Here is a 57,671-nt window from a genome sequence, read left to right as displayed (position 1 = left end):
GAACGAGGTCGCCCGACCCAGGGCATCCTTCCCGATATATTGACCAGCCTGGCGACCCAGATGGCAATGCCGGCGCAATTCCATGTCCTGTCCCGCGCCCGCCTCGACGGCGCCATGAAACACGGCGAGATCGACGTGCGCTGCTATGTCAGCCCCGATTGGGTGAAGGACAGCGGCGACTACCTCTGGAGCAGCCCGCTGTTTTTCCAGCGCGACTTGCTCGTCGCCACGGCAAGCGCCCCTGCGGCGATCACGCTCAGCACGTTGCCGGAGCAGCCCATCGGCACGGTGCTCGGCTATACCTACCCCACCTTGCAACCCTTGTTCAACCGTGGACAACTGCACCGCGACGATGCCCGCAGCCAGGAACAAGTGCTGGCGAAACTGCTGGCCGGGCGTCATCGCTACGGGATCAGCAACCAATGGGCGCTGGACTGGTTCAATCAACGTCATACCGCTGATCGGCAACTGCAAGAGGTGGCAGTGCTTCAGGAACAGCAGTTGAGTTGTTACGTGCGCAACGATCCGAACATTCCAGCACAACGCATTCTGGAAACCTTGTCGAACATGAAAACGTCCGGGGAGATCGACGCGATCATCCAGCTTTACACGGGCCGCAGTGAAGCATCGCGGGCCAGGAGCGAGGCGTCCTCCCCCTGATCGCCTGGCCGCTGCTGCCATTGCGACGGCGGGATGAACCCCTGCACCCAGCCGGGTATCTGCTCGGGCGGCATGGGCCGGGCGATGAAATAACCTTGTGCCACCTCGCAGCCCAGGCTCAACAGCAGTTGGCCATGCTCAAGGCTGTCCAACCCTTCGGCGACCACCTCACGGCCAAACGCCCGGGCCAGGCCAATCACCGCTTCGGTCAGTGCCAGGTCGTCACGGTCATGGAGAATGTCGCGGACAAAGGTCTTGTCGATCTTGATGGTTTGCGTGCGCAGGTGCTTGAGGTCGTTGAGCGAGCAATAGCCCGTGCCGAAACCACCCAGGGAAAACCCCACGCCCAAGGCATGGCAGGCCTGGAGGCAGGCGCTGACGTGGGCAAGGTTTTCCACCGCGACGGATTCGACAATCTGCAGATCCAACAGACGTGGCGGTACCGCCGGATGCCGTTCCAACACCTGTCGCAGCCGCTCGACAAAATCCGCCCGCTGGAAATGCCGCGCCGAGATATTGATGCTCACCGGCCAGCCCTGCCCCGCTTGCTGCCATTGCTGCAACTGGGTCAATACCTGCTCCATGACCCACTCGCCGATCTCGACGATCAGGTCGGTCTCTTCCACCAGCGGCAGGAACTCCCGTGGCGGCACCAGGCCGCGTTGCGGATGCTTCCAGCGCAGCAGCGCCTCCAGGCCGACCACGGTGCCATGACGCATATTGACCTTGGGCTGAAAATGCAGCCGCAGTTCATTATCGGCCAGTGCCTGGCGGACCCGTTCGACGGTCTGGTAAGTGGCTCGCACTTCCTTGTCCCGGGACACATCGAACAAGTGGAAACGATTGCGACCGCTCTGCTTGGCCACGTACATCGCCTGGTCGGCGTGGCGCAACAACGTCTCGGCGTCTTCGTTATCCCAGGGGAACAGTGTGACGCCAATGCTGGCGAAGACCTTGATGTCCTTGCCGTCAATACCATACGACTTGGAAACGGCGATCAACACCCGGTTCAACGCGGCGTGCAACTCATCCATCCCACGCACATGACGCAGCACCAGCACAAACTCGTCGCCCCCCAACCGCGCCACCACATCCTCGCCACGCACGATACTGCGCAGGCGCCTGGCGACCTCCACCAGCAACCAATCACCACTGGCGTGACCATAGCCATCATTGACCGCCTTGAAGCCATCGAGGTCGAGCATGCACACTGCCAGGGGCAAGTTTTCCGCACGGGAAAACGCCAGGGCGTGGTCCAGCAGATCGGACAGATAAGTACGGTTGGGGAGCCCGGTCAGCACATCGTGACCGACCCGCCATTGCAGCGAATGCAGCAGGCGACGCTTTTCGCTGACGTCGAAGCGAATCGCCAGATAGCGCTCGACTTGCCCTGTCTCGTCATCGATCACCGGCACCAGGGTGGTGTCGACCCAGTGCAGCGTACCGTCCTTGGCCCGGTTGCAGATTTCCCCTTTCCAGACCTGGCCCAGGGCGATGGTGCGCCACATGGTGCGGAAGAATTCGTCAGGGTGCTCGCCGGAATTGAGCAGGCGATGGTTCACGCCCAGCAGCTCATCGCGCCGGTAGCCAAAAAGGCTGCAAAATTGATCGTTGACGTAGGTGATGCGCCCGCTCAGATCGGTTTCGGAAAAAATCGCGGCGGCGTCAACGGCTCTGCGGTACTTCTTATCCATCGAAGCAGTCATCCATGAGTCAGGCTCATTTGTCGCGCGCGGTTGCACCGCCTTCAAGACAGGCGAAAATCAACTAGGCTCAAACACTCTGAGGAAAGCTGGAGCGCGGGCCTTGGCGGGGTTAAGGGAGGGCTTCAGCCCTTGCCTTGTATCGCGGCAAGAAACGCAAGGCCCGGTCTCTGCACACACCCCGGTTTCTGAAGCAGGTCACCAAATACCCGTGCCAAAGGCCGATTCTACGAAAGACATCACATTTTGCAAAGCAAGGTGATGGATCACGCGGTTGCCTAATGCGAAAATCTATCGTTAAGTTCTTGATTCTAAATGGGAATTAAGCGATGCAAATTTCAAGTTTGGGTCCAGCCATCAGACGCTACCGCAAAGTAGCGGGGCTTACTCAGGCTGAACTTGGCGAAAAAACCGGTTTTGACCCCAAAACCATCAGCCGCTTCGAAACCGGCACCTACACCCCCAGCGTCGAAGCCTTGTTCCTGCTTGCCAATGTGCTGGATGTACAACTGAAAGCCTTTTTTGCCGACATGGGCGATGAGGACGAACAGCGGGCGTATCTGTTCGGTGTCATACACAAAGCCCCCTCCAAGGACCTGGGAAAACTGATCGCAGCGGTCGACCAGGCCTTGTCCAAGCCTTGATGCAGATGTGAAAGAGAAGCCGGGACTGTCGATGGGAGGCAGGCCGGGTTTCTCTTTGACTTCGGCCTGTCCTGCCTGGCCAAAACCTGAACAGCAGAACGCACTGATCGATTCGATCAGCAACACAAAAAGAAATTTTGAATTTGGCAGACCCTGCGAACGAAGGCCTGAGCGTTATGGAGGCAACCCCACCAGCCACACCCCGGCACACAATGTTCCCGCTGTGGCTGCTTCCTTCCGGATCTGACCAGGTTCACGGGTAATCGTTGCGGGGGGACCGATGGGGTCACCATAACGACGCCCGCCTGACGGCGAGCCGCGCCATTGTACCTATCTGGCAAGAAGTTACAACCGTTCGTGCCGGATTAAAAAACTTAAGATGTTCAAGCACTTGCTGTGGCAGCAAAGCTTGCTCGCGATGACATCGACACATCAGGCAAGGATGCAGGCGGCTTTCACAGGAACCTACAACAGCACCTCATCCGCCCGGCCACCCTCCTCCTGGATCACCAGGTGGATGAAATGCAGCTTGGTAATAACGGCCGCCGGCACGACGAACGGGTAGAAATCCGGTTGGCCCATGCTGCGGGACAGTTCGTTGAGCATGCCGGCCAGTTCGATCCAGGCGTTGACGAACGAGAGGAAAGCCGCACCGCCAGCGTGCTCGCAATCGTATAGGGTTTCGGGCGGGAACGGCTGGTAGTCGAAATCCATTTCCCGGGCGCTCATGCCCAAACCCAGGGCGGTGTCCACCGCGTCCATCATGTGCAGGTAATGCGCCCAGGTTTCCGCCCAGTCCTCCCACGGGTGCATGGTGGCATAGGCGCTGACGTAACGGGTTTGCCAGTCCAGCGGCGCGCCTTGCTGGTAGTGCCGGTCCAGGGCTTCGGCATAACTGGCGCGCTCATCGCCGAACAGCTCGCGGAAAGCCTCGAGCCAGTGGCTGTTGGCGATCAGCCGGTCCCAATAATAGTGCCCCACCTCATGTCGGAAATGCCCGAGCAAGGTGCGATACGGCTCGCGCATCTGCTGGCGCACGTATTCACGATGGGCATCGTCAGCTTCCTTGATGTCGAGGGTGACCAATCCACTGGCGTGACCAGTGGTGGGTGGTGTGCCGTCGGGATCGACACCGATGAAATCAAACGCCAAGCCGGTGTTTTCGTCGACGGTTTTCGGGATGACCGACAAGCCGAGGCTAATCAGTTGCGCGACCAGACGACGCTTGGCTGTCTCGACCTTGCACCAGCGTTCGGGGTTTTCCGGGATCGACAGGTCGGGAATGGTGCGGTTCAAGCTACAGGCGATGCACAGGGTATCGTACCCGTTGGCCGGCAACAGCCAATTGCAGGCCGCCGGGGTGTCGAGGTTGGCGCAACGGCGGAACAGCCCGGCTTGGGGATCGGCGTCCAGCGTCCAGGTCCCGGCTTGCTCGCCGGGTTGCAAGGACGTCAGGCGACTGCGCTCAGGTTGATAACCCAGCGCCGCCAGGCAGGCCAGGCATTGGCTGTTGCGAAAGAACAACGACTGGCCGCAACGGCACGACCAGACCTTGCTGTTACGTGACCGATCGCCCAGGAACGGCGCAGCGATGCGTGAGCTCAGTTGTTCGAAGAAGCGGTACATGGCGATCTCTCCCTGGAGCCTGCAAGACTAGATCACCTTACGTTCATGATCGTTCCGAGCGATGTACCACTGGCAGCGGATAAACCGTGGCGAGGGCACTTGTCCCCTCGCCACACAGGGCGCTAAACCGTGATGCCATGCTGACTCAGAAAGACGACAAACGCCTCTTCATCCAGCACCTTGAGCCCCAGTTCATTGGCCTTGGTCAATTTCGAACCGGCGCCCGGCCCGGCCACCACGCAGTGGGTTTTCGCCGACACGGAACCTGCGACCTTGGCCCCCAGGCTCTCCAGCTTGTCCTTGGCGACGTCGCGACTCATCAACTCCAGCGAACCGGTCAGCACCCAGGTGTGACCCGCCTCAGGCAAACCTTCGACGACCTTCTTCTCGCTCTGCCAATGCATGCCGAAGTCCTGCAACTGTTGCTCCGCGGCTTCGGCCTGCTGACGGTTGGCGGCAATGGCGAAGAACTCGCGCACGGCGTTGGCCTGTTTTTCCGGCAACGCCTGGCGCATGTCCAGCCAGTCGGCACTCATCACCGCCTCGAGTGAACCGAACTTGTCTGCCAGTTTCTGCGCTCCGCCCGGTCCGACCGAAGGAATGTTCAACTTGTCGAGAAAACCACCCAGGGTCGTGCTGGCGGAGAACTCGGCGCCCAACTCGCCCTGATCCTGGATCTCAAGGCCGTGGCGCAACAGGTCCTTGATCACCTGGCGATTGTGCGAGTCCTCGAAGAAGCTGTAGATCTCGTGGGCCACTTCCAGGCCGACGTCAGGCAAGTACGTGAGCACCTGGGGCAGAGCCGCCTGCACGCGCTCCAACGAACCGAGGGAGCGAGCCAGGACCTTGGCGGTTTCCTCGCCCACGTCCGGAATGCCGAGGGCGTAGATGAAACGCGCCAGGCTCGGTTTCTTGCTGTCGACAATGGCCGCCAGCAGGTTCTTGCTCGACAGTTCGGCGAAGCCTTCCAGGTCGACCACCTGCTCGAAGGTCAGGGCATACAGATCGGCGGGCGAACCCACCAGGCCCTCGTCCACCAGTTGCTCGACGCTCTTCTCGCCCAGGCCCTCGATGTCCATGGCCCGACGCGACACGAAGTGGATGATCGCCTGCTTGAGCTGCGCACCACAGGCCAGGCGACCGACGCAGCGGTACACCGCGCCTTCGCTGATGGTTTCACGGCCCTTGCTGCGCTTGATCAGTTGTGTGCGCTCGACATGGGAACCACACACCGGGCACTGCCGGGGGATCTCCACGGGGCGGGCATCGGCCGGACGGCGCTCGGTGATCACTTGCACCACTTGCGGGATCACGTCGCCGGCACGGCGGATGATCACGGTGTCGCCGATCATCAGGCCCAGGCGTGCCACTTCGTCCATGTTGTGCAAGGTGGCGTTGGCCACGGTCACGCCAGCGACCTTGACCGGCTTGAGGCGTGCCACGGGCGTGACAGCGCCGGTGCGACCGACCTGGAACTCGACGTCCAGCAACTCGGTGAGTTCTTCAGAGGCCGGGAATTTATGAGCGATGGCCCAACGCGGCTCCCGGGCGCGAAAACCGAGCTCGCGCTGGGAGGCGATGCTGTTGACCTTGAACACCACCCCGTCGATTTCATAAGGCAACGCGCTACGACGCTCGCCGATGTCGCGGTAGTAATCCAGGCATTCGTCAATACCGTGGGCCAGCTTCAACTCACGACTGATGGGCAAGCCCCAGGCCTTGAGCTGCTTGAGGTTGCCAATGTGGGTATCGGCAATGTCCGCGGTCACTTGGCCGATGCCATAGCAGCAAAATTCCAGGGGACGGTTGGCCGTGATCCTGGAGTCCAACTGACGCAGACTGCCGGCCGCCGCGTTGCGCGGGTTGGCGAAGGTCTTGCCACCCGCTTCCAGTTGCGTGGCGTTGAGGCGTTCGAAGCCGGCCTTGGACATGTACACCTCGCCGCGCACTTCCAGCAGTGGCGGCCAGCCGCTGCCCTGCAACTTGAGGGGGATGTTGCGCACCGTACGCACGTTGACGCTGATGTCCTCGCCCGTGGTGCCATCACCACGCGTGGCACCGCGCACCAGCATGCCGTCCTGATACAACAGGCTGACCGCCAGGCCATCGAGCTTCGGCTCGCAGCTGTACTCCACCGCCGCACCCCCGCCCAGCAGGTCGCCCATGGGCAGGTCGAGGCCTTCAGTTACCCGGCGGTCGAATTCGCGCATGGTGGTTTCGTCGAAGGCGTTGCCCAGGCTGAGCATCGGGATCTCGTGGCGCACCTGGCTGAATGCCGAGAGCGCCCCGCTACCGACCCGCTGGGTCGGGGAATCACTGGTCACAAGTTCCGGGTGCTGCTCTTCCAGGGCCTTGAGCTCGTGGAACAAGCGGTCGTACTCGGCGTCCGGGATGCTCGGCTCATCGAGCACGTGGTAGCGGTAGTTGTGCTGATCCAGCTCGGCGCGCAGCTGTTGAATTCGGGTTTCGACGGCGTTCATGGGTGTTCTCTCATAAAGCAAAAGAGCAGCCTAGGCTGCTCATTCTCAATACTTCGATCGCGTGCAGGAGCTGTAGGAGCTGACGAGTGCAACGAGGCTGCGATCTTTCCACTGACGATTGGGTCGTGAGCGAAAGATCAAAAGATCGCAGCCTCGTTGCACTCGACAGCTCCTACAGGCCAGCGATCTTTGGCCTCAGCGCTTCTGGGTCAGTGCCCGGCGCTCGAATTCGACGATGCGCTGGCGGTAGTGCTCGATAGTCTGGGCGGTCAGCACGCTGCGCTGGTCATCCTTGAGTTCGCCATTGAGCTCCTGGGACAACTTGCGAGCCGCGGCCACCATCACATCGAAGGCCTGCTTGGGATGACGCGGGCCCGGCAGGCCAAGGAAGAAACTCACCGCCGGCGTGCTGAAATGATCGATGTCGTCGAGGTCGAACACGCCAGGCTTGACGGCGTTGGCCATGGAGAACAGCACCTCGCCGTTGCCGGCCATGCTCTCATGACGATGGAAAATATCCATCTCGCCGAAACGCAGGCCGCTTTCCAGGATGTTCTGCAGCAACGCCGGGCCCTTGAAGCCGGCCGGGTCGCGGCAGATCACGCTGATCACCAGCACTTCTTCAGCCTGGGCCTGGTCTTTGTCGGCGCTCGAGGTTTTGTTCTCGTCCGGGAAATCGCTGTCGCGACTGCTGAAGCTCGGGCCACCATCCAGGTCGAGATTCAGGTTCAAATCACCCTGGGACGGTTCGCTGTTGCGCTTGCCGCGCTTGGAACCCGATTCCCGTGGCTCTCGGGCAGGCGCGCTCATCGACGGCAAGTCATGTTCATCCAGCTGCGGCTCCTTATGGGTGTCCAGCACCCGGGGCGGGCCCAGCAGCTCGGCGCTGTCATCCTCATCGGGCAGGTTCGACAAGCTGCGGTCCAGGCGAAACTTCAGTTTCCCCTTGCCGCCGCGCATGCGGCGCCAGCCGTCGAAAAGAATACCGGCAATGACAATGATGCCGATGACGATCAGCCACTCGCGCAGACCGATTTCCATGTAATCCCGTGCCTCTATAAAAATGCTGAAAAATAAGGGGCTTAGCTATTTGCAAACCGCTTTAAAACGTGGCGCCAACTCTATGTTCTGAATGGCGTTTTGCCCACGCATACGAAAAATTGACATTAAACTAGCACGACCAAAGATAACTTTACACCGTCTGTCGCACAGGCTTGTGCCCAATCTGTTAATTGAACATCACCCCCCAGGGTAAAAATACCTACAGCGTTCCAAGCAAATGCCCTACAGCTTGTTGATCAGGCATCCACCATGGCCATGGCCTCCTCCACATCCACCGCCACCAGTCTCGAACAGCCCGGCTCATGCATGGTCACCCCCATCAACTGATCGGCCATTTCCATGGCGATCTTGTTGTGGGTGATATAGATGAACTGCACCGTTTCAGACATCTCCTTCACCAGCCGTGCGTAACGGCCTACGTTGGCGTCGTCCAGTGGTGCGTCGACCTCATCGAGCATGCAGAACGGCGCCGGGTTCAGTTTGAAGATGGCAAAGACCAGGGCCAATGCGGTCAGCGCCTTTTCGCCACCGGAGAGCAAATGGATGGTGCTGTTCTTCTTGCCAGGAGGACGCGCCATGATTGTCACCCCTGTATCGAGTAAATCTTCGCCCGTCAGTTCCAAGTAGGCGCTGCCGCCACCGAAAACTTTGGGGAAAAGTGCCTGCAAACCGCCATTGATCTGATCAAAGGTATCCTTGAAGCGATTGCGGGTTTCCTTGTCGATCTTGCGAATGACGTTTTCCAGGGTCTCCAGCGCTTCCACCAGATCGTCGTTCTGGGCGTCCAGGTAGCGCTTGCGCTCGGACTGCTGTTGATACTCGTCGATGGCCGCCAGGTTGATTGCCCCCAGGCGCTGGATGCGCTGGGCAATGCGCTCCAGTTCTTCCTCGGCGTCCTTCTCGTTCGCCCCGGCCACCAGGGTGGCGAGCACGCCGTCGAGGTCGTAGCCGTCTTCCAGCAACTGGTCCTGCAAGGCTTTGCGCCGCACCGTCAGGGCTTGCCACTCCATGCGCTGCTGTTCCATCTGGCCGCGGATCAGTTGCGATTGCTGCTCGGCCTGGCTGCGGCGCTTCTCGGCGTCGCGCAGTTCGCGGTCGGCGTCCTCCAGAGCGATCTGCGCCGTCTTGAGCTCTTCGTCGACGCTCATGCGCTTGTCGAGCAACTCTTCGAGCTTGAGGCGCAGCTCTTCCAGCGGCGCTTCGCCCTCCTCCAGATTGAGGCTCAATTGTTCGCGTTTTTCGGTCAGGCGTTCGGACTGCATTTCCAGCCGTTCCAATGCCTGGCGCGTGGAATCGTGCTGGGCCTTGAGCGAGCCCAGGCGCACCGCCAACTGATGGGCATGGTCCTTGTGCTGGCGCGCTTCCTGGCGCACCCGATCCAGGCGCTCGCGCAGGCTGTCACGCTGGGCCAGCAGCAGTTCGCGCTGCTCGGTGTCCAGTGCCATGGCATCGAGGGCCTCTTGCAGTTGCAAGCGCGCCTCGCCGATCTGTTCGTGCTCCAGCGCCCGCTGCTCGCCCAGTTCGGCGATTTCTTCTTCGAGGCGGGTGCGGCGCAGCGCCAACTGTTCGACCTTGGCCTTGCCGGCCGACAGCTGCGCCTTGAGCTCGCCTTGCTGGCGCGCTTCATCCTGCAACAGCCGGCGCAGGTGTTCGCGGCCGTTCTCCTGCTGACGCTGTTGCGCCCGCAGGTTCTGTAATTCGGTTTCCAGGGCTTCGACGCTGGCCTCGCGCTCTTCGCGCTCGGCGCCCAGGCGCTGGATCTCCTGGCCACGGGCGAGCATGCCGCTCTCGGCTTCGCTGGCCCGACGCACCCGCAGGAAATGCCGGCCGACCCAATACCCGTCACGACTGATCAGGCTTTCGCCGGCCGCCAATTGCCCACGCAGGGCCAAGGCCTGCTCAAGGCTGTCCACCGGTTTGACCTGCCCCAGCCAGGGCGACAGGTCGACCTGGGCCTCGACCTTGTCCAGCAAGCTGCCGGGGATTCGTACGCCGTCGCCCGCCGGACTGAGCAGGCGCAGATCGCCCTGAGTGAAACCCGACAGGTCGAAGCCACCGAAGTCATCCACGAGCACGGCTTGCAGATCGGCACCCAGCACGGTTTCCACCGCCAGCTCCCAACCGGCATCGACCTTCAGGCCCTCGGCCAGTCGCGGACGCTCGGCCAGATGCTGGTCGCGCAGCCATTCGGCGGTGCCGGTGCCTGGGTCCAGTGCGGCTTGCTGCAAGGCTTCCAGCGAGGCCAGGCGCCCATTGAGCCGCTGCAATTCGCCCTGGGCCTGTTGCTGGTTCTGCAAGGCCAGTTGCAAGGCCTGGCGCAGTTGTTCGAGCCGTTCGACCTGGGCGTCTTCGCTGGCCTGCAAGTCTTCGAGGGTGGCTTCGCTGGTCGCCAGTTGCTCGTTCAGATCCAGGATCGCTGCGTCTTCCGGGTCCGCCGCGAGCAAGGCGCGCTCTTCGGACAGGCGACGCTGACGTTCGGCCAGGCGCTCCATGCTGGTTTCCAACTGCTGGATGCGCGACTGCTGGACTTCAGCCTGACGCCGCGGCTCGGCCGAGGTCAGGTTGAAACTGTCCCACTGCTCTTGCCAGCCATGCATGGTCAGCTCGGCTTCTTCCAGGGCCGCGGCAGCCTCTTCGGCGGCGGCGCTGGTGATTTCCTGCTCCGGCGTGAGTCGGTCCAGCTCCTCGCCGAGGGTCAACAGCAAGGTGCGGTCGTGCCCCAGGTGTGATTCGGTTTCCAGGCGCGCCCGCTCGGCTTCCTTCAAATCATCCTGCAACTGCCGCAGTCGTTGTTGACCATGCTGGATGCTCTGCTCGACCCGGGCGATGTCGCCCCCCACGGAATAGAAGCGCCCCTGCACCAGATTGAAGCGCTCGGACAGGTCGTGGTGCCCGTCACGCAGGCGCTCGATGGCGGCGTCGGCGTTGCGTTGCTCGGCCACCAGGGCTTCGAAGCTGACTTCCTGGTTACCGATGATCGCCTCACGCTGGCCGACCTGCTCGTTCAACGCCTGCCAACGCAGGGCCGACAGCTGGGCCTTGAGCTGGCGCTCCTCGCCCTTGTATTCCTGGTACTTCTTCGCGGCCTCGGCCTGACGGTGCAGACGCTCGAGCTGGCGTTCGAGTTCTTCGCGCAGGTCGGTCAGGCGCGCCAGGTTCTCGTGGGTGCGACGAATGCGGTTTTCAGTCTCGCGCCGCCGCTCCTTGTACTTGGAAATACCGGCGGCTTCTTCGATGAAGTTGCGCAAGTCTTCGGGCTTGGCCTCGATCAGCTTGGAGATCATGCCCTGTTCGATGATCGAGTAGCTGCGCGGGCCCAGGCCGGTGCCGAGGAAAATATCGGTGATGTCGCGACGCCGGCACTTGGCACCGTTGAGGAAATAGCTGTTCTGGCTGTCGCGGGTCACTTTGCGACGAATGGAGATTTCCGCATAGGCGGCGTACTCGCCCACCAGGGTGCCGTCGGAGTTATCGAACACCAGCTCGATGCTGGCCTGGCTCACCGGCTTGCGGCTGGTGGAGCCGTTGAAGATGACGTCGGTCATCGACTCGCCACGCAGGTTCTTGGCCGAGCTCTCGCCCATCACCCAGCGCACGGCGTCGATGATGTTCGACTTGCCGCAACCATTGGGCCCGACCACCGCCGCCATGTTACTGGGGAAGTTCACCGTGGTCGGGTCGACGAAGGATTTGAACCCCGCCAACTTGATGCACTTGAGCCGCACGTCAGGCCGCCGTCAGGGCAGAAACCACCAGATCGCAACTGCGCTGGGCGTAGGCCGTGAGCACGATGCGGATCTGCGGCAAATCACGGGCCAGCACGGCGGCGAGCAGGCGCTGGAACAGGTCTAGGAACTCGCTCATTTCCGCCTTGCGTTGTTCCAGGGCCAGGAAATAGGCACGGCTCATGGCCGGTTGCAGGTTCTCGACGGTTTCCTGCAAATACGGGTTGTTGGCAAAGGGATAGGCGGCGCGCATCACGCTGAAGCTTTCATCGACGAAGGTGCGGATGTCCTGGCGCACGTAGGCGTCGTTGAGACGCTGCTGGATCGCCACGAACGGCGCCATGTCGGCCTGTTCTTTCCAGCCATGGGCCACGGCGTTGCCCAGCAGGATGTACAGCTCGCTCATCAGCGTGCAGAGGCTGCGCACCTTGTGTTCGGTAAGCTCGGTGACGTGGGCGCCGCGGCGCGGCAGGATCGCGATCAAGTGGCGTCGCTCCAGGATCAGCAAGGCCTCGCGGACCGAGCCGCGGCTGACGTTGAGCGCCAGCGTGACCTTCTGCTCCTGGATGCGCTCTCCCGGTTTCATTTCGCCGCGAATGATGCGTTCGGCGAGGTGATGGGCGATTTGCTCGGCGAGGCTGTCCGGGGCCTTGAACGTCATGGTTGTCCTTCAAACTCTTCGATTTGCACAAGCGGCGCAGTGTAGCGCACTCGATACGTCATGGCGCAGGGCCTGTACCGGGTTTTTGGCACGATACAAGCAAAAAAATCCTATGGGAGCCGCGCTTGCTCGCGATAGCGGTAAGTCAGCTTGCATCCATACTGAATGTGGCGCCGGCATCGCGAGCAAGCGCGGCTCCCACAGGGTTCTACAGTGTCCATAGATCGTTGTTCATCGACCAAGTGGATTTTCTTGACCTTTAAGTCAGAAAATCGTTGACCGAAAAGTCAGAACTGATAAATTCAGCCCACGTCGATACAACAATAATGAGTCTGCGAGGCCTTCCGTGATCCAGTTTTTACTTAACCAGGAACTCCGTAGCGAGCACGCCCTGGACCCGAACCTGACCGTGCTCAACTATTTGCGCGAACACGTTGGCAAGCCAGGCACCAAAGAAGGCTGCGCCAGCGGCGACTGTGGCGCGTGCACCGTGGTGGTGGGCGAATTGCACACGGACGAAAAAGGCCAGGCGCGCATGCGCTATCGCAGCCTCAACGCGTGCCTGACCTTCGTTTCGTCCCTGCACGGCAAGCAACTGATCAGCGTCGAAGACCTCAAGCACCAGGGCCAACTGCACAGCGTCCAGCAGGCGATGGTCGATTGCCACGGTTCGCAATGCGGCTTCTGCACACCGGGCTTCGTCATGTCATTGTTCGCCCTGCAAAAGAACAGCGAACAACCCGACGCCCACCAGGCCCACGAAGCCCTGGCCGGCAACCTCTGTCGTTGCACTGGCTACCGGCCGATCCTGGCCGCCGCCGAGCAGGCCTGCTGCGCCAAGCAGCCAGATCAGTTCGATGCCCGCGAAGCCGAAACCATCGCCCGCCTCAAGGCCATCGCCCCGACCGAAACCGGTGAGCTCAACAGTGGCGACAAACGCTGCCTGGTGCCGCTGACCGTGGCCGACCTGGCCGATCTTTACGATGCTTATCCTCAAGCACGCCTGCTGGCCGGCGGCACGGACCTGGCCCTGGAAGTCACGCAATTTCACCGCACCCTGCCGGTGATGATCTACGTGGGCAACGTCGCCGAACTCAAGCGCATCGAACGTTTCGACGATCGCCTGGAGATCGGCGCCGCCGCCGCCCTCTCCGATTGCTACGAAGCCCTGAAAGCCGAATACCCGGACTTTGGCGAACTGCTGCAGCGCTTCGCCTCGCTGCAGATCCGCAACCAGGGCACCCTGGGCGGCAACATCGGCAATGCCTCACCGATTGGCGACTCGCCACCCCTGCTGATCGCCCTTGGCGCGCAGATCGTGCTGTGCAAGGGCCAGACCCGCCGCACCCTGGCCCTGGAAGACTATTTCATCGACTACCGGGTCACCGCCCGCCAGGAAAGCGAATTCATCGAAAAGATCATCGTGCCGCGGGCCAGTGCCGAACAGGCGTTCCGCGCCTACAAGGTTTCCAAGCGCCTGGACGATGACATTTCCGCCGTGTGCGCGGCCTTCAACCTGCGCATCGACAACGGCGTGGTCCGCGACGCCCGCGTGGCCTTCGGCGGCATGGCCGCCACACCCAAGCGCGCCAAGCATTGTGAAGCGGTATTGATCGGTGCGCCGTGGACCGACAGCACCCTCGAACGCGCCTGCATCGCCTTGGCTGAGGACTTCACGCCGCTGTCGGACTTCCGCGCCAGCAAGGAATACCGCCTGCTCAGCGCGCGCAACCTGTTGCGCAAATACTTCATCGAACTGCAAACGCCGCACATCGAGACTCGGGTGACCGCTTATGTCTAACCATCACACCGTAGAGAAGACCCAAACCGAACTGGCCGAGCTGTTCGCCCGCGACCTGAGCACTGGCGTGGGCCGCAGCGTCAAGCATGACAGCGCCGCCAAACATGTGTCCGGCGAGGCCCAGTACATCGATGATCGCCTGGAATTTCCGAACCAGTTGCACGTCTATGCCCGGCTGTCGGACCGCGCCCACGCCCGGATCATTCGCATCGATACCACGCCCTGCTACGCCTTCGAAGGCGTGCGCATCGCCATTACCCACCAAGACATCCCTGGCCTGAAGGACATTGGCCCGCTGTTGCCGGGTGATCCGTTGCTGGCCATCGATGACGTGCAGTTCGTCGGCCAACCAGTGCTGGCCGTCGCCGCCAAGGACCTGGACACCGCGCGCAAGGCGGCGATGGCGGCCATCGTCGAATACGAAGACCTGGAACCGGTGCTGGACGTGGTCGAGGCCCTGCGCAAGCGGCACTTCGTGCTCGACAGCCACACCCACCAGCGCGGCGATTCGGCCACGGCACTGGCGAGCGCCGAGCATCGCATCCAGGGTTCGCTGCACATCGGCGGCCAGGAACACTTTTACCTGGAAACCCAGGTTTCCTCGGTCATGCCCACCGAAGACGGCGGCATGCTCGTCTACTGCTCGACCCAGAACCCCACCGAAGTTCAGAAACTGGTGGCTGAAGTGCTGGGCGTGTCGATGAACAAAGTCGTGGTGGACATGCGCCGCATGGGCGGAGGGTTTGGCGGCAAGGAAACCCAGGCCGCCAGCCCGGCGTGCCTGTGCGCCGTCATCGCCCACCTCACCGGCCAGCCCACCAAGATGCGCCTGCCCCGGGTCGAAGACATGCTGATGACCGGCAAGCGCCACCCCTTCTACATCGAATACGACGTCGGCTTCGACAGCACCGGGCGCCTGCACGGCATCGCCCTGGAACTGGCCGGCAACTGCGGGTGCTCGCCGGACCTGTCGGCCTCGATCGTCGACCGGGCGATGTTCCATGCCGACAATGCCTACTACCTGGGCGATGCGACCATCAACGGCCACCGCTGCAAGACCAACACCGCGTCGAACACCGCCTACCGAGGTTTCGGCGGGCCACAAGGGATGGTCGCCATTGAAGAGGTGATGGACGCCATCGCCCGGCACCTGGGGCTCGATCCGCTGGCGGTGCGCAAGGCCAACTATTACGGCAAGACAGAACGCAACGTCACCCACTACTACCAGACCGTCGAGCACAACATGCTCGAGGAGATGACCGCCGAGCTTGAAGAAAGCAGCCAGTACGCTGAACGCCGCGAAGCGATCCGCCGCTACAACGCCAATAGTCCGATCCTGAAAAAGGGCCTGGCGCTGACCCCGGTGAAATTCGGCATTTCCTTTACCGCCAGTTTCCTCAACCAGGCCGGTGCCTTGATCCACGTCTACACCGACGGCAGCATCCACCTCAACCATGGCGGCACCGAAATGGGCCAGGGCTTGAACACCAAGGTCGCCCAAGTAGTAGCCGAAGTGTTCCAGGTAGAAATGGACCGCGTGCAAATCACTGCGACCAACACCGACAAGGTGCCGAACACTTCTCCCACCGCCGCCTCCAGCGGTGCCGACCTGAACGGCAAGGCCGCGCAGAACGCCGCCGAAACCATCAAGCGGCGCCTGGTGGAATTCGCCGCGCGGCAGTACAAGGTCAGCGAAGAAGACGTCGAATTCCACAACGGCCATGTGCGGGTGCGCGATCACATCCTGACCTTCGAGGCGCTGGTGCAGCAGGCGTATTTCGCCCAGGTCTCGCTGTCGAGCACCGGCTTCTACAAGACCCCGAAAATCTACTACGACCGCAGCCAGGCCCGTGGCCGGCCGTTCTACTACTACGCCTATGGCGCGGCCTGTGCCGAAGTGATCGTCGACACCCTCACCGGCGAGTACAAGATGCTGCGCACCGACATCCTCCACGACGTCGGCGCCTCGCTGAACCCGGCCATCGACATCGGCCAGGTCGAGGGCGGTTTCATCCAGGGCATGGGCTGGCTGACCATGGAAGAGTTGGTGTGGAACGACAAGGGCAAACTGATGACCAATGGCCCGGCCAGCTACAAGATCCCCGCCGTGGCCGACATGCCGCTGGACCTGCGGGTCAAGCTGGTGGAAAACCGCAAGAACCCCGAAGACACCGTGTTCCATTCCAAGGCCGTGGGCGAGCCGCCATTCATGCTCGGCATCGCCGCGTGGTGCGCCATCAAGGACGCCGTGGCGAGCCTGGGGGATTACCAGCACCAACCGAAAATCGATGCACCGGCGACGCCGGAGCGGGTGTTGTGGGGGTGTGAGCAGATGCGGGGGTTGAAGACCGTGAAGCCTGCGCAAGCCGAGGCCGAGCTGGCTTCGCTTTAGACCGCGGCGCGGCTATCGCGAGCGAGCTCGCTCCCACAGGGGATTTGTGTACGCCGATCCAATGTGGGAGCGAGCTTGCTCGCGATGAGACCGGAACAGACAAGAGAGATGTCGAGGTGAATATGTACAACTGGATCAGCGCCCTCGCCGACCTGCAAGATCGCGGTGAACCCTGCGTGCTGGTGACGATCATCGAAGAGCTCGGCTCCACCCCGCGTAACGCCGGTTCGAAGATGGTCATCAGCGCCAGCCAGACCTTCGACACCATCGGTGGCGGGCACCTGGAATACAAAGCCATGGAACTCGCCCGGCAGATGCTCGCCAGCGGCCAGCAAAGCACCCATCTGGAGCGCTTCAGCCTCGGTGCGAGCCTGGGCCAGTGCTGCGGCGGCGTGACCGTGTTGCTGTTCGAACCCATGGGCCAAGTCCAGGCACAGATCGCTGTGTTCGGCGCCGGCCATGTCGGCCGCGCCCTGGTGCCGCTGCTGGCGAACCTGCCCTGCAAGGTGCGCTGGATCGATTCGCGGGAGGCGGAATTCCCCGAACACCTGCCCCATGGCGTGCGCAAGGTCGTCACCGAAGAGCCACTGGATGAAGTCGACGAATTGCCCGTCGGCAGCTACTGCATCGTCATGACCCACAACCATCAACTCGACCTGGAACTGAGCGCCGCGATCCTCAAGCGCAACGACTTTGCCTACTTCGGCCTGATCGGCTCGAAGACCAAACGGGTCAAGTTCGAACATCGCCTGCGTGATCGTGGTTTTGACAGCAGCACCTTGCAACGCATGCGTTGCCCGATGGGTATTGGCGAAGTCAAAGGCAAGTTGCCTGTGGAAATCGCCATCTCCATCGCCGGCGAAATCATCGCCACCTATAACGCCGATTTCGGCCAGCACACCGCCCGCGCCGAACCGATTGCCAAGCTGCTGCCGGCCTCGCGCCGCAGCCAGGCGAACCGTTGAACACTCGTTGAGAATTCCCATGTCCCTGACACGCAAAGCCTACCGCGCCGCCCTGCTCCACAGCCTCGCCGACCCGGCCGAAGTCGGTATCGAGGCGTCCTATGAATATTTCGAAGACGGTTTGCTGGTGGTGGAAAACGGCCAGATCAGCGCCATCGGCCACGCCCATGACCTGTTGCCGACCCTGGCGGCGGATATCGAAATCCACCATTACCCGGACGCGCTGATCACTCCAGGTTTGATCGACACTCACATCCACCTGCCACAGACCGGTATGGTCGGCGCCTACGGCGAGCAATTGCTGGACTGGCTCAACACCTACACCTTCCCCTGCGAAAGCCAGTTCGCCGACAAGACCCACGCCGATGCCGTGGCCGATATTTTCGTCAAGGAACTGCTGCGCAACGGCACCACCACCGCGCTGGTGTTCGGCAGCGTGCACCCGCAATCGGTGAATTCGTTTTTTGAAGTAGCCGAGAAACTTGACCTGCGCATGATCGCCGGCAAAGTGATGATGGACCGCAACGCCCCGGACTACCTGGTCGACACCGCCGAATCGAGCTACACCCAAAGCAAGGCGCTGATCGAGCGCTGGCACGGCAAGGGCCGCCTGCACTACGCCGTGACCCCACGCTTCGCCCCCACCAGCACGCCCGAGCAACTGGCCCTGGCCGGTCAGTTGCTCGGGGAATATCCAGACCTGTACATGCAGACCCACATCAGTGAAAACCTGCAGGAGGTGCAATGGGTCAAGGAACTGTTTCCAGAGCGCAAAGGTTATCTGGACGTCTACGACCACTACCATCTGCTCGGCGAGCGCTCGGTGTTCGCCCATGGCGTGCACCTGTGTGACGACGAATGCGCGCGCCTGGCCGAGACCGGTTCGGCCATCGCGTTCTGCCCGACCTCGAACTTTTTCCTCGGCAGCGGCCTGTTCAACCTGCCGATGGCTGAGAAGCATAAAGTGAACGTGGGATTGGGCACTGATGTGGGGGGCGGCACCAGTTTCTCTCTGCTGCAAACCCTGAACGAAGCCTACAAGGTGATGCAGTTGCAGGGCGCGCGACTGAGCCCGTTCAAGTCGCTGTACCTGGCCACCCTCGGCGGCGCCCGGGCCCTGCGCCTGGAGGACAAGATCGGGACGTTGCAGCCAGGGACCGATGCGGACTTCCTGGTGCTGGACTACAACGCCACGCCGCTTTTGAGCTATCGCCTCAAGCAGGCCAAGGACATTGCCGAACGGCTGTTCGTGTTGATGACGCTGGGAGATGACCGGACGGTGGCGCAGACTTATGCGGCCGGTCAGTTGGTGCATCAGCGGTAGGTTTCATTGCCTGTTGAATCGCCATCGCGAGCAAGCTCGCGATTGGCGGTATGACTGATTCAACCCATCAAAGCTTGGCCGTCGAGCGCCCCGGCTTCTTGCTCTGCAGCAGGTGCGAGAACACCGCATGCAAATCATCCGACGCACTTTCCTCGTCGAGGTTGAGCTTGCTGTCGATGTGGTCCATGTGATGCATCATCAGGTCCACCGCCAGCGTGGCATCGCGCGCCTCGATGGCGTCGATCAACTGGGTGTGTTCGTCATAGGAACAGTGGGAACGGTTGCCGCTTTCGTACTGGGCGATGATCAGCGACGTCTGGGACACCAGGCTGCGCTGGAAGCTGATCAGCGGGGCGTTCCTCGCCGCTTCGGCCAGCTTGAGGTGGAACTCGCCCGACAAACGAATGCCGGCGCCACGGTCGCCACGGGAGAAACTGTCGCGCTCGTCGCTGACCATCTGCCGCAGCTCAGCCAATTGCTCGGCCGTGGCATGCTGCACCGCCAGTTCGGTGATCGCCCTTTCCACCAGGCGCCGAGCCATGAATACCTGGCGAGCCTCTTCGACACTCGGGCTCGCCACCACCGCACCGCGGTTGGGCCGCAGCAACACCACGCCTTCGTGGGCCAGGCGTGACAGCGCCCGGCGAATGATCGTGCGGCTGACCCCGAAAATCTCCCCCAGTGCCTCTTCGCTCAACTTTGTACCGGGCGCCAGGCGTTGTTCGAGGATGGCCTCGAAGATATGTGCATAGACAATATCGTCCTGGGTTCCGCTGCGGCCGGCTTTACCGGCTCGCGGTTGTTTCTTGAGGGGTTGCAACTGTTCGTTCATGGGCACTCGAGTCGGGAGAACTGCGGCGAATTGACCGTGACTGTAATACGGCACAGCGGGTCGCTGGCAAGTATCGCGTAAAAAACAGCCCGATTGTACACAACCTCTGATGGCAACACGACTGTACGGCTGTTTGCGGGCATGGCTGTATTGCAATCGGCTACTGCGTTGAGTTTAGGCTTTAAACCCAAAACCTGCGGCGCGATCAAGCCCAGCCAATCTACAACAAGGACCACCGCCCACCATGACCGAAGTCACGACCACGCCACTTCGTCCATTGGCCGACACCTCACCTTCGGCCATTGTCGCCGGGTTCATCGCGATGATGACCGGCTACACCAGCTCCCTGGTGCTGATGTTCCAGGCCGGGCAAGCGGCTGGGCTGACCAGCGGGCAGATTTCCTCGTGGATCTGGGCGATTTCCATCGGCATGGCGGTGTGTTCCATCGGTCTGTCGCTGCGCTATCGCACGCCGATCACCATCGCCTGGTCGACACCCGGCGCGGCGCTGCTGATCACCAGCCTGGGCGGCGTGAGTTACGGCGAGGCCATCGGCGCCTATATCACCTGTGCCGTATTGGTGACGATCTGCGGCCTGACCGGCAGTTTCGAACGCCTGGTCAAGCGTATTCCAGCCTCGCTGGCGGCGGCGTTGCTGGCGGGGATCCTGTTCAAGATCGGCAGCGAGATCTTCGTCGCCACCCAGCATCGCACCGGGCTGGTGCTGGGGATGTTTTTCACCTACCTGATCGTCAAGCGCCTGTCGCCCCGCTACGCGGTACTGGCGGCACTGTTGATCGGTACGGCGCTGTCAGGCCTGCTGGGGCTGTTGGACTTCAGCGGCTTTGCCCTGGAAGTCGCGACGCCGGTCTGGACCACGCCGCACTTTTCCCTGGCAGCCACCATCAGCATCGGCATTCCGCTGTTCGTGGTGGCGATGACCTCGCAGAACATGCCCGGCATCGCCGTGCTGCGGGCTGACGGCTACAACGTGCCGGCCTCCCCGCTGATCACCAGCACCGGCATCGCTTCGCTGTTGCTGGCACCGTTCGGTTCCCATGGCATCAACCTGGCGGCCATCAGCGCGGCCATCTGCACCGGGCCCCACGCCCACGAAGATCGCAACAAGCGCTACACGGCGGCGGTCTGGTGCGGGATCTTCTACGGGATTGCCGGGGTGTTTGGCGCTACGCTGGCGGCGTTGTTCGCGGCGCTGCCCAAGGAGCTGGTGCTGTCCATCGCGGCCTTGGCGCTGTTCGGGTCGATCATCAATGGCTTGAGCATCGCCATGAGCGAAGTGAAGGAGCGGGAAGCGGCGCTGGTCACCTTCATGGTCACGGCGTCGGGGCTGACGCTGTTCTCCATCGGTTCGGCGTTCTGGGGGATTGTGGCGGGGGTGTTGACCTTAGTGATACTGAACTGGCGTAGCGCCTAAAAAAAAAATCGCAGCCTTTGGCAACTCCTGCATTGGAATGCGTACATCCTGTAGGAGCTGCCGAAGGCTGCGATCTTTTTGACCGGCAACCCGAAGGACGGGCTGCCGGTTCAGACCATCAAGCGACCGGATTGATCGGCTTTTCCGGGTACCAGACGTCCATCAGCGGGCTGACCTCAACACTGGTCAGCTCAGGACGTGCCTTGAGCCAGGCTTCAACGGCAGCGCGCTGCTCTTCGGAAACCGAGCCACGCTTCTGCAGGCAAACCAGACCGTAGTCATCGCCGCCGACATAGCCCAGGCCGTTGGCTTCCATGGCTTCTTTGAGGAAAGCATCGAGGAAAGCGTCAATAGCCTCATCGGCCAGATCTTCTTTGAAATCCAGGTTCAGTTCGAAACCCAGCTCTTGAAATTCATCCACGCACAGTTTTTTGCGCAGACGCTGGGAACGGTTAGTCGCCATTGGAACAATCCTCATAAGTAATAACGGCCGGCACTCTACCAGTTTGGTGCACCGTTTGCCCGCCTGATCAGGTGTGTGGGCCTACCGTCGGTAAAAAATAGCGCCCGAAGGGCTCAGGCACGGCACACGCCGTTGCACCTTGGGGCATAATGCCGACACTTTCATGACGTTGAGGGCGTTCATTTTCATGTCCTCGTTTTTTCCCCCTCGCCTGTAGGGTTTTATTTCAAATGATCAAATCTTTGCGTCCACTGCTTTTGGCCGGCCTTCTTCTTCCCCTGGCCCTGCCTGCGTCCACCAGCGCCGCCACCATCAACACGGCCCTGACGCCCAATGTGCAAAAGGCCCTCAAGAACAGCAAGCTGCAGAATGACGCGCTGTCCCTGGTGATGATCCCGCTCAACGGCCCTGGCACCCCGACCCTCTACAACGCCGACGTCTCGGTCAATCCGGCGTCCACCATGAAACTGGTGACCACCTACGCCGCCCTGGAAATGCTCGGCCCCAATCACCAGTGGAAAACCGAGTTCTACACCGACGGCACCCTCAGCGGCGGGATTCTCAACGGCAACCTGTACCTCAAAGGTGGCGGCGACCCCAAGCTGAACATGGAAAAACTCTGGCTGCTGATGCGCGACCTGCGGGCCAACGGCGTGCAACAGGTGACCGGTGACCTGGTGCTGGACCGTGGTTTCTTCATCAAACCGCAGTTGCCTGAATTCAACGACGACGGCAACGACAAAAACAAACCGTTCCTGGTCAAGCCCGATTCCCTGCTGGTCAACCTCAAGGCCCTGCGTTTTGTCGCCCGCAATGACGGCGGCCGGGTGCTGGTGTCGGTGGAGCCGCCGATTGCGAGCATTCGCATCGAAAACCAGGTCAAGGCCGTCAACTCCAAGCAATGCACCGGCGGCGTGCGCTACAACCCAGTGACACAGACGGACGGCAGCGTGACGGTGACCGTCGGCGGCCAGCTCGGGGACGGTTGCAGCTCCCAGACCTACCTGTCGTTGCTGGACCATGCCACCTACACCGCCGGCGCCGTGCGGGCGATCTGGAAGGAACTGGGCGGCAGCATCCAGGGCAAGGACCGCCTGGCCGCGACCCCGAGCAACGCCAAGGTGCTGGCCCGGGCATTCTCCCCGGACCTGGCGGAGATCATCCGCGACATCAACAAATACAGTAACAACACCATGGCCCAGCAGTTGTTCCTGAGCCTGGGCGCGCAATTTCGTAACGAAGCCGACGGTGACGACGCCAAGGCTGCGCAACGGGTGGTGCGCCAGTGGTTGGCCAAGAAAGGCATCACCGCGCCGCACCTGGTGATGGAGAATGGCTCCGGCCTGTCCCGCGCCGAACGGGTCAGCGCCCGGGAAATGGCGGCCATGCTGCAAGCCGCCTGGCGCAGCCCGTACTCGGCGGAGTTCATCAGTTCGATGCCGATTGCCGGCACCGACGGCACCATGCGCAAACGCCTGAAGACCACCGCCATGGCCGGCGAAGCCCACGTCAAGACCGGGACCCTGAACACCGTGCGCGCCATCGCCGGCTACAGCCGTGACATCAATGGCAACACATGGGCGGTGGTGGCGATTCTCAACGATCCGAAGCCTTGGGGCGCTTCATCGGTGCTGGACCAGGTGCTGCTGGACTTGTACCGCCAGCCGAAACTGCCGCAGACGGCTTCGGCGCTCTAATCCCGCCAGAAACCAAATGTGGGAGCGGGCTTGCTCGCGAATGCGGTGTATCAATCAACGCAATTGTTGAATGTAACGCCGCATTCGCGAGCAAGCCCGCTCCCACAGTTGACCGTGTATATCCAGCTAGCTCAACTGCACCTCGACCCGATCCCGCCCGGCCTGCTTGGCCGCATACACGCCAGAGTCGGCCCTTAGCAACAACGCGTCGGCGCCCTCCCCGGCGCGCCAGGTGGCGATACCGAAGCTGGCGGTGACAAAACCCACGTTCTCGATGGGCGCCGCCCGCAAGCCCTCCCACAGCTCCAATGCCAAGGAATAGGCGCTGTCGCTGTCGGTGTCCGGGCACAGCACCACGAACTCTTCCCCACCCAGCCGGCAGAACACATCGGTGCGCCGCAATCGTTGCGCGACGCGCTGACAGACCGCCTGCAACACCCGGTCGCCCACTGCGTGGCCATGCTGGTCGTTGATGCGCTTGAAGTGGTCGATGTCGAGCATGATGACCGCCAGCCCCCCGGAACCGCGCTCGACCCGGGCCATCTCCGAAGTCAGGCGCTCCTGGAAATAGCGACGGTTGCGAATACCGGTCAGGGCATCGGTCACTGACAGGGCCCGCAGCTCTTCTTCCACACGCTTGAGGTCGGAAATATCCGAGATATAGCCGTGCCACAACACCCCGCCGCCGGGCAGTTCCTCGGGCGTGGCTTCGCCGCGTACCCAGCGCAGGCCGCGCAGGGGCAACTGCACCCGGTACTCTTCCCGCCATGGGCTCAAGGTGTGGGCCGAAGCACGAATCGAAGCGCGGACGCGCGTGCTGTCCAACGGGTGAATGCGCGAGAAAATCGCCTCGGCGTTCTGCACCAGCACATCGGGCTCCAATTCATAGATGTCGCGAATGCCGTCGCTGGCATAGATCACGCTGAAGCGACCATTGAAATCCATTCTGAACTGGTAGATTCCCCCCGGCACGTGGGCACTGAGCTTTTTCAGCAACAGGTCACGGGCGGCCAATGCCTCGTGGACGCGCTTGCGTTCGGTAATGTCGATGCAGATCGCCAGGTGCCCGACCCACAACCCCTGGTCATCGAGCATCGGTGTGGCGAGCATGTTCACGGTCAGGTGGCTACCATCGCGGCGCACCAGGGTCCACTCCCGCGCCTGTTGCCCGCCCTGCTCGCCGCCCTCGAGCAGCATCGCGTGGCACGTCGGAATCGGCTTGCCAAAGCGTGCGCCGAGCTGGGCGGCGCGAGCCTGGAGCTCGCGCGGCACATGCAGGCTTTCCAGGGTCATGCTCTGCAGGACCTCACAGCTCGGGTAGCCGAGCATCTGTTCGGCGCCGACGTTGAAGGTGGTGATGACACCACGCAGGTCCGTGGCGATGATCGCGACCTGGGTCGCCGCATCCAGCACACCGCGCAACTGGCCGTGGGTACCACGCAACTCCTGTTCCCGGGCGCGCAATTCACGGGTGCGTTGCTCTACCAGTTTCAAGGCCCGCTGCCGCTGGCTGACCAACACATAGAGCAAGACGCTGAGCAGCAGGCTGAGCAAACCGCCGAGCACCATCAGGCTCATCACCGAAGAATGGTTGGTCGCCAGGAACACCCGGCTGGGCCGCAACTCTATCCGGTAATCGCGATCAGCCAGGCGCAGCAGGCGAGTGGCCGACAATTCGCTGTGGCCCTGCCGGTTGTGGGATTCGAACAGCGCCTCCTCCGCGTTTTCGGTAGACAGGTCCATGACACGCATCGAGAGGTTATCGTGAGCGGACGCTGGCAGCCCATCACCCGCCAGTTGTCGCATGCTGATGGCCGCCACCACGTACCCGAACGGTTCGCTGACCGATTCCCGGATGACCGGCGCAACCAGCAGTACCCCGCGGGCAAACACCGGGTCGGTGCCCATCAGTTCCAATGGCTGCGAAGCCACCACCCGGCCACGCTGGCGCGCCCGCTCAAGCGCGGCACGAGGCAACGGTTCGGAAAGCAGATCCAGGCCCAGCGGCGCCCCAAAGGAAGCCTGGCTCTGAATGTAGAGCATCGGCGCGTATTCGTCCCGTTCGGCGGCCTGCCGCAGGCCACCGTTGCCGTCCGGCTCGCGGATCGTGAATTGAGAGGCCCCTTCGGCCTGCGCTTGTTGTTCGAACGATTGCCGTTGGTCGCGCTGCACCCTGGGCGCCCAGGCGAAGGCTCGGGTACGGCGCAATAGCGCGTCGGCGTAACCACGGAATTCAGTGTTGGAGACCCCTTCGGAGTTGGCAAAGAAACGCCTGAGGCTGTCGAGGCGTCGCTCCTGGTCATGGAAGTGTTCTTCGATGCGGCTGAAACGCTCTTCGGCTTGCAGCTCGAAGCGCTGGCGCAGTTGCTGATTGAACAGGTCCATCATCGCCCAGGTCAGCACGCCGGTCAGGACCGTACCGGCCAGCAGGACCAGCGAAGCCACCAGCCAGGCCGATACGTCTTCGCTGATAAAGCCCAGGATCCTGGGGCGCACCTGATGCAATGCCATAAACACAACTCAGAAAGGGGACCAGGCATAGGCACAGCCCTGGACACAGCCTAAGTTATAGCTATTAGCCATCACTTTGACCAGTCCCCAAACGAGGCCGCAAGCCTTGAATTACAAGGCTTCGTGGATCCAATCAGCTACAGGTCAACGGGCCGTGATCTTCCAGGCACGGTGGATCTTATTGTTACGCGCAAAATCCGGATCAATGGTCTTGGCCGTGATCTCCTCCACCGAGTAGCGCTCGCCGAGATTGTCCTCGAGCTGGAACTTGCGGAAGTTGTTGGAGAAATACAGCACGCCGCCTGGCGCCAGGCGCGCCATGGCCAGGTCCAGCAACTGCACGTGGTCGCGCTGCACGTCGAACACGCCTTCCATGCGCTTGGAGTTGGAGAAAGTCGGCGGGTCGATGAAGATCAGGTCGTACTCGTCACGACTGGCTTCAAGCCAGGCCATCACATCGCCCTGCTCCAGGCGGTTCTTGTCGGAAAAACCATTGAGCGACAGGTTGCGCCGCGCCCAGTCCAGGTAGGTCTTGGACAGGTCGACGCTGGTGGTACTGCGCGCCCCGCCCTTGGCGGCGTGGACGCTGGCGGTCGCGGTGTAGCAGAACAGGTTGAGGAAACGCTTGCCGGCGGCCTCTTTCTGGATCCGCAGGCGCATTGGCCGATGGTCGAGAAAGAGCCCGGTGTCCAGGTAATCAGTAAGGTTGACCAGCAGCTTCACGCCACCTTCGTTGACCTCGGTGAACTTGCCCTGGGCGCTCTGGCGCTCGTACTGCTTGGTGCCGCTCTGGCGCTCGCGACGCTTGATCACCACGCGGCTCTTGTCCACGTTCAGCGCCTGGGGAATCGCCGCCAGGGCGTCGAACAACCGGGCCGAGGCTTTTTCCGGGTCGATGGACTTCGGCGCGACGTATTCCTGGACGTGCACCCAGTCGTGGTACAGGTCGATGGCCATGGAATATTCCGGCATGTCGGCGTCGTAGACCCGATAACAGTCAATGCCTTCACGCTTGGCCCACTTACTCAGCAGCTTGAGGTTTTTTTGCAGGCGATTGGCGAACATCTGCCCACCTTCGCTCAACCGCGCCTGCTCGACCACAGGGGCCGGCGCCGGTGCTGGCTTGATCGGGTTGCCGTTCTTGTTGTACTGGCGCTCTTGCGGTACTTCAGGGGCTTGATCGTAGGCGGCCTGCTCACGCTCGGCCTGGCGCTGTTCCGGGGTGCGACGCTCACCAGTGACGAATTGATCCGGCAACACCTTGATCAGCAGCAATTTGCACGGCAAGGCGCCGTTCCAGAACGAATACTGCTTGTGGCTGCGAATGCCCATGCGCTTGCCCAGGTCCGGCGCACCGGTGAACACAGCCGCCTCCCAGTTCAAGCACGCCTGGCGCAGACGCTCGCCCAGGTTCTGGTAGAGGTAAAGCAGGCTGGCCTCATCGCCCAGACGCTCGCCGTACGGTGGGTTGCAGATCACCAAGCCCTTCTGGTTCTGGTCCGGACGCGGCTCGAAGGTGGCGACCTCGCCTTGATAGATCTTGATCCACTCGCTCAGGCCGGCACGTTCGACGTTGTTGCGGCCCGGCTGGATCAGCCGTGGGTCAGCTTCGTAGCCACGAATCCACAACGGCGGCTTGGCCAGGCCGGCGGCGGCGCGGGCAGTGGCCTCTTCGTGGAGTTTCTTCCACAGTGCCGGCACGTGGCCGAGCCAGGCGGTGAAGCCCCACTGCTGGCGACGCAGGTTCGGTGCCATGTCGGCGGCAATCATCCCGGCTTCCACCAGGAACGTGCCCACACCGCACATCGGGTCGGCCAGTGCCCCGCCTTCAGCGGCAATGCGCGGCCAACCGGCGCGGATCAGGATCGCGGCAGCGAGGTTTTCCTTCAGCGGCGCGGCGCCTTGCTGCAGGCGATAACCGCGCTGGTGCAGGCTGTGGCCGGAGAGGTCGAGGGAAAGGATCGCTTCGCCGCGGTCCAGGCGCAGGTGAATGCGCAGGTCCGGATTGAGCTTGTCGATGGACGGCCGCTCGCCCGATGGCGTGCGCAGCTTGTCGACGATGGCGTCCTTGACCTTCAAGGCGCCGAAATGGGTGTTGTCGATGCCCGAACCGTGGCCGCTGAACTCCACGGCCAGGGTGCCATCGGCCAGCATGTGGTCTTGCCAGTCGACATCCAGCACGCCGTGGTACAGGTCTTCGGCGTCCTTCATCGGGAAGCGCTTGAGTACCAGCAACACGCGGTTGGCCAGGCGCGACCACAGGCACAGGCGATACGCCGTTTCCATGTCGGCCATGCCGCGCACGGCCGAGGTGTGCTCGCGCGCTTCTTCAAGGCCAAGCCCGACGGCTTCCTCGACGAGCAGGCCTTCGAGGCCCTTGGGGCAAGTGAGGAAGAGTTCGAAACGATCGGACATGGGATTTCCAGAGCCTTTGGCTAAGTGGACCGGGCAACGCATTGCCGGGCCGGGTTCAATCAGGTGCTTTTCTCAAGAGCACCCGCGTGGCACGAAAGTGTGCCGCACCACCCTCGCCGCTCAGGTTAAAAGAGCTTAGAGGCGAAGGTAGATAAAAAATTCTGTGCAACAAATTGTGAAAACTCGACCCTTTCGTCGAATAGTACCCGAGTGCAACGGGAGGACATTCTCATCCGAACCAGACCTCCCCCTTTCGGCGCAGGGCCGATCATACAGGGGTCTTGCTCAAAAGCGGTCAACGAACATCAAGTTACTTATCGCCCTAACATCTTTATTGTTACGCGCTTATGACAAAACGATCATTCCATCCATGTGACGCTTTGGTTAGAACTCAACACAGGTTGACGTCACAACGGCGTCAACACCTCGGCTCGTCACGCCGGCAACGAGCCACCAACGGCAGAATGACTCTGCCCCGACCTCGATAGAGGTCGACGCTAAGTAACAGTCAACAAGTGAGGGCAACACCCTATGAGAAGACTTAAGCGTGATCCGTTGGAAAGAGCATTTTTACGTGGTTACCAATATGGCGTTGGTGGTAAATCCCGTGAGCTTTGCCCCTTTACTCTACCGTCGGTACGTCAAGCCTGGATCAATGGCTGGCGAGAAGGACGCGGCGACAACTGGGACGGTATGACCGGCACTGCGGGTATCCATAGACTCAACGAACTTCACGCCGTCGGCTGACACAGGGCTTAATACTCAAGAACCCGATAAATTTGACACCCATATCGATTTAACCACGCACGTCCCATCCGGACGGCGGGCTACGGCCCAGGGGGCTCCTTCGAGGAGCCCTTTTTAATGCCTGGGTTTCATGAGCGCTCTGCATGCCTGAACTGCAAACACTCTTGTGGGCTAACTCATCCTTCTGTGGGAGCAAGGCTTGCCCGCGATGAAGACAACGCGGTCTACCTGGAACCGAGGCGCCTGCATCGCGAGCAAGCTTTGCTCCCACCAAGGTTTACTCCCACAAAAAACCTGCTTGCCACCATAGAGCCGGCCGCGCCTGGATCAACCCAACGCCGCAATGGCATCCACCGACTCACGAATCAACGCCGGCCCCTTGTAGATAAAGCCCGAATAAATCTGCACCAGGCTCGCCCCTGCGGTGATCTTCTCGGCGGCGTGGCGGCCTTCGGTAATCCCGCCTGCGGCGATGATCGGTAAGCGCCCCGCCAGTTCAGCGGCCAGCACCTTCACCGTGTGGGTGCTCTTGTCACGCACTGGCGCGCCAGACAAGCCGCCCGCCTCGTCACCGTATTCCAGCCCTTCGACCCCTTCACGACCCAGGGTCGTGTTGGTGGCGATTACCGCGTCCATGCCCGTCTCGATCAGGGCCAGGGCTACCTGGGTGGTCTCTTCGTCGGTCATGTCCGGGGCGATCTTGATCGCCAGCGGCACGTGCCGGCCGTGAATCAACGCCAGTTCTGCACGACGCCGGGCCAGGTCGGCCAGCAGTTGCTTGAGCGAATCACCGAATTGCAGGCTGCGCAGCCCCGGGGTGTTGGGGGAGCTGACGTTGACAGTCACGTAGCTGGCGTGGGCGTAGACCTTGTCCAGGCAGATCAGGTAGTCGTCGACGGCGCGCTCCACCGGCGTGTCGAAATTCTTGCCGATGTTGATGCCCAGCACGCCCTTGTACTTGGCCGCAGCCACACGGGCCAGCAGATGATCGACGCCCAGGTTGTTGAACCCCATGCGGTTGATGATCGCCTCGGCTTGCGGCAGGCGGAAAAGCCGTGGCTTGGGGTTGCCCGGCTGCGGTCGAGGGGTGACGGTGCCGATTTCCACGAAACCGAAACCCAACTGGGCGAACCCGTCGATGGCCGCGCCATTCTTGTCCAGGCCTGCCGCCAACCCGACCGGGTTGGGGAACTCCAGGCCCATGACCGTCACCGGCAATTTTGCCGGGGCCTTGCACAGCAATCCATTGAGGCCCAGGCGTCCGCCGGCGCCAATCAGATCCAGGGACAGGTCGTGGGAGGTTTCCGGGGAGAGTTTGAACAGCAGTTCACGGGCCAGGGTGTACATGGGCGGCTTTGACTCGGGCGACGAAATGAGGCGGCGATTATAGCCGGGCAACGGCGGCTCAAGCGAGGCGCCCGCACAAAACGATAGCGCTGGCATATGCCTTGCACCCTTTTGGTCATCAGCGCCCATGCCAGCGACGGAATGAGTGCCACACTGTTTTAAGGGACAACGGCGTCGTCGTCCGGTCTCCTGGGCCCGGACACGGCGCTTTTTTTTGCGGAAGGTGATACCGATGAATGAAGTTCCAGCCAACCCCCTGGCCTGGGTCAACGGCAGCGATGCCCCGGAAAAGAGCGCGGTCAACCTCGGTTTCATGGCCTTGAGCGACTGTGCCCCGGTGGTGGTCGCCGCCACCCAGGGCTTCGCTCAGCCCTACGGCCTGACCCTGAACCTCAAGCGCCAGGCGTCCTGGGCCAACCTGCGCGACAAGCTGGTCAGCGGCGAAATCGATGCCGCCCACAGCCTGTATGGGCTGATCTACGCAGTGCACCTGGGCATCGGCGGGGTCGCGGCAAGCGACATGGCCGTGCTGATGGGGCTGAACCAGAACGGCCAGAGCATCAACCTGTCCCATGGCTTGCAGGCCCAGGGCGTGACCAGTCCTGAAGCACTGGAACGGCATGTGCACCAAACTCGCCCGAAACTGACCTTCGCCCAGACCTTCCCCACCGGCACCCACGCCATGTGGCTCTATTACTGGCTTGCCGCCCAGGGCATCCACCCGTTGTCGGACGTCGACAGCGTGGTCGTGCCTCCGCCGCAAATGATCGCGCACCTGCAAGCCGGGCGTATCGACGGGTTTTGCGTCGGCGAGCCCTGGTGCGCCAGCGCAGTGAAGCAGAACCTGGGCTTCACCCTGGCGACTACCCAGACCATCTGGCCCGATCACCCGGAAAAAGTCCTGGGTTGCACCCGCGCGTTCGTCGAGCAATACCCCAATACCGCCCGGGCCCTGGTGATGGCGATCCTCGAAGCCAGCCGCTTCATCGAACAAAGCAACGAAAACCGTCGCAGCACCGCGCAACTGTTGACTGCGCCTGAATACCTCGACGCCCCGCTGGACTGCATCGAGCCGCGCCTGCTGGGAATTTATGCCGACGGCTTGGGCAACAGCTGGCAGGATCCCCACGCCATGCGCTTTCATGGCAACGGCGAGGTGAACCTGCCGTACCTGTCCGACGGCATGTGGTTCATGACCCAGTTCCGCCGCTGGGGCCTGCTGCGCGAAGACCCGGATTACCTGGCCGTGGCCCAGGACGTCCAGCAGCTCAAGCTGTACCGCGAAGCCTGCGCGGCGCTGGACATCGCGTCCCCGCGCCAGGACATGCGCAGCAGCCAGCTGATCGACGGCATCACCTGGGACGGCTCGGATCCGGCCGGGTACGCCCGCAGCTTCAAACTGCACGCCTTGAGCGATGCGGCTCCCCTTCTCGCCAGCCGCTGACAGGAGCCCACGACCATGCTGCGTATCCTGCTGATCAACGACACCGCGAAAAAAGTCGGTCGCCTCAAGGCCGCCCTGATGGAAGCCGGATTCGAAGTGATCGACGAATCCGGCCTGACCATCGACCTGCCGGCGCGCGTCGAAACGGTGCGTCCGGACGTGATCCTGATCGATACCGAGTCACCCGGGCGCGATGTGATGGAGCAAGTGGTACTGGTCAGTCGCGACCAGCCACGACCGATCGTCATGTTTACCGACGAGCACGACCCCAATGTGATGCGCCAGGCGATCAAGTCGGGCGTCAGCGCCTACATCGTCGAAGGCATCCACGCCGCGCGCCTGCAACCGATCCTCGACGTGGCCATGGCCCGCTTCGAAAGCGACCAGGCCCTGCGCGCCCAACTCCTGGCCCGGGACCAGCAACTGGCCGAACGCAAGCGCATCGAACTGGCCAAGGGCATGCTGATGAAGATGAAGGAATGCAACGAGGAACAGGCCTACACCCTGATGCGGCGCCAGGCCATGAGCCGCCAGCAGAAGCTGATCCAGGTGGCGGAGCAGATCATTGCCATGAATGAGCTGCTGGGCTGAACGCCTTGTAGCGCCTGGCTCGCGATAGTCCCCCTTGTTGGCACAGATCTCGCTTAAGCAAACCCACAGGTAACCAACGGCGGTTGCCCCACCTACGACAAAGACGTCGCACACCCTCCTTGCCTCTCTGGCGATCCGGGTTGCGGCGTTTTTTTGTTTTGGCCCTTCGGGGCCGGTGGTGCGACCACAGGCGGCGCACTGCTCAAAAGCACTGACTCATTTCTCGAGACTTTTACAGCTGAGGTGCGCGATGAATTCAAGCTTCTGGAAATCCGGCCATACCCCGACACTGTTCGCGGCCTTCCTCTACTTCGACCTGAGTTTCATGGTCTGGTACCTGCTCGGTCCTCTGGCGGTACAGATCTCCGCTGACCTGCACCTGACCACCCAGCAACGCGGCCTGATGGTGGCGACGCCGATCCTGGCCGGCGCCGTGCTGCGCTTGTTCATGGGCCTGCTGGCCGATCGAATTTCGCCAAAGGCCGCCGGCATGGTGGGCCAGGTGATCGTGATCAGCGCGCTGTTCTGCGCCTGGAAACTGGGCATCCACAGCTACGAACAAGCCCTGCTGCTCGGCCTGTTCCTCGGTGTGGCCGGCGCATCGTTCGCCGTGGCCCTGCCGCTGGCGTCCCAGTGGTATCCGCCACAGCACCAAGGCAAGGCCATGGGCATTGCTGGCGCCGGTAACTCGGGCACCGTGCTGGCTGCGTTGATCGCGCCGGTCATGGCCGTGACCTTCGGCTGGACCAACGTGTTCGGCTTCGCGCTGATTCCACTGGTGCTGACCCTGGTGCTCTTCACCTGGCTGGCCAAGAACGCCCCCGAGCGGCCGAAAGCCAAATCCATGGCCGACTACCTCAAGGCCCTGGGCGATCGTGACAGCTGGTGGTTCATGTTTTTCTACAGCGTGACCTTCGGCGGTTTCATCGGCCTGGCCAGCGCCCTGCCCGGCTATTTCAACGACCAATACGGCCTGAGCCCGGTCACCGCCGGCTACTACACCGCCGCCTGCGTCTTCGGGGGCAGCCTGATGCGTCCCTTGGGCGGTGCCCTGGCAGACCGTTTCGGCGGCATCCGCACCTTGCTGGGCATGTACACCGTAGCGGCCGTCTGCATCGCCGCAGTGGGCTTCAACCTGCCGAGTTCCTACGCGGCCCTGGCCCTGTTCGTCTGCACCATGCTCGGTTTGGGTGCGGGCAACGGCGCGGTGTTCCAACTGGTGCCACAACGCTTCCGTCGCGAGATCGGCGTGATGACCGGATTGATCGGCATGGCCGGCGGTATCGGCGGCTTCGCCCTGGCGGCGGGCATGGGTGCGATCAAGCAGAGCACCGGCAGCTATCAACTGGCCCTGTGGTTGTTTGCCAGCCTCGGTGTCCTGGCCTGGTTTGGCCTGCACGGCGTCAAGCGTCGCTGGAGAACCACTTGGGGTTCGGCCGCTGTCACCGCTGCTCGGGTATAACCTGTAACCATGAGCCTGCAACTGAGTTTCGCCGAGGCCAGTGCCATCGGCCCGCGGGAAGAAAACCAGGACGCCCTGCGCCTGGTCACCCCCGCCCCGGCCCTGGCCGCCAGCAAGGGTTACCTGTTCGCCATCGCCGACGGCGTGAGCCAGTGCGCCGATGGCGGATTGGCGGCCCGCTCGACCTTGCAGGCGCTGGCCCTGGATTACTATTCCACGCCGCAAACCTGGGGCGTGGCCCAGGCACTGGACCGGCTGTTGCTGGCCCAGAACCGCTGGCTGCAAGCCAACGGTGGCGGGCAACCGCTGCTCACCACTGTCAGCGCCCTGGTCCTGCGGGGCCGGCGCTTCACCCTCGCGCATGTCGGTGATTGCCGTGTCTACCGCTGGCATGCCGATCACCTGCAACGGATCAGTGAGGATCACGTCTGGGAACAGCAAGGCATGCAACATGTGCTCAAGCGCGCCCTGGGCCTGGATCAACACCTGATCCTGGACTTCCTCGATGGCGAATTGCGTACCGACGAAACCTTCGTACTGCTTAGCGATGGCGTCTGGGCGGTCCTGGGAGACACAGCCATCGCCGGCATCTTGCGCGACCAACCGGACCTGGACCTGGCCGCACAGACACTGGTCAACGCCGCGCACCTGGCCGGTAGCCAAGACAACGCCAGCGCCTTGCTGGTGCGGGTCGATGCCGTGGGTGAAGCGAGCATCGGCGATGCCCTGATCCAGTTGCAGCAATGGCCCCTGCCGCCAGCGCTGAAACCGGGCCAGGTCTTCGAGGGTTGGCAGGTCGAAAGCCTGCTCGGCCACAGCCAGCAATCGTTGCTCTACCGGGTACATGACGGCCAGGGCCAACCTTGGCTGCTGAAAACCCTGCCCATGCATCTACGGGACGACACCCGGGCCGGACAGGCCTTGCTCTCGGAAGAATGGTTTCTCAAGCGCGTCGCGGGGCGGCAATTTCCCGAGGTCCATGGCGCTCCCCAGCGCCAGCATTTGTACTACGTGATGCGGGAATATCCGGGTGCGACCCTGGCCGAGCTGTTCAACCAGGGCGGGCCGCTGCCCTTGGCTCAATGGTTGGACTTGGCGCAACGGCTGGTGCGGGCGGTGGGCCTGTTGCATCGAAGGCAGATCTATCACCGCGACATCAAGCCGGAAAACCTGCACTTGGGCGACGACGGGGAGCTGCGCCTGCTGGATTTCGGCCTGGCGTACTGCCCGGGGCTGTCTGAGGATCAGGCCAACGTCTTGCCCGGCACACCCAGCTATATTGCCCCGGAAGCCTTCGCCGGCACCGCACCCACGGCGCAGCAGGATCTGTATGCCGTCGGCGTAACCTTGTATTTCCTGCTGACCGGGCATTATCCCTACGGCGAAATCGAAGCCTTCCAACGCCCGCGCTTTGGCGTGCCGGTCAATGCCAGCCGCTATCGACCGGACCTGCCCGAGTGGCTCGGGCTAAGCCTGGAGCGCGCCGTCGCGGCCGATCCGCAACAACGTTTTGAAACCGCCGAGGAATGGCTGTTGCTGCTGGAACAGGGCGAACGCCGCAGCTTGAGCGTCAGGCCCAGGCCGTTGCTGGAAAGAGAGCCGCTGAAGGTTTGGCGGACGTTGGCACTGGTGTCGTTGGTGGTGAATGTTGTGCTGTTGTTCCTGGTGTTTCATAGCTGAGATCCGGTCGCTCCCATCGCGAGCAAGCTTTGCTCCCACAGGAATCTGCTTCCATAGGAGGTTTTGCTGCCACAGAGGATTTGCTTCCACAGGAGGTTTTGCTGCCACAGAGGATTTGCTTCCACAGGAGGTTTTGCTGCCACAGAGGATTTGCTTCCACAGGAGGTTTTGCTGCCACAGAGGATTTGCTGCCACAAGGGATCCGCTGTGGGAGCAAAGCTTGCTCGCGATAGCGGCTTGCCTGTCACTCCACATCCACCGCCCCCACGCTCCATTACCGGGCAACACGCTTTGATTCGGTGCAATAAATCCCTCCCCGATTCGCTCAACCAGCCCGCCGAGCAATAAATCCGCACCTTCGAGCCAGTTGGCACAACCACTGCATAATCCCTTTCAACAGACATAAGGCAACGCCTCCAACGATGAAGGCGGTGCTTCCCGAGAGAACGGGACCAGGACAAAGGCGTCCTCGCTAGCTTGCTAGCGGGACGCCTTTTTTTGTTTTCGTAAAAATGACCGAGCCAGTCCGATCGCCGTGATGAAACGGACATGCGCTTGCGGAGAACCCTGATGAAGAAACTCAAACTGGTGATGATCGGCAACGGCATGGCCGGGGTTCGAACCCTCGAGGAGCTGCTCAAGCTGAGCAACGAGCTATACGACATCACAGTGTTCGGCGCCGAGCCCCACACCAACTACAACCGCATCCTGCTCTCGCCGGTGCTGGCCGGCGAGCAGACGTTCGAAGAGATCGTGCTCAACGACCTGAGCTGGTACCTGGACAACAACATCAAGCTGCTGCTCAACCGTAAAGTGGTGGAAATCGACCGGGTCAAGCGCCGGGTCATCGCCGAAGACGGCAGCGAGGCCGAATACGACCGTCTGCTGATCGCCACCGGCTCCACGCCCTTCATCCTGCCGATCCCCGGCAACACCCTGGAAGGCGTGATCGGCTACCGCGACATCGCCGACACCCAGGCGATGATCAATACCGCCAAGACCCACAAGCACGCCGTGGTGATCGGCGGCGGCCTGCTCGGCCTGGAAGCGGCCAACGGCCTGAAGCTGCGGGGCATGGACGTGACCGTGGTGCACCTGGGCGAATGGCTGCTGGAACGGCAACTGGACAAGACCAGCGGCCAACTGTTGCAGACCGCCCTGGAAAACCGTGGCCTGAAGTTCCGCCTCAGCGAACAGACCCAGGCGTTGCACGACGCCGGCAATGGCCGGGTCGGCTCGGTGCAGTTCAAGAACGGCGACATCATCCCCGCCGACCTGGTGGTGATGGCCGCCGGCATCCGTCCCAATACCGAACTGGCGGAAAAATCCGGCATCCCGTGCAACCGCGGGATCCTGGTCAACGACACGATGCAAACCTACGACCCACGCATCTACGCCATCGGTGAATGCGCCAGCCACCGCGGCACCGCCTACGGCCTGGTGGCGCCGTTGTTCGAACAGGCCAAGGTCTGCGCCAACCACCTCGCGCAACTGGGCTTCGCCACTTACAAGGGCTCGGTCACGTCGACCAAGTTGAAAGTCACCGGCATCGACCTGTTCTCTGCCGGCGACTTCATGGGCGGCGAAGGCACCGAGACCATCACCCTTTCCGACCCCATCGGCGGCGTCTACAAAAAGCTGGTGATCAAGGACGACGTGCTCGTGGGTGCCTGCCTGTACGGCGATACGGCGGATGGCGGCTGGTATTTCCGCCAGATCCGTGAGAACCATGGCATCAGCGAGATCCGCGATCACTTGATGTTCGGGGAAAACGCTCTTGGAGACGTAGGTCATCAGGGCCAGGACAAAGCCATGAGCATGGCCGACACTGCCGAAGTCTGCGGCTGCAACGGCGTGTGCAAGAGCACCATCGTCAAGGCGATCCAGGAACACGGGCTGTTCAGCGTCGATGACGTGAAAAAACACACCAAGGCTGCCAGTTCCTGCGGCTCCTGCGCCGGCCTGGTGGAGCAGATCCTGATCAACACCGTCGGCGGTGCGGCAGACGTCAAACCGAAAAGCGAAAAAGCCATCTGCGGTTGCAGCGACCTCAACCATGGCCAGATCCGCCAGGCGATCCGCGACCAGCATTTGCTGACCATCGCCGGGGCCATGAGCTACCTGAACTGGCGCACCCCCAACGGCTGCGCCACCTGCCGCCCGGCGTTGAACTACTACCTGATTTCCACCTGGCCTGGCGAAGCCCACGACGATCCTCAGTCGCGCCTGATCAACGAACGTGCCCACGCCAACATCCAGAAAGACGGCACCTACTCGGTCGTCCCACGGATGTGGGGTGGCGTGACCAACCCTTCGGAGCTGCGGCGCATCGCCGACGTGGCCGACAAATACAACGTGCCCATGGTCAAGGTTACCGGCGGCCAACGCATCGATTTGCTGGGAATCAAGAAGCAGGACCTGCCCGGCGTGTGGAAAGACCTCGACATGCCGTCCGGCCACGCCTACGGCAAGTCCATCCGCACCGTGAAGACCTGTGTGGGCAGCGAGTTTTGCCGCTTCGGTACGCAGAACTCCACCCAACTGGGCATCGAGCTGGAGCACGACCTGTTCAACATGTGGTCGCCGCACAAGGTCAAGCTGGCCGTCTCCGGTTGCCCACGCAACTGTTCGGAAGCGGGCATCAAGGACGTCGGCATTATCGGCGTCGATTCCGGGTGGGAGATGTACATCGGCGGCAACGGCGGGATCAAGACCGAGGTGGCCGAGTTTTTCGTCAAGCTCAAGACTGCCGAACAAGTGCGTGAATACAACGGCGCCTTCCTGCAGCTGTACCGCGAGGAAGCCTTCTACCTCGAACGCACCGTGCATTACATGCAGCGGGTCGGCATGGAGCACATCAAGAAAGCCGTGCTTGAAGACCCGACGCGGCGCAAAGCGCTTCATGAGCGGTTGAAGTTCTCCCTGTCGCTGGAACAAGACCCGTGGAAACAACGCCTGGAGCAACCCCAGCTGAAGAAAGAGTTTGAGGTCATCCCCGTGAAAAACCTGGAGGTGCCGGCATGAACTGGCTGGATATCTGCGCACTGGAAGACATCAATATCCTGGGTTCGCGCATCATCAACGGCCCGAAAGGCGATATCGCGATTTTTCGTACCAGTGACGATGAAGTGTTCGCCCTCGATGACCGTTGCCCGCACAAGGGCGGCCCGTTGTCCCAAGGGTTGGTCTACGGCAAACGCGTAGCCTGCCCACTGCACAACTGGCAGATCGACCTGGAAACCGGCCAGGCCCAGGCCCCGGACGTGGGCTGCGCCCATCATCATTCGGCCCGGGTCGAAAACGGCCGGGTCCAGTTGGCCCTGCGGGACGCAAGCTGATGAACCGCCAGATCACTGCCTCGACCTGCTGTTATTGCGGGGTCGGTTGCGGCGTCCTGATCGAGCATGACGGCGAGCGCATCCTCGGCGTCAGCGGCGATCCCGCCCATCCGGCCAACTTCGGCAAACTGTGCAGCAAGGGCTCCACCCTGCACCTGACCGGCGACCTCGCCGCCCGCGCCCTGTACCCCGAACTGCGCCTGGGCAAAGGCCTGGCCCGAGCCCGCACCGACTGGGACAGCGCCCTGGATCACGCCGCCAGCGTCTTCGCCGAGACCATCGCCGAGCACGGCCCGGACAGCGTGGCGTTCTACATCTCCGGCCAATTGCTGACCGAGGATTACTACGCCTTCAACAAGCTGGCCCGGGCATTGGTGGGCACCAATAACATCGACAGCAATTCGCGGCTGTGCATGTCCTCCGCCGTGGTGGGCTACAAGCGCAGTCTCGGTGCCGACGCCCCGCCCTGCAGCTATGAAGACCTGGAGTTGAGCGACTGCGTGATGATCGTCGGCAGTAACATGGCCTACGCCCATCCCATCCTCTTTCGCCGCCTGGAAGAAGCCAAATCCCGCCGGCCGCAGATGAAAATCATCGTCATCGACCCCCGGCGCACCGACACTTGCGACCTGGCAGACCTGCACCTGGCGATCCTGCCGGGCACCGATGTCGCCTTGTTCCATGGAATTTTGCACTTGCTGCTGTGGGAAGACTGGGTCGACCGTGACTTCATCAAGGCCCACACCGAAGGTCTGGCGGAACTGAAGAACCTGGTACGCGACTACACCCCGACCATGGTCGCCCAGTTGTGCGGCATCAGCGTCGAACACCTGCATCAGTGCGCCGAATGGGTCGGCACCTCGCCAAGCTTCCTGTCGTTGTGGTGCATGGGTTTGAACCAGTCCACCGCCGGTAGCGCGAAAAACAGCGCCCTGATCAACCTGCACCTGGCCACCGGGCAGATCGGCCGTCCAGGTGCGGGGCCGTTCTCGCTGACCGGTCAACCCAACGCCATGGGCGGACGGGAAACCGGCAGCCTGTCGAACCTGCTGCCGGGCCATCGCGAAGCCGCCAACCCGGAGCATCGTGCCGAAGTCGCCCACTACTGGGGCGTCGAGCAACTGCCCGCCTCCACTGGCTTGAGCGCCATCGAGCTGTTCGAGCAGGTTCGCAGCGGCAAGATCAAGGCCCTGTGGATCGCCTGCACCAACCCAGCCCAATCGATGCCGGACCAGACCGCGGTGCGTGAAGCCCTGCAAGCTTGTCCATTCGTGGTGTTGCAGGAGGCGTTCCGGACCACCGAAACCGCCGCCTTTGCCGACCTGCTACTGCCAGCGGCCAGTTGGGGCGAAAAAGAAGGCTCGGTGACCAACTCCGAGCGGCGCATTTCCCACGTCCGTCGGGCAATTAACGCACCGGGTGAAGCACGAGCGGACTGGGCGATTACCGTGGATTTCGCACAACGCCTGGAAAAACGCCTGCGCCCGGGCCAACCCAGCTTGTTCGCCTTTGAAAGCCCGGCCCAACTGTTCGATGAATACAAACAGCTGACTCGTGGTCGCGACCTGGACTTGTCGGGTATCAGCCATGCCCTGATCGATGAACTCGGCCCTCAGCAATGGCCCTTCCCGGACGGCGCCACGGTCGGGACGGCGCGCCTGTACGTGGACGGGATTTTTCCTACCGACAGCGGTCGGGCGCGGTTTGTCGCCGACCCCTATCGCGCCGCCAAGGAACTGCGTGACGCCCGCTATCCCTTGACCCTGAACACCGGCCGCTTGCGTGACCAGTGGCACGGCATGAGCCGTACCGGTACCGCCGCGCAGTTGTTCGGTCATGTGAACGAAGCGGTGCTCAGCCTGCACCCCGACGAACTGCAACGCCATCGCCTGCAAGCGGGCGACCTGGTCAACCTCAAGAGCCGTCGCGGCAGCGTGATCGTCGCCGTGGACAGCGACGACAGCGTGCGTCCCGGCCAGGCGTTCCTGCCCATGCACTGGGGCGACCGGTTCCTCAAGGGCGGCGTGAATACCCTGACGCAACCGGCCTTCGACCCCTTGTCGAAACAACCGGAACTCAAGCACAGCGGCGTGCGCCTGGAGCCGGTGGACCTGCCTTGGCAGCTTTTCGCCTTGATCGAAGGCGATGTTCAACAGCATCTGGAGGCCCTGCGCCCCCTGTGCGAGGCGTTTTCCTACGTCAGCCTGAGCCTGACTGGCCGTGAGCGTCCCGCGCTGCTGATTCGCGCAGCCAGCGCCATCGCGCCCCAACCGCAGCTGCTCCAGGCCATCGACGAACAATTGGGCCTGATCGATGGGCCGGTGCTGGCCTATGACGATCCGCGTCGCTCCATCGGTAAGCGGGTGCGCATCGAAAACGGCCGCATCACCGCCATTCGCCTGGCCGGAGAAACCCTGGCCCGGCACTGGCTGCAGAGCCTGTGGCTGGAAGGTCGTGCCGATGAACAACTGCGGCGCTGGCTGCTGGCGCCTTTGAGCGCGCCACCGGGCAATGTCGGCGCCGCAACGGGTGGCAGCAAAACGCTGTGCAACTGCATGAACGTCAGCCAGCGTGCGATCTGCGCAGGCATTGAACGGGGCCTGGACTTGCAGGGGCTCAAACAGGAACTGGGCTGTGGCACGCAATGCGGCTCCTGCGTACCGGAAATCAAGCGCCTGCTGGTTGCCACTGCGCAACCGCTGGCGGCTATCTCGTGAGGAAAACACTATGAACGCAAAAGTCTGGCTGGTGGGTGCAGGTCCCGGTGACCCTGAATTGATGACCCTCAAAGCCGTGCGCGCCCTGGGCGAGGCCGACGTGGTGTTGATCGACGATCTGGTCAACGCCGCAGTGCTGGAACATTGCCCCGATGCGCGCATCATTGCCGTGGGCAAGCGCGGCGGCTGCCGCTCCACACCCCAGGCCTTTATCCATCGCCTGATGCTGCGTTATGCCCGCCAGGGCAAATGCGTCGTACGTCTCAAGGGCGGCGACCCGTGCATCTTCGGCCGCGGCGGTGAAGAGGCGCAGTGGCTGCGCGAGCAGGGTGTCGAAGTGGAGATGGTCAATGGCATCACCGCCGGCCTCGCGGGGGCGACCCAGTGCGATATCCCACTGACCCTGCGCGGGATCGCCCGGGGCGTGACGCTGGTGACGGCCCACACCCAGGACGGCAGCAGCCTGAACTGGCAAGCCTTGGCGCAAAGCGGCACGACGCTGGTGGTGTACATGGGCGTGGCGAAACTGAGCGAGATCCGTGAGCAGCTGCTGGCCGGTGGCCTGGCGGCGGATACGCCCGTGGCCATGATCGAAAACGCGTCCCTGCCCCATCAACGTGACTGCCGTAGCGACTTGGCCTCGATGGAAGGCGATGCCAGCGCCTTTCAACTCAAGAGCCCGGCGATCCTGGTGATTGGCGCGGTGGCCGGTGCGGCCGAACTGGCCGCCACCCCGTCTGCCTGGGGCCAGGTTTCAGCCCTCTGACATAGATCCCCTACCAATGTGGGAGCGAGCCTGCTTGCGATTGCGGTGTATCAGCAGCCTGGATGGTGACTGACACACAGCAATCGCGAGCAAGCTCGCTCCCACAATGGGATCTGAGTTCGACCGGGAGAACCAGGCCGGCTGTTAGGCCGCCTCGCGAGCAAGCTTTGCTCCCACAGATCGGATGGGTGTACGACCGGGAGAGCCAGGCCGGCTGTTAGGCCGCCTCGCTTTTGATCTTGATCTGGGGGCGCCCCGTTAACCACGCTGGCCGAACGCAGGCATTGCGCAGTGGGCCACGGAGCAATGCCGGAGTGAGGGCATGCCGAGCCTAAGCGAGGCACCGAGTGGTGGGGCAAGCCTTTTTTGCTTACTTTTTTTGGCGTCTGAAAAAAAGTGAGCCGCCGTAAGGGCGGAACCCTAAGTAGCCGTTACCGCAGCAATGGATATGTACCCGGTCATGCCGTCAGACCGCCATCGCGCAGCAATGGATATGCACCCAATCAAACCGCCACCGAAAACTATTTCCCCCCTGGCTTTCATAAATCCCAGTCAAAGAAAAGCCCGGCCTAGGCCGGGCTCTTCCAAAGCTGTGGGCTAATTACTTAGCTTGGGCTTCAACCTGCGCTTCTACGCGACGGTTAACTGCACGACCAGCTTCAGTGGCGTTGTCAGCAACTGGGCGGGATTCGCCGTAGCCAACAGACTGAACGCGGGACGATTCAACACCGTACTGGTTGGTCAGAACTTGCTTAACGGCGTTTGCACGACGCTCAGACAGCTTCTGGTTGTAAGCGTCAGGACCGACGGAGTCAGTGTGACCTTCAACAGTGGTGCTGGTGGATGGGTACTGCTTCATGAAGTCAGCCAGGTTCTTGATGTCGCCGTAGCTGTTTTCTTTAACGACCGACTTGTCGAAGTCGAACTTCACGTCCAGCTCAACACGTACGACTTCAGCAACAGCTGGGCAGCCATCAGCGTCAACGGTTACGTTGGCTGGGGTGTCAGGGCACTTGTCGACGTTGTCGCACACGCCATCGTTGTCGCTGTCGGAGCAGACTTCAGCTGGAGCTGGAACTGGAGCAGCAGCAGGCTTGGAGCCGCCACCGAAGTTCACACCGATACCGACGCTAGGCGCCCACTCGGTGTCGCCCTGGTCGATGTTGTACTGAGCTTCAACGCCGGCACGGGCATAGAAGTTGTCAGTGAAATACAGCTTGGCGCCGCCACCAACGTTGGCAAAGGTAGAACGGTTACGACCGTTGCTGCCATTCTGGTCGATGCTCTGGTCCGAGAAACCGGCAGAGACGTAAGGACGCAGCATGTCGCCTGGGTTGTTGAAGTGGTACAGAGCGTCCAGAGCGGTGTTGGCGCCCTTGACGTTGGTGCCATCATCGGTACGTGCGTTGTGGACTTCGTCGTAGGCCAGACGCAGTTCAACGTCGTCGGTCAGGAAGTAACCGACCGAACCGCCGAACAGGTTGCCGTTGTTCTTGAAATCACGAGCGCTGTCGAACATTTCTTTCTTGGCAAAGCCTTCGATTTCAACTGCGCCTTGGCCTTGTGCCAGAGCGCCGAACGAAGTGGCAGCAATCAAAGAACCAATGGCAAAGCCCAAGGTGTTTTTCAGTTTCATCCGTTAAATCCCCATCTGGTGATTGTGAAGCAGTCCCGCAAACCGGGGGACAACTCGGCGGCAAGTCTATCAGAACTTGCCTACACGTAAGAGATATTTGCGCCAAACTAAGTTTCAGCAATACCTGCAAATTTCTCACGTAATTTGTCAAGAGCACGCTTGTAACGCATCTTTGTCGCGCTCAAACCCATATGCATTATGTCTGCGATCTCTTGGAATTCCAGCTCTGCGACAAATCGTAGCACCAGAATTTCCCGATCGATCGGGTTCACATGAACCAGCCAGCGATCAAGTCCACCCTTCTCCTCGGGCTTGGGCGCCTTTTCTTCAGACGCTTCTTCCAGAGGGTCCAGGCTCAACGCGTCCATCAAGCGACGCTTTCGTCGTTCCTTGCGATACTGCGTGATGCATTCGTTGTACGTGATGCTATAAAGCCATGTTTTAAACTTCGATTTCCCCTCGAAGTTCTTCAGGCCATACAGCACCTTCAACATCACCTCCTGACAGACATCGTCAGCATCACGATCGTTCCCCAGATAACGCGCACAAACGTTAAATAAAGTTCTCTGGTAACGACGCATCAACTCTTCATAGGCACGCGTTACGTGAAACAGCTCCGTATGCGCGCGCGCGACCAACTCCTCATCAGAGAGATCACGGGGGTCGTAGCGCGTGGATAGCGATTGGGGTTTGTTCAAAACAAGTCGGGCCGACAGTCTAGGTCAATGTGCGCCGCAGCCTGCAGTATCGGGCATTTTGCGGCGGCATACATTAGCAGGGTTTGCCGGGTTAGCGGCTACTCACATGCTGTTCCAGCAGGATCCGATTGGAAAGCGACACCAACTCGCCCTCCTCGGTCAGCAATGTGGTCTTTACCGTGCCAATCTCTTCGATCTGGCCTTCGACCTCGCCAACACGCACTTGTTGCCCAACCTCATACAATTCACGCACATAGATTCCCGCCAGGATCTGGCCGGCGATTTCCCGACTTCCCAACCCCATTGCCAGCGCAACCGCCAGACCAACGGTAATCAAAACGATCACGATCACGTGGTTGAGCAGGTCAGTCTTGACCTCCAACTGGCTGATCGCCACCGAAATACTGATGATGATCACCAGGCCCTGGGCAATTCGCCCCACGCCAGCGGCGTATTCCAGCCCAACGCCCTCGGCCGCGCCGCGCACCAGCCCGTTAGCCAGTTGCGCCAGCAGTACGCCGACCAGCAGCACCAGCGCGGCACCAAAAACCTTCGGCAAATACAGAGCAAGCATATCGAGCGTAGCCGAAACCCGCTCAAGGCCAAGGGATTCTGCTGCCGAAACCAGGAAAATCAGCAGTACGAACCAATACACGATCTTGCCGACCAAGGTCGAGATCGGCACTTGGATGCCGCCTCGGGACAGCAACTTGGTCAAGCCGGTGCCGCCCATCAGGCGATCCAGGCCCAGCTTGGCTAGCAACTTGGACAGCAGCGTGTCCAGCAGCTTGGCCACGACAAAGCCCAGCAACAGCACTACCAGCGCGCCGAAGAGGTTCGGGATGAAGTTAGCTATTTTGGTCCACAACGCAGTCATTGCCGTGACGAGGCTCTGGGTCCAGAGATCAAGTTCCATATTCAATCAGCCTTATCAGCGGTGCGAGTAACAGGTTTACGGCGGGAAACCGGCGAGACATGGGCCGATCCGTTATTCAGGGCGATCATCAGCGCGGGCAACCAGCGGCCCAGCAGGCTGAACAGATCGCCTGCGCCGACCTGGCGGTTGGCGGTTTTCAGTACACGTCCCAGGCATGCATCGTCGTCCCGGCTGGACGGCGAAGCCTTGAGCATGTCGCGCAAAGACTGTTCAAACGGATCGTGCATACGCACCTCTCGTGATGTCTGTGGAAGACGCGATCAAATTTCGTCGGGTCACATGAAACCCCATCACACCCAGCGCAAACGACGGAACAACCACCACTGCCCCAGCGCCACGCAAATCATCAGCAGGCAGGCGACCATGAAACCGTAGGGGCTTGCGGAAAATGGAATGCCGCCGACATTGATACCCAGAAGGCCGGTGAGAAAGCTCATGGGCAGGAAAATCCCGGTGACGATGCCGAAGCGGTACATGGTACGGTTCATGCGCACCGAAAGGCGTCGGTCTTCGGCCTCCAGCACAAGCCCCACACGCTCCCGAGTCAATTCCAGCTCCTCCAGGTAACGGGTCAGGCTGTTGTTCAATTCGTTCCAGTAGTCGCCGTCATCGTCGCAAAACCACGGCAACTTGAGCCGCGTCATTTGGCCGAAGATGTCCCGCTGTGGCGCCAGGAATCGCTTGAGTCCGGCGGCCCGTCGGCGGATGTGCAAAATGGCGTCGTGCTCGGGAGTATACCGTTCGTCGGTATCGAGTTTTTCTTCCTCGTCATCGACGATTTCGCACAGGCAGGTGACCAGGTCCTGCACCTTATTGGTGAGGTATTGCGCCATGTAGAGGATCAGTTCGGACGCCGTTTTCGGGCCTTTGCCCTCGGCCAGTTGCGCCAACAGCTCATCGGTGGCGCGCAACGGACGCAGGCGCAGGGAAATGACACGCTGGGCGGACGCAAAGATCCGTACCGAGACCATGTCTTCAGGCTCGGCCCCCGGGTTGAGATTGATCCCCCGCAGGAACAGCAGCAGCTCGGCATTGGGCAACGGCAATAGCCGCGGCCGGGTGTTCTCTTCAAGCAGCAGGTCGCAGTTGAATTCGCTCAGGCCACTGGATTTGCGCAGCCAGGTGTGGGTCTGCGGATGACTGCGATCCCAGTGCAGCCACAGGCTTTCATGGGCCTGCAACTGCAAATCGTCGAGTTCGGTCCGGGCTATGGAACGCGCGCCGCCTTTACCGTCCAGCACCAGGGCATGCACCAGCCCCCATTGCGCGTTTTCTTCCTCGAACATCCTCATCCCTTATGGCCGTGCTGCTTTATTCAGGCATTTTCAGCGGGCTTGGCGAGACGATCACACCGTTGTTGTCGGCATAGACATACTCGCCCGGGCGAAACGTCACGCCGGCAAAGGTCACCGACACATTGAGTTCGCCGACGCCGCGCCGGTCGGTCTTCATCGGGTGACTGGCCAGGGCCTGAACCCCGAGGTCGGTCTGGGCAATGATGTCGACGTCGCGGATGCAACCGTAGACCACCAGCCCTTCCCAGCCGTTTTTCGCGGCTTTTTCCGCCAGCATGTCGCCCAGCAATGCCCGACGCAGGGAGCCGCCACCGTCGACGACCAGCACCTTGCCGTTGCCCTTGAGTTCAACCTGCTCCTTGACCCGCGAATTGTCCTCGAAGCACTTGATGGTCACGATTTCGCCGCCGAAGGAATCGCGACCGCCGAAATTGCTGAACATCGGCTCCAACACCTGTACCAGTTCCGGGTAGGCGTCGCACAGGTCGGGCGTGAGGTAATGGTTCATCGAACAACTCCTGAAAGGCTGGAACGTCAGACTGAATGAGCAACCGTTTGTGACTGGAACCGCTTGAAGCGTCATATCTTAGCCGCAAGCAGACCTGAGCGAAATGCCCTTGTCAGAGCCTTCGCTTCAAACCGCCTCGGCCAACTGGGGCCGTTCGGCCAGCAAGGGTGCCTGCTGATCCTTGAGCCAACGTGCCACCAGCGGCCAGACCTCAAGATGCGCAGCCTTGCTGACCAGCATCTCGACGTGACCGAAGTCATTGGTGAAACCCTGTCCCCGGCCCAGGCAGACAAACTGCTTGTGCTCGGAGCCGATCTGTTCGAAGAGTTTGCGACATGCCCAGGTCGGGTCCTGGTGATCGCCGGCGGCACTCACCGCCAACACCGGCAACTGGACATCGGCCAACCCGGCCCACCAGTTCTTCTCGGCATCGCCGAAACGCCCGAACAGACCGTACCAGCGCATGCTTTCCAAGGCCAGGCCGATGGGCTCGTCCTCGGGGCCACGCTTGAGCCTTGAGCCGGACAATTGGGCAAAACGCTTGAGGATGAACCGGCCGCTCCACTCCACTGGTGGAATCTTCAGCGGCCAGTAGGTGCGGCTGACCTGGGTACCAAAAAACGCCGCCGACGCCACCGCAGGTTCACCCAGGTAGTGGCCGCCCAAGGCGGCCGCCAGGGTAATGCCACCCAGGGAATGACCGATCCAGTGGGGCACTTGCCCGCTCTGCTCACGCACGAAGGCGCCAATGGCCGGCAAGTCGTAGCGGGCGTAGTCAGCCACGCGATTGTTGCGATAGGCCTGGTTGCGCTGGGACAACCCATGGCCGCGCATCTCGGGGATCCAGACATCGAACCCCAGGCGTGCCAGGTACGCGCCCAGGCCCATGCCCTTGGGTGAATACCAGAAGCGCCGGTTGGAAAAGCTGCCGTGCAACAAGATCACCGGGACCCCGCGGGTTTCGCAGGCGTCGGCCATGCCCAGGCGGGTGACGGCCAGCTCAACGCTGTAGTCCGGGCTGTTGCCGGGTTTCAAACGATAGACGTCTTCGCTCAGATCACCGCGCAGCTCGGCGCTGATCAGGGCGACAGGAAAGAGGTTGCTGCTGCTTTGCATAATGCTCTTGCACAAAAAAAAGGGCGGATGTGGGAGCGGGCTTGCTCGCGAAGACGGTAGAACAGTCAACATTGACGTTGTCTGACACTCCGTTTTCGCGAGCAAGCCCGCTCCCACAGGTTCTGCGATTTAACTGACGGGCTTTAGTCGATCAGGCCCTTCACTCGATCAGACCGCAGCCTGACCCTCAGCCAGGAAGAACCAGGTTTCCAGCACGGAGTCCGGATTCAACGAAACGCTTTCGATGCCCTGCTCCATCAGCCATTTGGCCAGGTCCGGGTGGTCCGAAGGGCCCTGGCCGCAGATGCCGATGTACTTGCCTGCCTTGTTGCAGGCGGCAATGGCATTGGCCAGCAGCTTCTTGACCGCCGGGTTCCGCTCGTCGAACAGGTGCGCGATGATCCCGGAGTCGCGATCCAGGCCCAGGGTCAGTTGGGTCAGGTCGTTGGAACCGATGGAGAAACCGTCGAAGAACTCGAGGAATTCTTCAGCCAGGATCGCGTTGGACGGCAGCTCGCACATCATGATCACGCGCAGGCCATTGTCGCCACGAGCCAGGCCGTTTTCCGCCAGCAGGTCGACGACCTGGCTCGCTTCGCCCAGGGTCCGGACGAACGGCACCATGATTTCGACGTTGGTCAGGCCCATCTCATTGCGCACGCGCTTGAGGGCGCGGCACTCGAGTTCGAAGCAGTCGCGGAACGACTCGCTGATGTAGCGCGAAGCGCCGCGGAAGCCCAGCATCGGGTTTTCTTCTTCCGGCTCGTAGAGCTTGCCGCCGATCAGGTTGGCGTATTCGTTGGACTTGAAGTCCGACAGGCGCACGATGACCTTTTTCGGCCAGAACGCCGCCGCCAGGGTGCTGATGCCTTCCACCAGCTTCTCGACGTAGAAACCGACCGGGTCGTTGTAACCGGCAATGCGCTTGTCGACGCTGTCCTTGATTTCCTGCGGCAGGCCGTCGTAGTTCAGCAGCGCCTTGGGGTGCACGCCGATCATGCGGTTGATGATGAACTCCAGGCGGGCCAGGCCCACGCCGGCGTTCGGCAGTTGCGCGAAGTCGAAGGCGCGGTCCGGGTTGCCGACGTTCATCATGATCTTGAACGGCAGGTCCGGCATGGCGTCCACGGAGTTCTTCTTGATATCGAAGCCCAGTTCGCCTTCGAAGATGTAGCCGGTATCGCCTTCGGCGCAGGACACGGTCACACCCTGGCCGTCCTTGAGCAGCTCGGTGGCGTTGCCGCAACCGACCACTGCCGGGATCCCCAGTTCACGGGCGATGATCGCCGCGTGGCAGGTACGCCCGCCGCGGTTGGTGACGATGGCGCTGGCGCGCTTCATCACCGGTTCCCAGTCCGGGTCGGTCATGTCGGAGACCAGTACGTCGCCGGCCTGGACCTTGTCCATCTCCGAAACGTCCTTGATGATCCGCACCTTGCCGGCGCCGATGCGCTGGCCGATGGCACGACCTTCCACCAGCACGGTGCCGGTTTCCTTGAGCAGGTAGCGCTCCATGACGTTGGCCTGGGTACGGCTCTTCACGGTTTCCGGACGGGCCTGCACGATGTACAGCTTGCCGTCGTCACCGTCCTTGGCCCACTCGATGTCCATCGGGCACTTGTAGTGCTGCTCGATGATCATCGCCTGCTTGGCCAGTTCGCTGACTTCAGCGTCAGTCAGGCAGAAACGCGCGCGCTCGGCCTTGTCGACGTCGACGGTCTTCACCGAACGACCGGCCTTGGCTTCGTCGCCGTAGACCATCTTGATGGCCTTGCTGCCCAGGTTGCGGCGCAGGATGGCCGGACGACCGGCTTGCAGCGTGCCTTTATGGACATAGAACTCGTCCGGGTTCACGGCGCCCTGCACGACGGTTTCACCCAGGCCGTAGGCGCCGGTGATGAACACCACGTCACGGAAGCCCGACTCGGTGTCGAGGGTAAACATCACGCCGGCGGTGCCGGTTTCGGAGCGGACCATGCGCTGCACACCGGCGGACAGGGCAACCAGCTTGTGGTCGAAGCCCTGGTGCACACGGTAGGAAATGGCACGGTCGTTGAAAAGGGAGGCGAAGACTTCCTTGGCGGCACGGATGACGTTTTCCACGCCACGGATGTTCAGGAAGGTTTCCTGCTGGCCGGCGAAGGAGGCATCCGGCAGGTCTTCGGCAGTGGCCGAGGAGCGCACGGCGACGGCGATGTCGGGATTGCCTTCGGACAGCTTGGCGAAAGCGGTGCGGATCTCGGCGTTCAGTTTCTCGGGGAACTCGGCTTCCATGATCCATTGGCGGATCTGGGCACCGGTCTTGGCCAGGGCATTGACGTCATCGACGTCCAGGGCATCGAGCGCATCGTGGATCTGCTTGTTCAGGCCACTCAGTTCCAGGAAATCACGATAAGCCTGGGCGGTCGTGGCGAAGCCACCTGGCACCGATACGCCGGCACCGGCGAGGTTGCTGATCATCTCGCCCAGGGATGCGTTCTTGCCCCCCACATGCTCCACATCATGGACGCCGAGCTTATCGAGGGAAACTACGTACTCTACCAAGGTGATCTCTCCACTAACTGTGTTGGAAAAGCTCAAGGCACCGGTGGCTCCAGGGGAGCGACGACCGGCGATATGGCCTGGACCTGGAAAATAAGTGAGAATGCGGGCCACTGGCGGCCGGCAAATCGCGCCTATCATATCCAAGAATCGTCACTAGCTCACTAGCTTAAGGCCCAAGGCGCAAATGAAACGATCTGCTTTCTTTATCTCCGACGGCACCGGCATCACGGCCGAAACGCTAGGCCAAAGCCTGTTGGCACAGTTCGAAAACATTACCTTCGCCAAGTTCATACGCCCGTACATCGACAACGTCGACAAGGCGCGGGCCATGGTACAGCAAATCAATAAAGCCGCCGAAACCGACGGTTTCCGCCCGATTATCTTCGATACCATCGTCAATCAGGACATCCGTGAGATTCTCGCAACGTCCAATGGTTTCATGATCGACATTTTTTCCACGTTCCTGGCGCCCCTGGAGCAGGAGCTGAGCGAGCATTCCTCCTACTCGGTCGGCAAATCCCACTCCATTGGCCACAACTCCAACTACATGGAGCGGATCGAGGCGGTCAACTTCGCGCTGGACAACGACGATGGCGCGCGCACGCATTATTACGACAAGGCCGACCTGATCCTAGTGGGCGTGTCGCGTTGTGGTAAGACACCGACGTGCCTGTACATGGCGATGCAATTCGGCATCCGCGCGGCCAATTACCCGCTGACCGAAGACGACATGGAGCGCCTGCAACTGCCCAGCGCCCTGCGCGCCCACCAGCACAAGCTGTTCGGCCTGACCATCGACCCGGACCGCCTCACCGCGATCCGCAACGAGCGCAAGCCCAACAGCCGCTATTCAAGCTATGCCCAGTGCGAGTTCGAAGTGCGCGAGGTGGAAAACCTGTTCCGGCGGGAGAACATTCCCCATATCAATTCCACGCATTTTTCCGTGGAAGAGATTTCGGCGAAGATCCTGGTGGAGAAAGGGGTGGAGCGGCGGTTCAAGTAAGGTAGAGGCCTAAAGCCAAACCTGTGGGAGCGAGCTTGCTCGCGATAGCGGTGCGTCAGTTGCATGAATGTTGCCTGACACTCCCCAATCGCGAGCAAGCTCGCTCCCACATTGGTTCTGGTATGACTGCAGGATTTGTATTCCCTGCTTTCCTCCTGTGGAAAGCTTGCTCCCACAGGTTCTACCTCAATGAGCCACAGCCGCCTGCTCTTCCATCTTCTTGCGCAGGCTCAGCGGGCGCATGTCGGTCCAGACCTCTTCGATGTAGGCCAGGCATTCCTTCTTGAACCCGCTTTTGCCGACGGTACGCCAGCCTTCGGGAACGGCCTTGTAGTCTGGCCAGATCGAATACTGTTCTTCGTGGTTGACCACGACCTGAAAGACAATGTCCTCGCGGTCGAATACTGAAGTCATGGGTGTCTCTCCATCTTTGCTCGAGGTTCGCTGCAGCGCATGCGCAGCCAGGCTATGAAAGGAACGTGCGGGCCCGAGTGAAAATTAGTCCTGGGCGAGCGCCGCCCGCAGGGCTCGCCCAAAAATTTCGGCAACCCGGTCGATTTCCACCTTTGTGATGATCAGCGGCGGCAGGAACCGCACCACGCCGCCCTGCCGGCCACCCAGTTCCAGGATCAGCCCGCGCTTGAGGCATTCACGTTGCAGCTGTGGCGCCAGGCGTGCATGCACTGGCGGATGGCCCAGGGCGTCGGGCTTACCCGTTGGGTCCACCAGTTCGACGCCGAGCATCAACCCGCGGCCGCGAATATCACCCAGTTGCGCAAAGTCCCGCTGCAAAATGCGCAGGTGCTCGCTCAGGCGCTCGCCCATGGCGGCGGCATGGGCCGGCAGGTCATACTCCTGCAGATAGCGCATCACCGCGGAACCGGCGGCCATGGCCATCTGATTGCCGCGGAAGGTCCCGGCGTGAGCACCCGGCAGCCAGGTGTCGAGCCAGGCGCGATAAACCACCACCGCCAGCGGCAGGCTGCCACCGATGGCCTTGGACAGCACGACCACGTCCGGAATGATCCCGGCGTGCTCGAACGCAAACATTTTGCCGGTACGGCCAAAGCCGCTCTGGATTTCGTCGACGATCAACGCCACCCCCGCCTGCTCGGTGATCCGCCGCAAGCCGCGCAGCCAGTCCAGATCGGCGGGAATGACCCCGCCCTCGCCCTGCACCACTTCGACGATGACGGCTGCCGGCAATTGCACGCCGGCCTCGGGGTCATTCAGCAGGTTTTCCAGGTAATGCAGATTGGCCTTCACGCCCTCCACACCGCCCAGGCCGAACGGGCAGCGGTAATCGTAGGGGTATGGCATGAACTGCACACCGCTGCTGAGCAAGGCGCCCAGGGGTTTCTTCGGCCCCAGGCTGCCCATCAGGCTCAACGCCCCCTGGCTCATGCCGTGATAACCGCCCTGGAACGACAGCACGGTGCTGCGGCCGGTGGCGGTGCGCACCAGCTTGAGGGCGGCTTCCACCGCGTCGGTTCCGGTAGGGCCGCAGAACTGGATCTTCGCCTCGACGGCCAGCTCTGCCGGCAACAGGCCGAACAGGTCCTGGACAAAACGGTCCTTGACCGGCGTGGTCAGGTCCAGGGTATGCAGCGGCAGCTCATCGGCCAACACCTGCTGGATCGCTTCGATCACCACCGGGTGGTTATGCCCCAGCGCCAAGGTGCCGGCACCGGCCAGGCAGTCGATGAAGGTGCGGCCCTCGACGTCCTCGACATACAACCCCTTGGCGCGCTTGAGGGCCAGGGGAATCCGTCGTGGGTAGCTGCGGGCATTGGACTCCTGCCGATTCTGGCGGGCCAGCAGCGGCGACTCATTGAACTGGTAGAGCGTCTCGGCCGGTGCAGGGCTGACCCGCGCCGGCTGTACTTCGATAAGACTGTTGGCGACTGACATCCCTCGACCCCGCAATACGCTGAAGTAACGACACACCGCACAGGTGCGCCTCCGGTCGGAGCGCACGTGCAGGTTTCCTGTTGTGGGAACGGATCAGCAATGCAGGGATTTACTCTCGGGCAGCGCTTTACCGGTCGACGCGATCAGTGGTTTGTTCATCAAAAGCCTGTGGGAGCAAGCTTTGCTCCCACAGGGCCCTCCTACAGGCCATTGTTGAAGTGAATCAGGCCGGCAACACCTGCACCGGTACCGTCAATTCGACCCGCAGCCCATCCGGGCGACTGTCGAAATGCAGGCCGCAGCCGCAACGCTGGACGATGGCCTGGACGATCGCCAGCCCCAGTCCGCAACCGGTGCTCTGGCCGTTGCGCCAGAAGCGCTGAGTCAGGTGCTGGATGTCGTCGGCGGCGATGCCAGGGCCGTGGTCGCGGACCTGGAAGCGCACGCGCTGGCCGATCATCTCCAGGCTCAGTTCCACATCGGTATCGTCCGGCGTATGGCGCAGGGCGTTATCCAGCAGATTGCGCAAGGCGGCGATGGAAAGCACCGCCGGCATCTGCACCGGTGCCTCGGACAACCCTGGGGATACGTGCAGCCTGATCCGCCGCGAATCACTGCTGGCGGAGTCCTGGATCGCCAGCCGGGCGACCTGTTCGGCGTTGCACTGCACGCCATCGTCGAACGACAGGCTGCCCTCGACCCGAGCCAGCAGCAGCAACTGTTCGAGTGTGCGGTGCATGCGGTCGGCGCCCTCCTCGGCCCGGGCCAGGGATTGGTCGCGGGCGGCGCCCTCGGTCATGCGCGCCACTTGCAGGTGCGTCTTGATCGCCGTCAGCGGGCTGCGCAGCTCGTGGGCGGCGTCGCCGGTCAGCCGTCGCTCGCGCTCGATGGTCTTGCCGATGCGCTGGAACAACTGGTTCTGGGTCTCCAGCAGCGGTCGCAATTCGCTGGGCAGCGGATGGATCTGCAAGGGCTCCAGGGAATCGGCATTGCGCCGCATCAACGCATCGCGCATACGATTGAGCGGTGCCAGGCCCTGGCCAATACCCAGCCACAACAGGCACAGGCAACCGAGCAACGCCACGCCCACCGGCACCGAGGCGGCCAGCAGGATCGACATGTTCAGGGCTTCGCGTTCGATCTGGCGGTCGGCGGTGGTGATGCGCAGATCGCCCCGGGCCAGGGTGAAGCTGCGCCAGGGCGCGCCGTCGATCATCTGGTCGTGAAAGCCCATTTTTTCGGCTTCCAGGGTTTGCTCTGGAGTGCCGTGGCTGCGGGCCAGAATCTCACCGCGCAAGGAACTGACCTGACAGGCCATGCCGCCGGGAATGCTCAATTGCTCGGCGCTCAAATGCGTGCCTTCGCCTTTGCTGGACAACGGTGGCATCTGTTCCAGCAACCCGGCGACCATCCGCGCCGACGCCACCAGGCGTTGGTCGAGGGAGAACATCATCTGGTTGCGCAGGTCACTGATCATCCACGCCGCGGCCAGGGCCCAGATCAGGGCGAAGGCTGCGCCAAGGGTCAGGCTCAGGCGCAGTCGCAAGCTCATCACTTGGAGGACTCTCCACCTTCGGCCGGCCCCAGGCGATAGCCCAGGCCGCGCACGGTCTCGACAATCCCGTTACCCAACTTGCGCCGCAGGTGGTGGATATGGACGTTGAGGGCGTTGCTTTCCAATTCGTCGTTGAACCCATAGACGCTGTCCTTGAGCTGTTCGGTGGACAGCACCCGGCCGCGACTGTGCAGCAGCGCCTGCAACAGCGATTGCTCGCGCCGGGACAGATCCACCGGCTGGCCATCCAGGGTGGTTTCCCGACTGCTGGGGTCGTAGGTCAGGCGACCGTGCTCGATCAGGTTGACGCTGCGCCCCGCCACGCGCCGCAGCAACGTGTGCAGGCGCGCCGCCAGTTCGCGCAGGTCGAAGGGTTTGAGCAGGTAGTCATCGGCGCCGGCCTGCAAGCCGTCGACCCGGTCGGTCACCGAGTCCCGGGCGGTGAGGATCAGCACCGGTGTCTCCAGCCCCTGTTGACGCAACTGCTTGAGCAGTTTGAGGCCGTCCTCGTCGGGCAATCCCAAGTCCAGCACCATGACGTCGAACTCCGCCACACCGACCATCGCCCGCGCCGCCGAGGCGGTGGCGACGTGCTCGACAGTCAAGCCCTGCGCCGTAAGGCCGGCAACGATCCCGCTGGCAATCAACTCATCGTCTTCGCAGACCAGTACGCGCATGGTAAGCCCCGTGGAAAAAGGTACATTAGGCCGCCGGCCGATTAAGCCGACATTATGCGACGAGTACGGCCAACATGGGCGATCATTGCCGCCTGCCGGCCGGCGCCGGGTTAATCGACGGTTAATCGCCAGCCGCCATTGTGTTTTCCACTTGCATCGTTCTAAGGCTTTATCCATGCGTCGATTGTTTTTGTTGTGGCTGTTCCTGATCTCGGGCCTGGCCCAGGCCGCCAATCCCTTCGAAACCAAACCCGATTTCCTGCCGGTGGAAAAGGCGTTCGTGTTTACCTCCGAACGCCTGGACTCCGGGGAAACCCAGCTGTTCTGGCAGATCGCCGATGGGTACTACCTGTATCAGCAGCGGCTCAAGTTCGATGGCTTGGCCGAGGCGCAGAAACCCAAGCTGCCGGAGGGTGAAGCCCACAGCGACGAGTTTTTCGGTGACCAGCAGGTCTATCGCCAGGCGCTGGAATTGAAGATACCCGCCGGTGCCACGGGCCAGATCAAGGTCGGCTTCCAGGGCTGCGCCGACGCCGGCCTGTGCTATCCCCCCCAGACCCAGGTGGTTGACCTGGGCGGCACCGCACCAACGACAGCCAATGACGAGGCGCAGGACCAGGCCCTGGCCAGCGGCCTGCAACAACGAGCCTTGGGTTGGAGCCTGCTGGTGTTCTTCGGCCTGGGCCTGCTGCTGGCGTTCACACCGTGTTCGCTGCCGATGCTGCCGATCCTGGCCGGGCTGGTGGTGGGCAGCGGCGCCGGGCCGAGGCGCGGCCTGGCCCTGGCCGGCAGCTACGTGATCAGCATGGCCCTGGTGTATGCCGCCATGGGCGTGCTCGCCGCGCTGTTGGGGGCCAACCTCCAGGCGCTGCTGCAACAACCGTGGCTGCTGGGCAGCTTCGCGGCCGTATTCGTGTTGCTGGCGCTGCCCATGTTCGGCTTCTTCGAATTGCAATTGCCGGCCGCCCTGCGTGACCGCCTGGAAAACGCCGGGCGCCAGCGCCGCGGTGGCAGCCTGGTGGGCGCCGGTATTATCGGGGCGCTGTCCGGCCTGTTGGTAGGCCCGTGCATGACCGCCCCGCTGGCCGGCGCGCTGCTGTACATCGCCCAGAGCGGCAATGCGCTGCACGGCGGGCTGATCCTGTTCACCATGGGCCTCGGCATGGGCTTGCCACTGTTGCTGTTGGTGACCGTGGGCAACCGTTTCCTGCCCAAGCCCGGCGCCTGGATGAACCTGCTCAAGGGCGTGTTCGGCTTCCTGTTCCTGGGCACCGCGCTGCTGATGGTTCGCCCGATCATCGAC

42 protein-coding genes and 1 other RNA gene (2 of these 43 only partly in view) are annotated in these 57,671 nt (G+C 61.9%); 19 read left to right on the top strand and 24 right to left on the bottom strand.

Annotation, left to right across the window (positions count from 1 at the left end; all coding sequences use genetic code 11):
• On the top strand, positions 1 to 660 hold the 3' portion of the coding sequence (locus AC09SL_RS01485; protein ID WP_058543190.1) for a substrate-binding periplasmic protein. It extends 111 nt beyond the left edge of the window; only the last 660 of its 771 coding nucleotides appear in the window; its start codon lies off the left edge, out of view; the stop codon is at positions 658 to 660.
• Here AC09SL_RS01485 and AC09SL_RS01480 read toward each other — a convergent pair.
• A complete protein-coding gene (locus tag AC09SL_RS01480) occupies positions 606 to 2,354 on the bottom strand; it encodes a putative bifunctional diguanylate cyclase/phosphodiesterase (RefSeq protein WP_058543189.1) in 1,749 nt (582 codons plus the stop codon). The genes AC09SL_RS01485 and AC09SL_RS01480 overlap by 55 nt on opposite strands.
• A gap of 338 nt (positions 2,355 to 2,692) precedes the next feature.
• Between AC09SL_RS01480 and AC09SL_RS01475 the strand changes: the two genes are divergently transcribed.
• The gene (locus tag AC09SL_RS01475; RefSeq protein WP_014339392.1) at positions 2,693 to 3,007 is read left to right on the top strand and encodes a helix-turn-helix domain-containing protein; all 315 of its coding nucleotides are present in this window, start codon (positions 2,693 to 2,695) and stop codon (positions 3,005 to 3,007) included.
• Between the two features lie 186 nt (positions 3,008 to 3,193).
• Here the strand turns inward: AC09SL_RS01475 and ffs are convergent.
• The 6 genes from ffs to AC09SL_RS01445 all read right to left on the bottom strand — a co-directional run bounded on the left by ffs (position 3,194) and on the right by AC09SL_RS01445 (position 12,561).
• Positions 3,194 to 3,290: signal recognition particle sRNA small type (gene ffs / locus AC09SL_RS01470), an RNA gene on the bottom strand.
• A 182-nt stretch (positions 3,291 to 3,472) separates the two neighbouring features.
• Entirely contained in the window at positions 3,473 to 4,633 is a 1,161-nt protein-coding gene (locus AC09SL_RS01465) for a zinc-binding metallopeptidase family protein (RefSeq protein WP_058543188.1), read from the bottom strand.
• A gap of 122 nt (positions 4,634 to 4,755) precedes the next feature.
• The gene (gene ligA, locus AC09SL_RS01460) at positions 4,756 to 7,113 is read right to left on the bottom strand and encodes an NAD-dependent DNA ligase LigA (RefSeq protein WP_064106906.1); all 2,358 of its coding nucleotides are present in this window, start codon (positions 7,111 to 7,113) and stop codon (positions 4,756 to 4,758) included.
• Positions 7,114 to 7,308: 195 nt separating this feature from the next.
• The gene (zipA, locus tag AC09SL_RS01455; RefSeq protein WP_058545536.1) at positions 7,309 to 8,154 is read right to left on the bottom strand and encodes a cell division protein ZipA; all 846 of its coding nucleotides are present in this window, start codon (positions 8,152 to 8,154) and stop codon (positions 7,309 to 7,311) included.
• Positions 8,155 to 8,411: 257 nt separating this feature from the next.
• Positions 8,412 to 11,900: a chromosome segregation protein SMC gene (smc, locus tag AC09SL_RS01450; RefSeq protein ID WP_058545537.1), complete on the bottom strand. Its 3,489-nt coding sequence runs from the start codon at positions 11,898 to 11,900 to the stop codon at positions 8,412 to 8,414.
• A 1-nt stretch (position 11,901) separates the two neighbouring features.
• Positions 11,902 to 12,561 (bottom strand): GntR family transcriptional regulator, encoded by a 660-nt coding sequence (locus AC09SL_RS01445; RefSeq protein WP_058545538.1) that lies wholly within the window; start codon positions 12,559 to 12,561, stop codon positions 11,902 to 11,904.
• 346 nt (positions 12,562 to 12,907) lie between these two features.
• Here AC09SL_RS01445 and xdhA point away from each other — a divergent pair, with 346 nt between their 5' ends.
• From xdhA to guaD, 4 genes are all read left to right on the top strand, one after another.
• A complete protein-coding gene (xdhA, locus tag AC09SL_RS01440; protein WP_058545539.1) occupies positions 12,908 to 14,362 on the top strand; it encodes a xanthine dehydrogenase small subunit in 1,455 nt (484 codons plus the stop codon).
• On the top strand, positions 14,355 to 16,754 hold the full coding sequence (xdhB, locus tag AC09SL_RS01435; protein WP_058545540.1) for a xanthine dehydrogenase molybdopterin binding subunit: 2,400 nt from the start codon (positions 14,355 to 14,357) through the stop codon (positions 16,752 to 16,754). Before xdhA ends, xdhB begins: the two co-directional genes overlap by 8 nt.
• A 122-nt stretch (positions 16,755 to 16,876) precedes the next feature.
• Positions 16,877 to 17,719 (top strand): xanthine dehydrogenase accessory protein XdhC, encoded by an 843-nt coding sequence (gene xdhC / locus AC09SL_RS01430; protein ID WP_058545541.1) that lies wholly within the window; start codon positions 16,877 to 16,879, stop codon positions 17,717 to 17,719.
• 19 nt (positions 17,720 to 17,738) lie between these two features.
• Positions 17,739 to 19,043: a guanine deaminase gene (gene guaD / locus AC09SL_RS01425; RefSeq protein WP_064106905.1), complete on the top strand. Its 1,305-nt coding sequence runs from the start codon at positions 17,739 to 17,741 to the stop codon at positions 19,041 to 19,043.
• A 67-nt stretch (positions 19,044 to 19,110) separates the two neighbouring features.
• On the opposite strand, the gene AC09SL_RS01420 is transcribed toward guaD, so the two are convergent.
• Complete coding sequence (locus AC09SL_RS01420; protein ID WP_058545542.1) at positions 19,111 to 19,875, bottom strand: GntR family transcriptional regulator; 765 nt, start codon at positions 19,873 to 19,875, stop codon at positions 19,111 to 19,113.
• 244 nt (positions 19,876 to 20,119) lie between these two features.
• On the opposite strand from AC09SL_RS01420, the gene AC09SL_RS01415 reads away from it, so the two are divergent.
• On the top strand, positions 20,120 to 21,310 hold the full coding sequence (locus AC09SL_RS01415; RefSeq protein WP_058545543.1) for a benzoate/H(+) symporter BenE family transporter: 1,191 nt from the start codon (positions 20,120 to 20,122) through the stop codon (positions 21,308 to 21,310).
• 118 nt (positions 21,311 to 21,428) lie between these two features.
• Here AC09SL_RS01415 and AC09SL_RS01410 read toward each other — a convergent pair whose 3' ends face one another.
• On the bottom strand, positions 21,429 to 21,773 hold the full coding sequence (locus tag AC09SL_RS01410) for a YggL family protein (RefSeq protein WP_003199553.1): 345 nt from the start codon (positions 21,771 to 21,773) through the stop codon (positions 21,429 to 21,431).
• A 230-nt stretch (positions 21,774 to 22,003) separates the two neighbouring features.
• On the opposite strand from AC09SL_RS01410, the gene dacB reads away from it, so the two are divergent.
• Positions 22,004 to 23,470, top strand: a complete 1,467-nt coding sequence (gene dacB / locus AC09SL_RS01405) for a D-alanyl-D-alanine carboxypeptidase/D-alanyl-D-alanine endopeptidase (protein ID WP_064106904.1) — start codon at positions 22,004 to 22,006, stop codon at positions 23,468 to 23,470.
• 126 nt (positions 23,471 to 23,596) lie between these two features.
• Here dacB and AC09SL_RS01400 read toward each other — a convergent pair whose 3' ends face one another.
• A complete protein-coding gene (locus AC09SL_RS01400) occupies positions 23,597 to 25,981 on the bottom strand; it encodes a sensor domain-containing diguanylate cyclase (protein WP_058544722.1) in 2,385 nt (794 codons plus the stop codon).
• Positions 25,982 to 26,125: 144 nt separating this feature from the next.
• Positions 26,126 to 28,396, bottom strand: a complete 2,271-nt coding sequence (gene rlmKL, locus AC09SL_RS01395; RefSeq protein ID WP_058544721.1) for a bifunctional 23S rRNA (guanine(2069)-N(7))-methyltransferase RlmK/23S rRNA (guanine(2445)-N(2))-methyltransferase RlmL — start codon at positions 28,394 to 28,396, stop codon at positions 26,126 to 26,128.
• Positions 28,397 to 28,927: 531 nt separating this feature from the next.
• On the opposite strand from rlmKL, the gene rmf reads away from it, so the two are divergent.
• Positions 28,928 to 29,143, top strand: a complete 216-nt coding sequence (rmf, locus tag AC09SL_RS01390) for a ribosome modulation factor (protein WP_003223300.1) — start codon at positions 28,928 to 28,930, stop codon at positions 29,141 to 29,143.
• Positions 29,144 to 29,470: 327 nt separating this feature from the next.
• Here rmf and AC09SL_RS01385 read toward each other — a convergent pair whose 3' ends face one another.
• Complete coding sequence (locus AC09SL_RS01385; RefSeq protein ID WP_058544720.1) at positions 29,471 to 30,490, bottom strand: quinone-dependent dihydroorotate dehydrogenase; 1,020 nt, start codon at positions 30,488 to 30,490, stop codon at positions 29,471 to 29,473.
• Between the two features lie 232 nt (positions 30,491 to 30,722).
• Here AC09SL_RS01385 and AC09SL_RS01380 point away from each other — a divergent pair, with 232 nt between their 5' ends.
• From AC09SL_RS01380 to cobA, 8 genes are all read left to right on the top strand, one after another.
• Entirely contained in the window at positions 30,723 to 31,934 is a 1,212-nt protein-coding gene (locus AC09SL_RS01380) for a CmpA/NrtA family ABC transporter substrate-binding protein (RefSeq protein ID WP_058544719.1), read from the top strand.
• 15 nt (positions 31,935 to 31,949) lie between these two features.
• Positions 31,950 to 32,525, top strand: coding sequence for an ANTAR domain-containing response regulator (locus AC09SL_RS01375; RefSeq protein ID WP_058544718.1), 576 nt, complete (start codon positions 31,950 to 31,952; stop codon positions 32,523 to 32,525).
• 250 nt (positions 32,526 to 32,775) lie between these two features.
• Entirely contained in the window at positions 32,776 to 33,987 is a 1,212-nt protein-coding gene (locus AC09SL_RS01370) for a nitrate/nitrite transporter (RefSeq protein WP_058544717.1), read from the top strand.
• Positions 33,988 to 33,996: 9 nt separating this feature from the next.
• The gene (locus AC09SL_RS01365) at positions 33,997 to 35,667 is read left to right on the top strand and encodes a bifunctional protein-serine/threonine kinase/phosphatase (protein WP_058544716.1); all 1,671 of its coding nucleotides are present in this window, start codon (positions 33,997 to 33,999) and stop codon (positions 35,665 to 35,667) included.
• Between the two features lie 570 nt (positions 35,668 to 36,237).
• Entirely contained in the window at positions 36,238 to 38,691 is a 2,454-nt protein-coding gene (gene nirB, locus AC09SL_RS01360; RefSeq protein ID WP_058544714.1) for a nitrite reductase large subunit NirB, read from the top strand.
• Positions 38,688 to 39,005 carry a nitrite reductase small subunit NirD gene (gene nirD, locus AC09SL_RS01355; protein ID WP_058544713.1) on the top strand — a complete coding sequence of 106 codons (318 nt, stop codon included), beginning with the start codon at positions 38,688 to 38,690 and terminating at the stop codon, positions 39,003 to 39,005. The genes nirB and nirD overlap by 4 nt, the downstream gene beginning before the upstream one ends.
• On the top strand, positions 39,005 to 41,722 hold the full coding sequence (locus AC09SL_RS01350; protein ID WP_064106903.1) for a nitrate reductase: 2,718 nt from the start codon (positions 39,005 to 39,007) through the stop codon (positions 41,720 to 41,722). The genes nirD and AC09SL_RS01350 overlap by 1 nt, the downstream gene beginning before the upstream one ends.
• Before the next feature lie 10 nt (positions 41,723 to 41,732).
• On the top strand, positions 41,733 to 42,488 hold the full coding sequence (gene cobA, locus AC09SL_RS01345; protein WP_058542368.1) for a uroporphyrinogen-III C-methyltransferase: 756 nt from the start codon (positions 41,733 to 41,735) through the stop codon (positions 42,486 to 42,488).
• A 601-nt stretch (positions 42,489 to 43,089) separates the two neighbouring features.
• Here cobA and AC09SL_RS01340 read toward each other — a convergent pair.
• The 8 genes from AC09SL_RS01340 to ppsA all read right to left on the bottom strand — a co-directional run bounded on the left by AC09SL_RS01340 (position 43,090) and on the right by ppsA (position 51,222).
• A complete protein-coding gene (locus tag AC09SL_RS01340) occupies positions 43,090 to 44,124 on the bottom strand; it encodes an OmpA family protein (protein ID WP_058542369.1) in 1,035 nt (344 codons plus the stop codon).
• Between the two features lie 107 nt (positions 44,125 to 44,231).
• Positions 44,232 to 44,822, bottom strand: coding sequence for an RNA polymerase sigma factor SigX (sigX, locus tag AC09SL_RS01335; RefSeq protein WP_042729583.1), 591 nt, complete (start codon positions 44,820 to 44,822; stop codon positions 44,232 to 44,234).
• Between the two features lie 91 nt (positions 44,823 to 44,913).
• Positions 44,914 to 45,738 carry a mechanosensitive ion channel family protein gene (locus AC09SL_RS01330; RefSeq protein WP_058542370.1) on the bottom strand — a complete coding sequence of 275 codons (825 nt, stop codon included), beginning with the start codon at positions 45,736 to 45,738 and terminating at the stop codon, positions 44,914 to 44,916.
• A 2-nt stretch (positions 45,739 to 45,740) separates the two neighbouring features.
• Positions 45,741 to 45,986 (bottom strand): hypothetical protein, encoded by a 246-nt coding sequence (locus tag AC09SL_RS01325; RefSeq protein WP_014337331.1) that lies wholly within the window; start codon positions 45,984 to 45,986, stop codon positions 45,741 to 45,743.
• A 63-nt stretch (positions 45,987 to 46,049) separates the two neighbouring features.
• Positions 46,050 to 47,045 carry a zinc transporter ZntB gene (locus AC09SL_RS01320; RefSeq protein ID WP_058542371.1) on the bottom strand — a complete coding sequence of 332 codons (996 nt, stop codon included), beginning with the start codon at positions 47,043 to 47,045 and terminating at the stop codon, positions 46,050 to 46,052.
• Between the two features lie 25 nt (positions 47,046 to 47,070).
• Positions 47,071 to 47,562 (bottom strand): ribonuclease E activity regulator RraA, encoded by a 492-nt coding sequence (rraA, locus tag AC09SL_RS01315; RefSeq protein ID WP_058542372.1) that lies wholly within the window; start codon positions 47,560 to 47,562, stop codon positions 47,071 to 47,073.
• 126 nt (positions 47,563 to 47,688) lie between these two features.
• Positions 47,689 to 48,678 carry an alpha/beta fold hydrolase gene (locus AC09SL_RS01310; RefSeq protein ID WP_064106902.1) on the bottom strand — a complete coding sequence of 330 codons (990 nt, stop codon included), beginning with the start codon at positions 48,676 to 48,678 and terminating at the stop codon, positions 47,689 to 47,691.
• Between the two features lie 168 nt (positions 48,679 to 48,846).
• Entirely contained in the window at positions 48,847 to 51,222 is a 2,376-nt protein-coding gene (ppsA, locus tag AC09SL_RS01305; RefSeq protein WP_064106901.1) for a phosphoenolpyruvate synthase, read from the bottom strand.
• A 184-nt stretch (positions 51,223 to 51,406) separates the two neighbouring features.
• Between ppsA and ppsR the strand changes: the two genes are divergently transcribed.
• Positions 51,407 to 52,225, top strand: a complete 819-nt coding sequence (ppsR, locus tag AC09SL_RS01300) for a posphoenolpyruvate synthetase regulatory kinase/phosphorylase PpsR (protein WP_014337326.1) — start codon at positions 51,407 to 51,409, stop codon at positions 52,223 to 52,225.
• Between the two features lie 186 nt (positions 52,226 to 52,411).
• On the opposite strand, the gene AC09SL_RS01295 is transcribed toward ppsR, so the two are convergent.
• The 4 genes from AC09SL_RS01295 to AC09SL_RS01280 form a co-directional block, all read right to left on the bottom strand.
• Positions 52,412 to 52,639: an MbtH family protein gene (locus tag AC09SL_RS01295; protein ID WP_028237696.1), complete on the bottom strand. Its 228-nt coding sequence runs from the start codon at positions 52,637 to 52,639 to the stop codon at positions 52,412 to 52,414.
• An 84-nt stretch (positions 52,640 to 52,723) separates the two neighbouring features.
• Positions 52,724 to 54,136, bottom strand: coding sequence for an aspartate aminotransferase family protein (locus AC09SL_RS01290; RefSeq protein ID WP_058545823.1), 1,413 nt, complete (start codon positions 54,134 to 54,136; stop codon positions 52,724 to 52,726).
• A 223-nt stretch (positions 54,137 to 54,359) separates the two neighbouring features.
• Positions 54,360 to 55,691 carry an ATP-binding protein gene (locus AC09SL_RS01285; protein WP_058545824.1) on the bottom strand — a complete coding sequence of 444 codons (1,332 nt, stop codon included), beginning with the start codon at positions 55,689 to 55,691 and terminating at the stop codon, positions 54,360 to 54,362.
• On the bottom strand, positions 55,688 to 56,368 hold the full coding sequence (locus tag AC09SL_RS01280) for a response regulator (protein ID WP_058545825.1): 681 nt from the start codon (positions 56,366 to 56,368) through the stop codon (positions 55,688 to 55,690). Before AC09SL_RS01280 ends, AC09SL_RS01285 begins: the two co-directional genes overlap by 4 nt.
• Positions 56,369 to 56,543: 175 nt before the next feature.
• On the opposite strand from AC09SL_RS01280, the gene dsbD reads away from it, so the two are divergent.
• A protein-coding gene (gene dsbD / locus AC09SL_RS01275; RefSeq protein ID WP_058545826.1) for a protein-disulfide reductase DsbD crosses the window boundary here: on the top strand, positions 56,544 to 57,671 show its 5' portion. Its footprint extends 600 nt past the window's final position; the window shows 1,128 of its 1,728 coding nt (coding positions 1-1,128); its start codon is at positions 56,544 to 56,546; the stop codon falls past the right edge of the window.

Source organism: Pseudomonas sp. PF05, assembly GCF_056521845.1.
This window is presented reverse-complemented; position numbering and strand designations above follow the sequence as displayed.

Excerpts from the sequence above, each read along its gene's own strand:
- AC09SL_RS01480 (WP_058543189.1), bottom strand. The coding sequence starts at position 2,354 with ATGGATAAGAAGTACCGCAGAGCCGTTGACGCCGCCGCGATTTTTTCC.
- AC09SL_RS01475 (WP_014339392.1), top strand. The coding sequence starts at position 2,693 with ATGCAAATTTCAAGTTTGGGTCCAGCCATCAGACGCTACCGCAAAGTA.
- AC09SL_RS01465 (WP_058543188.1), bottom strand. The coding sequence starts at position 4,633 with ATGTACCGCTTCTTCGAACAACTGAGCTCACGCATCGCTGCGCCGTTC.
- ligA (WP_064106906.1), bottom strand. The coding sequence starts at position 7,113 with ATGAACGCCGTCGAAACCCGAATTCAACAGCTGCGCGCCGAGCTGGAT.
- zipA (WP_058545536.1), bottom strand. The coding sequence starts at position 8,154 with ATGGAAATCGGTCTGCGCGAGTGGCTGATCGTCATCGGCATCATTGTC.
- AC09SL_RS01445 (WP_058545538.1), bottom strand. The coding sequence starts at position 12,561 with ATGACGTTCAAGGCCCCGGACAGCCTCGCCGAGCAAATCGCCCATCAC.
- xdhB (WP_058545540.1), top strand. The coding sequence starts at position 14,355 with ATGTCTAACCATCACACCGTAGAGAAGACCCAAACCGAACTGGCCGAG.
- xdhC (WP_058545541.1), top strand. The coding sequence starts at position 16,877 with ATGTACAACTGGATCAGCGCCCTCGCCGACCTGCAAGATCGCGGTGAA.
- guaD (WP_064106905.1), top strand. The coding sequence starts at position 17,739 with ATGTCCCTGACACGCAAAGCCTACCGCGCCGCCCTGCTCCACAGCCTC.
- AC09SL_RS01420 (WP_058545542.1), bottom strand. The coding sequence starts at position 19,875 with ATGAACGAACAGTTGCAACCCCTCAAGAAACAACCGCGAGCCGGTAAA.
- AC09SL_RS01415 (WP_058545543.1), top strand. The coding sequence starts at position 20,120 with ATGACCGAAGTCACGACCACGCCACTTCGTCCATTGGCCGACACCTCA.
- AC09SL_RS01410 (WP_003199553.1), bottom strand. The coding sequence starts at position 21,773 with ATGGCGACTAACCGTTCCCAGCGTCTGCGCAAAAAACTGTGCGTGGAT.
- dacB (WP_064106904.1), top strand. The coding sequence starts at position 22,004 with ATGATCAAATCTTTGCGTCCACTGCTTTTGGCCGGCCTTCTTCTTCCC.
- AC09SL_RS01400 (WP_058544722.1), bottom strand. The coding sequence starts at position 25,981 with ATGGCATTGCATCAGGTGCGCCCCAGGATCCTGGGCTTTATCAGCGAA.
- rlmKL (WP_058544721.1), bottom strand. The coding sequence starts at position 28,396 with ATGTCCGATCGTTTCGAACTCTTCCTCACTTGCCCCAAGGGCCTCGAA.
- rmf (WP_003223300.1), top strand. The coding sequence starts at position 28,928 with ATGAGAAGACTTAAGCGTGATCCGTTGGAAAGAGCATTTTTACGTGGT.
- AC09SL_RS01385 (WP_058544720.1), bottom strand. The coding sequence starts at position 30,490 with ATGTACACCCTGGCCCGTGAACTGCTGTTCAAACTCTCCCCGGAAACC.
- AC09SL_RS01380 (WP_058544719.1), top strand. The coding sequence starts at position 30,723 with ATGAATGAAGTTCCAGCCAACCCCCTGGCCTGGGTCAACGGCAGCGAT.
- AC09SL_RS01375 (WP_058544718.1), top strand. The coding sequence starts at position 31,950 with ATGCTGCGTATCCTGCTGATCAACGACACCGCGAAAAAAGTCGGTCGC.
- AC09SL_RS01370 (WP_058544717.1), top strand. The coding sequence starts at position 32,776 with ATGAATTCAAGCTTCTGGAAATCCGGCCATACCCCGACACTGTTCGCG.
- AC09SL_RS01365 (WP_058544716.1), top strand. The coding sequence starts at position 33,997 with ATGAGCCTGCAACTGAGTTTCGCCGAGGCCAGTGCCATCGGCCCGCGG.
- nirB (WP_058544714.1), top strand. The coding sequence starts at position 36,238 with ATGAAGAAACTCAAACTGGTGATGATCGGCAACGGCATGGCCGGGGTT.
- nirD (WP_058544713.1), top strand. The coding sequence starts at position 38,688 with ATGAACTGGCTGGATATCTGCGCACTGGAAGACATCAATATCCTGGGT.
- AC09SL_RS01350 (WP_064106903.1), top strand. The coding sequence starts at position 39,005 with ATGAACCGCCAGATCACTGCCTCGACCTGCTGTTATTGCGGGGTCGGT.
- cobA (WP_058542368.1), top strand. The coding sequence starts at position 41,733 with ATGAACGCAAAAGTCTGGCTGGTGGGTGCAGGTCCCGGTGACCCTGAA.
- AC09SL_RS01340 (WP_058542369.1), bottom strand. The coding sequence starts at position 44,124 with ATGAAACTGAAAAACACCTTGGGCTTTGCCATTGGTTCTTTGATTGCT.
- AC09SL_RS01330 (WP_058542370.1), bottom strand. The coding sequence starts at position 45,738 with ATGGAACTTGATCTCTGGACCCAGAGCCTCGTCACGGCAATGACTGCG.
- AC09SL_RS01325 (WP_014337331.1), bottom strand. The coding sequence starts at position 45,986 with ATGCACGATCCGTTTGAACAGTCTTTGCGCGACATGCTCAAGGCTTCG.
- AC09SL_RS01320 (WP_058542371.1), bottom strand. The coding sequence starts at position 47,045 with ATGTTCGAGGAAGAAAACGCGCAATGGGGGCTGGTGCATGCCCTGGTG.
- rraA (WP_058542372.1), bottom strand. The coding sequence starts at position 47,562 with ATGAACCATTACCTCACGCCCGACCTGTGCGACGCCTACCCGGAACTG.
- AC09SL_RS01310 (WP_064106902.1), bottom strand. The coding sequence starts at position 48,678 with ATGCAAAGCAGCAGCAACCTCTTTCCTGTCGCCCTGATCAGCGCCGAG.
- ppsR (WP_014337326.1), top strand. The coding sequence starts at position 51,407 with ATGAAACGATCTGCTTTCTTTATCTCCGACGGCACCGGCATCACGGCC.
- AC09SL_RS01295 (WP_028237696.1), bottom strand. The coding sequence starts at position 52,639 with ATGACTTCAGTATTCGACCGCGAGGACATTGTCTTTCAGGTCGTGGTC.
- AC09SL_RS01290 (WP_058545823.1), bottom strand. The coding sequence starts at position 54,136 with ATGTCAGTCGCCAACAGTCTTATCGAAGTACAGCCGGCGCGGGTCAGC.
- AC09SL_RS01280 (WP_058545825.1), bottom strand. The coding sequence starts at position 56,368 with ATGCGCGTACTGGTCTGCGAAGACGATGAGTTGATTGCCAGCGGGATC.